This is a genomic window from Nonomuraea sp. ATR24 (assembly GCF_041950485.1).
Classification (GTDB): domain Bacteria; phylum Actinomycetota; class Actinomycetes; order Streptosporangiales; family Streptosporangiaceae; genus Nonomuraea; species Nonomuraea ceibae.
Genome location: NZ_JBGNUU010000009.1, coordinates 189,553 through 246,367 on the forward strand (window position 1 = coordinate 189,553; position 56,815 = coordinate 246,367).

A 56,815-nucleotide genomic window follows, 5' to 3' on the forward strand; every position below is an offset into this window, starting at 1 on the left:
GCGGGGGGGGCGCGCCGTGGGGCGGGGGGGCGCCGCCGCCGCGGCCCGCGCCGCGCGGCCGGCCGCCGGGCGGGCGGCGCCCGAGGTGACGCTGGAGGAGAGCGCCCGCGCGTGCGAGCGGGACTTCGAGCGGGCCGCCGCCGAGGGTGACGCGCCTGCGGCGGCCCGCGCGGTGCTCGCGCTGGAGGCGGAGATCGTCAGGTGGGCGGCCGACACGGAGGAGGACGCGGGCGGCGTCGAGCAGGCGAGGGAGCTGATGCGGCTGCTCATCGCCCGGCTCGGCGAGCTGGCCGCCACGGCCGGCGTCCGCGCGCTCGTGGAGCCGCTGCTGGCGCTGCGCGCCACGCTGCGCGGCCAGGGCAAGCACGGCGGCCAGGGCGGGCAGGGTGGTCAGGGCGGGCAGGGTGGCCTGGGCGGCTACGAGGTGGCGGACGCGCTGCGCGCCGCTCTGCTGGCGGGCGGCGTCCAGGTCGAGGACACCCCGGACGGCCCCCGCTGGACCCCGGCCTCCTGAGCGGAGGGACGGGTCAGCGGCGCGGCTTGTCGATGCGGGCGCCGTCGGTCGTGAAGAGCATCAGGCGGTTGGGGTCCACGCCGACCTTCGCGGCGTCGCCCGCGCGCCAGACGGGCCGGTTGCCGAGGCGGACGATGAGGTCGGCGCGGCGGTGGATGCCGCTGCCCGGGTGCTGCCCGACCTGCTCCTGCTCCTGCTGCTCCGGCTCGCCCCGGTTGGGCAGCAGGCGGCGGACGAGCCCGGCGATGCCGCCGGAGCCGCTGCGCTGGCCGTTGCGCAGCGCGGTGCGGTCCGGGGGCTCGGGCACGGGCACCGCGGGCACGCCGCACTCGATGTAGGCGAGCCATTCGTGCCCGTGATACTCCAGCGCCCGCACCCGCCCGAAGAACGACGGCCCGTCGTACGACTCGGGCACCGGCGCGAGCCCGTCGGGCCGCATGCCGACCAGCACCTGCCCGCCGGTGTACTGCGAGATGGCGTACGCGCGCGGATCGCTCCACGGGATCGTCAGCCGGTGCGGCCCGAAGTCGAGCAGCACGTACTGGTTCTGCGGCGTGCGCACCGTCGCTGCCAGCAGGTTCAGCTGCTGCGAGTTGAGGAACGCCGCTACGAACGCCGTTGCTGGATCGTTGTAAATCTGGGCCGGAGTGCCGACGTCCTGGAGGACGCCGCGGTTCAGGATGGCGATCCGGTCGGCCAGCGTGAGGGCCTCGACCTGGTCGTGCGTCACGTAGATGGTGGTGACGCCGAGCGACCTGACCAGGGCGGAGATCTCCATGCGCAGTTCGGTGCGCATGCCGGCGTCCAGGTTGGACAGCGGCTCGTCCATGAGGAACAGCTTGGGCTGGCGGACGATCGCCCGGCCCATGGCGACGCGCTGGCGCTGGCCACCGGACAGCGTGCCGGGGCGGCGCTCCAGGGTCTCGTCGATGTGCAGCGCCTTGGACAGCTCGGTGACGCGCTCGCGGACCATCGCGGGGTCCGACTTGGCGATCTCCAGGGGGAAGGCGATGTTCCCGCGCACGGTGCGGTGCGGGTAGAGGGCGCCGTTCTGGAACACCATGGCGACGTCGCGGTCGCGCGGCGCCAGGTGGTTGGCCATCTGGCCGTCGAGCCACAGCTCGCCGTCGGTGATCTCCTCCAGCCCTGCGATCATGCGGAGCAGGGTGGACTTGCCGCAGCCTGACGGGCCGAGGAGGACGAGGAACTCGCCGTCCTCAGCCTTGAGGCTCAGGCGATCGACCGCGAGGTGGTCACCCGGATACACCTTGGTCACTTTGTCGAGAACGACCGAGCTCATGGGCCCACACCTTGCGCACGTGTCACCTGTGACGGGGCTGATTGAAGAGGTAGTACATCGTGCCTTAACGCCGCGTGTCCACCCTTGACATAAAAGATCTCGCTCGCGGGGGTTTCGGACGGGGGTTTTGTGCATCCGAACACCTATATTTCCGGATGCGCGACCCTGGAAGGGCTTGCGAAAACTTGCCGCAAGCCTTTCAATGGTCGAGAACTTACGGGGGGTAAACCATGACCGCGTGGTGGCGTGACGCCGTGATCTACCAGGTGTACGTGCGCAGCTTCGCCGATGGCGACGGAGACGGCGTCGGCGACCTGATAGGCGTGCGCGATCGCCTGCCCTACCTCGCCGGGCTCGGCGTCGACGCGATCTGGCTGACCCCTTTCTACACCTCGCCCATGGCCGATTTCGGCTACGACGTCGCCGACTACCGCGATGTCGACCCGCTGTTCGGGACACTGGCCGACGCCAAGGCGCTCATCGACGAGGCGCACGGGCACGGCCTGCGGATCATCGTGGACATCGTGCCGAACCACACCTCCTCGGCCCACCCCTGGTTCCAGGAGGCGCTGCGCGGCCACAACCGCGACCGCTACATCTTCCGCGACGCCCCCAACGACTGGGAGTCGATCTTCGGCGGCCCCGCCTGGACCCAGGTGGACGACGGGCAGTGGTACCTGCACCTGTTCGACTCCTCCCAGCCCGACCTCAACTGGGAGCACCCCGAGGTGCGCGCCGAGTTCGAGTCGATCCTGCGCTTCTGGCTCGACCTGGGCGTCGACGGCTTCCGCGTCGACGTGGCGCACGGCATGGTCAAGCCCGCCGGCCTGCCCGACATCGGCCACACCGGGCAGACCCGGCTCATCGGCAACGACGTCGTCCCGTACTTCGACAACGACGGCGTGCACGAGATCCACCGTGCCTGGCGGCGCGTCCTCGACTCCTACCCCGGCGAGCGCATCGGCGTCGCGGAGGCGTGGGCGCCGACGCCGGAACGGCTGGCCCTGTACGTGCGGCCGGACGAGCTGCACCAGGCGTTCAACTTCCACTTCCTGTTCGCGCCCTGGGACGCCGCCGCGCTGCGCGAGGTGATCGACTCCTCGCTCGCCACCGCCGGCTCCGTCGGCGCGCCCTCCACCTGGGTGCTGTCCAACCACGACGTCAAACGGCACGTCACCCGCTACGGCAGCCTCGCCCGGGCCCGCGCCGCCGCCCTGCTCACGCTCGCGCTGCCCGGCTCCGCCTACGTCTACCAGGGCGACGAGCTCGGCCTGCCCGAAGTGCTCGACCTGCCCGCGGAGCTGCAGCGCGACCCGCAGCGGCTGCGCGACCCCGACAGCGGCCGCGACGGCTGCCGCGTGCCCCTGCCGTGGACGCGCGATTCCGGCTGGCGCGACCCGTGGCTGCCCGTCCCGCCCGCCTGGTCGGAGCTCAGCGTCGAGGCCCAGGACGGCGACCACCGCTCCACGCTGGAGCTCTACCGGCAGGCGCTCCGGCTGCGCCGCACCTTCTCCGGCGACCTCGTCTGGCACGACTCGCCCGAGGGCACGCTCGTCTTCTCCCGCGGCGACCTGCTGTGCACGGTCAACCTGACCGGCGAACCCGCCGACCTCGCGCCCGGCGCCGAGCTGCTGCTCTCCTCGGACGTCCCCGGAGCCGCCGATTCGGCCGCCTGGTGGAAAGTAAAGTAGCGGCCATGAACGGTCACGCTCGCCTAGCCGACATCGCCGCCCAGGCCGGGGTGAGCGAGGCCACGGTCAGCCGTGTGCTCAACGGCAAGCCCGGCGTCTCCGCGGCCACCCGGCAGGCCGTCATGACCGCGCTCGACCTCATGGGCTACGAACGCCCGCCCCGCCTGCGCCAGCGCAGCAACGGGCTGATCGGCCTGGTCACCCCCGAGCTGGACAACCCGATCTTCCCCGCGTTCGCGCAAGCCATCGAGAAGGCCCTCACCCAGCACGGCTACACGCCGGTGCTGTGCACCCAGCTGCCCGGCGGCGCGCCCGAGGACGAGTTCACCGAGCTGCTGGTCGACCGGGGCGTCAGCGGCATCGTGTTCGTCTCCGGCCTGCACGCCGACACCACCGCCCGGATGGACCGCTACACCCGCCTCACCGACCGGGGGCTGCCGATCGTCCTCGTCGACGGCTACAGCGAGCACATCGCCGCGCCGTTCATCTCGCCCGACGACCGCATGGCCGCCCGGCTGGCCGTCCAGCACCTGGTCGACCTCGGCCACGAGCGGATCGGCCTCGCGCTCGGGCCGCGCCGGTTCGTGCCGGTGATCCGCAAGATCGAGGGCTACCGGCAGGCGATGGCCCAGCTCCTCGGCGCCTCCGCCGCCGACGAGCTCATCACGCACTCGCTGTTCTCCGTCGAAGGCGGCCAGGCCGCCGGCGCCCAGCTCCTCACGCTCGGCTGCACCGGCATCGTGTGCGCCAGCGACCTCATGGCGCTCGGCGCGATCCGCGCCTGCCGCGAGAGAGGGCTGTCGGTGCCGGGGGAGGTGTCGGTCGTCGGCTTCGACGACTCGCCGCTGATCGCCTTCACCGACCCGCCGCTCACCACCGTGCGCAAGCCCATCATGGCGATGGCCCAGGCCGCCGTGCAGACCCTGCTCGAAGAGGTCAACGGCGCCCCGGCCAAGCACGTCGAGCTGATGTTCCAGCCCGAGCTCGTCGTACGCGGCTCCACCGGCTCCGGCCCCCTGGTCAACCGGTGAAGGACGTCCTCGTCCTCGGCGGCGCCGGCGTCGACTCCACCGTCTACGTGCCCGAGCTGCCGCTGCCCTACCGCGACACCTACCACGTGCCGCCCGTCGTCGACCGGATCGGCAACACCGGCGCCGGCGTGACGCTCGGCTGCGCCGCGCTCGGCCTCGACGTCGCCTTCGCCGACCTGATCGGCGACGACCCGCAGGGCGCGCTCATCCGCGACGCGCTGCGCGGCGTCGACTGCGCCTGGGGCCACGCCGAGGCCGGCACCCGGCGCAGCGTCCTGCTCGTCGGCCCCGACGGCCGCCGCACCTCCCTGTTCGACCCCAAGGCCACCCCCGGCGAACGGCTGCCGCGCCACCTCTACACCGGCGTCCGCGCCCGCCACGCCCACGTGTCCATCACCGACTTCTGCCGCCACGTCTACCCCGACCTCGCCGGCACCCCCACCTCCACCGACCTGCACGACTGGGACGGCGTCAACCCCTACCACGAGGACTTCGCCCACCGCTCCGACCTGGTCTTCCTCTCGGCCACCGCGCTGCCCGACCCGCCCGCCACCATGCGCGCCATCCTCGCCAGGGGCCGCGCCCACACCGTCGTGTGCACCCGCGGCGCCGACGGCTGCCTCGTCCTCACCCGCGACGGCGACCTGCGCGCCTTCCCCGCCGCCCCGCTGCCCGGCCCGGTCGCCGACACCAACGGCGCCGGCGACGCCTTCGTCTCCGGCTTCCTGTACGGCACCCTGCGCGGCCTGCCCGTCGACACCTGCGCCCGGCTCGGCGCCATCGCGGGAGCCCACGCCTGCACCACCCCGGGCACCCACGAATCCCCCATCACCGAAGCCACCCTCCTCGAACGCTCTCGAACATAGAAGCCCGTACGGCGGCCCGAAGACCGGCCAGGAGGGGAACGACATGTACCTGATCTACCGCTCGTGGGGCGAAGGCGTCCTCGGCAAGTCGGTGCGGCGCTTCCCGGAGCCGGCGGTGCTCGACTGGTTCCGCTCCATCTGGGCCACCCCGGAGGCCGTCCACGACCTGGGCGTGCACGGGCTCGGCCACATCCCCGGCGAGGGCGGTCCGCCCCCGGCGGACATGGCCGGGTTACGCACGCTCGCCAGGTCCCGGCTGTCCGACTCCCACCAGTGCAACGTCGACGACCACAGCCTGCGCGGCCTGGCCAACGGCCTCGACCACGAGGTGGCCTACTACCTGCTGGACGACGCCGTGGCCGAGGCCGAGCCACGCCGCTGGGCGTACGCCGTGCACGACGGCCCGCTGCCCGACGGCTCCGGTGACGCGCCGTTCGACCCGCCCTGCCCGGTCACCCACCTGGGGCCGCTGTCTTCCGGCGACGGCACCGTGTACGCGATCTTCATGGAGTGCGTCGCCAAGCACGACAGCATCGGCCGGCATCGCCCCTATGCCCTGACCGGCGTGCGGCTTCCCGAGCTGGGCGCCGCGCTGCGCGAGGCCGTCCCCGACGGCGACACGTGGCCGCGAGAGCTGGAGGTGCTGCGCGCCATGGTCGCGCCGGGGGAGACCGGCATCGGCCCGGCGCTGCGGCGCTGCAACGACTGGCCCGACTTCCTCGACTCGGAGACCGACGGCCACACCGGCTCCCACGAGGCCGCGCTCCGGCTGACGGCGGCCCGCCCGCCGGCGCCCTCCTTGCATCGGGAGCGCACCGTCGTCCACGTGGGCGAGCACCTGGCGCAGCTGTTCCTGTCCGGCTGGAACGACACGTACGGGCAGTGGTTCCTGTTCGACGACCGGTGGGCCGGAGCGCACCCCGACCTGGCCGCCTCGCTGACGTGGTTCGCCGCCCACTGGGACCCGGCCTGCGCGCGCCCGCACAGCAGGCTCACGACCTGCGCCGACAACCGCGTCCGCTACGTCGCCGTAGCCGGGCCCGACGGCCGCCCTGTCGTGCGCCTCGCCGGCCCTCAGGACGAGGACGGCCTCGGGGACCTCTGGTCGTCCGATCGTCCCGCGCCCGCCCAGCGAGTCCTCGCCACCGTCGAGCTGCAGCTCCGGCAACCGGCGCCGGACACCTGGAAGCTCACCCACTACTCCGTCGACCCGCGCCGCCAGGGGCGGCTCACCGCCGGGCTGCTCGCCCAGCGCATCGCCGCCGACCTGCGCGCCGAGGGAATCACCCAGGCGACCGGCTGGCTGCCCGACGACCGCGCGCACGGCAAGCTCTTCCTCCGGGTCCTCGGCGACCTGGGCCGGCGGCGCCCGGACTAACCGAGGCTGATGCGGACGCCGTCGCTCAGGGCGGAGTCGTGCAGCTCCAGGCCCGCGGGCTCGGCGTCGCGCGGCAGCTCGAACACGAGGGTGCCGGTGAACGACTTGCCGGGGCCGATGCTGATCGGGGAGATCTCGGCGCCCTCCTTGTCGAGCAGGCGGGAGCCGTCGTGGGCGCCGTCGTCGGCGTCGAGGAGCTTCTGCTGCGCCGGGTAGAGGACGCGGGCGTCCTGGCCGACGTTGCTCACCTTCAGGGCGATCCGGCAGGTGCGCCGCTTGGCGGACCTGGCCGGTTCGGGGCACTTGGCGGCCGTGACGGCGAAGCTCAGCTTGCCGTCGCGCACCGGCTCGCCGTCCTCGCCCACGGCGGGGCCGCGTGACATCCAGATGAGCACCGTGATCAGCACCGCGATGAGCACCAGCGTGATCACCAGGGCGGTCATGCAGCCGGTGAACACGTTCCGGCCCGTCCGCGCGGCCTTGGGGAAGGGGCGCGGCGGGAGCGGGCCCTGGCCCGTACGGTGCGGCGCCATCGGCACCGGGCCGGTCCGCTCGGGGTGCGGCAGGGACGACGGTACGGGGCCGGTGCGCTCGGCGTGCGGCATCGGCCCCTGCCGCGTCCGGTCGCCACGCGGCTGCCCTCCCGGGACCGGGCCCGTACGGTCGGCGTGGGGCATGGCCGTGGGGCCGGTGCGCTCGGCGTGGGGCATGGGCGTGGGCCCGCTGCGCTCGGCAGGGGGCACGGGTGCCGGGCCCGTACGCTCCGGATGGGACGCCGGGACGGGGCCGGTGCGCTCCGGGTGGGGCGCGTGCCCCCGCGCGGACCCGTGCCCGGGCGGCGGTGGCGGCGGCGCGGCCCCGTGCCGCGACGACGACTGCGCCCCAGGCGGATGCCCCTGCGGGCCGTGCGGCGCCTGCGACGACCCCTGTAGCCCCTGGGCCGCCTGCGGGCCCGGTGGGCGGTGCGGGGCGGCGGCGGGCTGCGGGCCGCGGGACGGCTGCGGCCCCGGAGGCGCGGGGCGGGGACCCGGACGGCGTGACCCGGCGGCCAGTGGGGGGAACTCGGCCGGGTTCCACGAGTCGGTGAGGTGGCGGGTGGCGGCGAGCTGCGCGGCCGGCTCGTCCGTCGCGCTCACCAGCTCCAGCAGCAGCTGCTTGGCCGTGGGCCGGCGCGCCGGGTCGGGGTGGATGGCCGCGGCGACCAGCCGGTCGAGCGGCGCGGGCAGCCCGCGCAGGTCAGGCGGCGCGGTGCGGGCACGGGCCGCCATCACGTACGCGTCGCCCTCGCCGAACGGATGCCCGCCGAGCCCCGCGTAAGCGATCAGCGACCCCCACGCGAACACGTCGCCCGCAGGGCTCGTACGGCCCTCGAAGACCTGCTCGGGCGCGATCCAGCCAGGCGTGCCCATCACCATGCCGGCGTTGGTGTGCCGGGAGCCGACGTGCGTCGAGCGGGCCAGGCCGAAGTCGATGACCCGCGGCCCGGCCAGCGTCAGCATCACGTTGGCGGGCTTGAGGTCGCGGTGCACCAGCCCGGCGGCGTGGATGGCGGTGAGCGCGGCGGCGACCCCGACGGCGGCCGAGTGGAGCATCGACGACGACAGGCTGCCGTGCTCGATGAGGTGATCCTCCAGCGAGACGCCGTCGATGTACTCGGTGACGAGATAGAGGACGCCGTCGTGCTCGCCGTGGTCGAGCACGCGGGCGGTGCAGAACGAGGCGACCTTGCGGGCGTTGGACACCTCTTCGTGGAAGCGCGCCCGGTAGACCGCGTCGGCGGTGAAGTCACGGCGGATCGCCTTGAGCGCCACCTGCTCGCCGTCGCCGCCACGGGCCAGGTAGACGGTGCCCATGCCGCCCGAGCCGAGCCGGCTGAGCAACTCGTACGGGCCGATCGCCGGCGGATCCTCCGGCGTCAGCGGAGTGCCGGAGCGACCCTGCTGCCCCAACGTCGCTGTCCTCTCGCCGTCGTCATCCCTGCCGACCAACCGACCATGTCACCCCAGACTCTAACGGAGGAAGCGACCGCTCGGTGGCGGTGCGGCGGCCTCGGTATCACCGGCTGCCGGGCAGGTGCGGCACACCCGGCTCGATGATCTGCGCGTACACGGAAACGCCCACCTCGCCGGGGCTGCGGCCTCCTCCGCCCGGCCCAGGCGCTTCCCCGCGCCGTAGGGCCTTGCCGCCCCTCGGCGGTTCTCCATCAGCGGGCCCCGCCCGGGCCCTCGCTCCGCTCGGCGGCCTTCCCGGGTGCGGCTCCGCCGCGCGCCGCCCTGTTTGGCCGCCTGGCCACGGAACGGCCTTGCCGGAGCGGGGAGAGGAGAGACGGCCGGATCAGGTCGGGGCGGGAAGCCACCCGCAGTAGTGAGATCGAGCCATGGCCGGGTCGTGCGACGGCGACGTGGCCGCATCAGTGAGGGAGGGAAGGATCGCAGCCTGACCGGTGAGCGTAGCCAGGTCGCGTGGCACGGCACAGCAGAAGCCCCCGACGCATCGGGGGCTTCTCGCAGGCAGCGGACCTACGGCTGGGGGACGCTGGATGCCGTAGTGGTCGAGCAGCATGCCCACGCCGTACTCGATACGGCTCAGCCGCTCGTCCATGCCGGAGAGCCGCTCCGTGTGCTCCACCAGCCAGTCCGTGTGTTCCGCTTGGACCGCCTTGATCTCGGCCAGATCCAGGCCGGTCTGGAACGCCCACGACTCCAAGACGCGGACGCGCTCGTCCATGCTCTTGGTCACAGTTGATCTCTCCTGCGGTGGACGTAAGGGAGCTGGCTGATATCCGCAGTCAGGTCCCGCTTTCTGCAGGCTAGTCGATCCCGGGCTCCGCCGCCGAGAGGCGCCGTAATCTCGGCCCCACGTGACTGCTACGTCCGGAATGGGGGCGCACGCTCCGCTCCGACGTCCCCTGAGCTGCGCCAAGCGAGTACGTTGCGAGCAGACTGACCGTCCTGCCCGGCATGTAGCCATGGTCCTGTCCGGCCGAGGATGCCGTGCCGGACCGTTGGCGGCGGCGAACCGTCGATGGTGGGAGCCGTAAGGCCGAGGCTCCACGGGGGTCCACGGCGGCACCGGGCGGCTGGTCGGCCCCCCAGGTGGCGGTGCCATCGGCGCCCGGAATCGACCCGCGGAGGGGATCATCGCCCCAGGTCACGCCTTGAGCCGTTTGAGCCGGTTGCCGAGCAGGTGGCCGTTGCGCAGCTCGTGGTCGGCCATGACGTAGACGGTCAGGCGCCTGAGCCCGGCCAGCGGCGCGAGGTCGAGGCCGGGAGCGGCGTCCACCAGCATCAGGCTGCGCAGTTGGTGCAGAGCCGCCAGGGGAGACAGGTCATCCAGTTCGAGGCAGTGCATCAGGTGCAGGTAGCGCAGCCGTGACATCGTCGCGACCGGACGCAGATCCCGCACCGGTGTGGCGTTCAGACGCAGGACGGTGATCGACGTGCATCCCGCCAGCGGGGACAGGTCATGCAGTTCCTTGACGCCTGACAGGTCGAGGCGCCGGAGGGGGAGGCCCGCCAACGCGTCCAGATCCGTCAGCCGGGTGTGGTCCGACAGCCCCAGTGAGACCAGCCGGGGCGCCCGCTCCACGAGGTCGCGCATCGAGGCGACCACCGGCGCCTCCGAAAGGGCCAGCCTGATGAGGCTGCCGAGGTCGGGCAGCATGTCCCACCGGGTCACGTGGCGGGCTCGCAGCAGTTGCAGTTCACGTAACTCGGGCCGGCCGTGCAAGGGAGTGAGGTCCTTCAGGTCTGACGCGTCGTCGAGCGACACCTCGGTCAGGTTGCGCAGCCCGGCGAGGAAGCCGAGGTCCGTCGCCCGCATCAGGTGGACGGTCATCAGCGCGGTCAGCTGACGGATCTCCCGCAGGACGTCCGCGGCCACAGGCCGCTCCAGCGCGAGCTGGCTGAGCGACTCCCGATGGACGAGCAGCGGTCCGAGATCCGTCACGGGAGCCTCGACGCTCACCCTGCTCTGCGGAGGGAGCTGCCGCAGCGCGTCGAACTGCCCGGCGGTGTGCACGGTGAGCCATTCCGTTCCCGTCATCGACGCCAGGACGCGGCTCGCGTACTGGCCGGGCTCGAAGTAGCGCCAGCCCTCGATCAGCTCCCCCTGCACCTGCGGGCGCTCGTCGGTGGCGTAGCGCGCCAGCACGTCCAGCGCCCGAGGCCCGTTGACGAGCCAGGCCGTCCGCACACACGCGCGGGCCGCCGCCGCGGACAGCCCGGCGAGGCCGGCCGGCAGCCGGTCGAGGACCACCGGCCCGGCCGCCGCCAGCGAGCGCGCCGAGGCGGCGTCGCGCGGCGGCACCAGGTCGTCCAGGCAGCTATCCACCGCCTCGCGCAGCGCCGCCGGCACCGACGGCAGCGTCTCCAGGCACGCGCACACCAGCACCTTCAGCCGCCGGGCGTGGCGCGGCTCGGCCGCCATCCGCGCCAGCAGGCCCCGCAGCAGCTCCTCGCGCAGGGGCGCGTTGGCGTGACCGGCGGCCATCACGACGACCTCGCGCCACTGGTCGCGGTGGGCGTTCAGGACGAGCGGCTCCACGTCGCCGTCCTCGGCGGCGGCGCGGGCCGTCAGATACTCCTGTACGGTCCGGTGCACGAAGTCGACGCGCCCTTCGACCGGCTCGCGCAGCACCCCGCTGCGCTCCAGCAGGTAGTCGAGCACCTGCGCGCCGGTCGCCCGCACGCGCGGCATCCCGGCGACGACCTTCTCCACCCGGGCGAGCGCGGCGGGCTTGGCGAGCTCGACCCGGTTGGTGACCGAGAGCTGCCAGGCGAGCTCCTGCAGCACCTGCGTCTTCTGGGCGCGGTCCAGGTGCAGGTCGCCGTAGCTGGGGATTGTGCGTTCGGCGTCGCGCCGGTGCAGCAGCATCTCCAGCGCCGCCGCGTACAGGCCCATCCGGTCGGGCGGCAGCTGCGAGGCGCGGTCGAGGTTGAGCGCGCACAGCATGGCGGCGAGCAGCGGCGTCGCGGCCAGGGCGCGCAGGTGGGCGGCGCCGTCGAGGTGGGCAAGGAGGCGGGCGCGGACGACGGGCAGGTGTTCGGGCGGGCAGGGCAGGCCGGTGCCGCTCCTGATCGCCTCGTGCCAGTGCTCGACCAGGGCGCGCGTGTCGGACGGCGTCATCCGCTCCAGGAACGCGGGCGCGAACCCCTCCTCGTCCAGCCAGGACGAGCCCGCAGCCGACGGCCGGCTGGTGATCACGACCCGGGTCGCGGGGAACTCCGCCAGCAGCGCCCGCAGCCACGGCCTGATGGACCTGCGCTGGGACCCGGTCAGCTCGTCCACGCCGTCGATCAGCAGCAGCGCCCGCCCGGCGGCGAGCTCCCGGTGCGCCCAGCCGGCCGGCATCAGCCCCGCCAGCGGCCCCGCCGTCAGGTCGAGGAACCGCTCGGGCCTGGGCAGCTCGCGGTCGGCGTAGCTGCGTAGCTTCACCAGGAAGGGCACGCAGCCGTTCCAGCTTGCCAGCTCGCCCTCGAACCCGCCCCGCGCGGCGGTGATCGCCAGCCAGCGCAGCAGTGTGCTCTTGCCGCCACCGGCCTCGCCGCGCAGCAGCATCCTGCGGCCCTGGCCGAGCGCGCTCTCCACGCGCATGGTGGCGGGCTCGTCCTGCCGGTCGTCCCAGGGCTCGTGCGCGGCCCGGCCGCGCGCGGCCGACACCGACAGGCTGATGTACGCCACGCTCAGGGACGTACGCGGCCGGAACCGCTCGATCCGGACGCCGAGCAGTTCGAGGCTGTCGAGCGTCCGAGAGACGTGTTCCAGGTAGCGGCGGCGGAAGCGCACGTCCCGGTCGGTGCCGTCGGGCGCCTCCAGGGTGCGGACCGGCAGCCGGTCGAGCACGGCCGCGATCTGCTCGCCCACCCCGGACAGGCGGGCCAGCGTCTCGGCCGCCGCCCTCGGGCCGAACTCGGGCAGATGGCGGACGATCCGCACCAGGCAGTCGCAGCACTCGTCGAACACCACCTCGTACAGCCGGGACGCCGCCTCGCCCAGATCCCGGGGCGCGGGCAGGCTTTCCCGCACGGCCCTCGACAGCCGTACGGGGTCGGCGTCGGCGGCGAGCAGCGCGCGGTCGGACAGGTCGGCGCGGGCCAGGGTGGCGGTGACCTCGGCGAGCACGATCACGCGGTCGTCGTCGCCCAGCCCCGCGAACTCGTGTGCGCACACCTTGAGCACCCGGGCGGTCACCGCGTCGGCGACGTCCTCGATCTGGCGCTCGGCCTTGCGGCGGACGAGCTGGTCGGGGAAGCGCGACCGCATGAGCTCGACCAGGTCCTTGCCCCGGCTCTCGGCGCCGGCCCGGGAGGTGAGCCAGGTGTGCAGAGCGCGGGTGCCGACCGCCTTGCCCAGCCCGAGGGCGGCTGTTTCCAGGGCCACCCGGACATTATGACCCGCCCGGCCCTCTCACACGCTGTCTCCGTCGTCGTCGCCCCGGATGTCGGCGACGAGGGCGTAGCGCTCGTCGCTCACCGGTCCGCCCCACAGGTCGGGGTCACCGCTGAGCGGCACCACGTGCACGTCGCCGGCCAGCGGTCGTACGGCGGCGGCCAGGTCGGCGGCGGTGACCCCGCCGTTCCAGGGGAGTGCCTCGGCGCCGCCCACGTAGCCGTCGCCGCCGCCGCCCCAGCGGCCCTCGATCAGGAGCAGCCGCCCGCCCGGCCGCAGCCGGCCGGCCCAGGCGCGCAGCGCCGCGTGCGGGTCGGGCAGCGTCCACACCAGATGGCGGCAGAGCACCAGGTCGAAGCGCTCGTCGCCGGTCGGCGGCGACGCCGCGTCACCCACTGCGAACCGGCCGGTGAGCCCGGCGGCGGCCAGCTTGGCGCGGGCCAGCTCGACCATCCGCGGCGCCACGTCCACGCCGGTCACCCGGTGCCCGGCCGCCGCCAGCAGGGCTGACAGCGAGCCGGTCCCGCAGCCCACGTCCAGCACGTCGAGCGCGCCTCCCGGCGCGGCGGGCGTCCAGGCGCGCAGCAGCCGGTCCCAGGCCGCCCGCGTGCGGCCGGCGCGCAGGCCGTGGTCGGGCTCGTCGTCGAACGCCCCGGCGGCGGCGTCCCAGTAGCCGGTGATCGCGGTCATGAGTCGGGTCATGACCGCGATCCTCCCAGCCGCCACCGACAGGAAACGGGGCCCGTTATCGCAGGGCCGCGGCCTCGGAGGCGAGCTTCTCGATGCGCGCCCAGTCACCCGAGGCGAGGGCGTCGGCCGGGGTGAGCCAGCTGCCGCCGACGCAGCCGACGTTCGGCAGCGCCAGGTAGGCGGCGGCGGTCGACGGCTGGATGCCGCCCGTCGGGCAGAACCGGACGTCCGGCAGCGGCCCGGCCAGCGACTTCAGGTACGGCACGCCGCCCGCGGCCTCGGCCGGGAAGAACTTCAGCTCCTTGAGGCCGCGCTCGGCCAGCGCCATCGCCTCGGTGGCGGTGGCCGCACCCGGCAGGTACGGCAGGCCGCTGGCGTCCAGGGCCTCCACCAGGGTGAGCGTCGTGCCGGGCGAGACCAGGAACTTCGCCCCGGCCTCCAGCGACGCCGCGATGTCGTCGGACGTGCGGATCGTGCCGGCGCCGACGCGGGCCTCGGGCACCTCGGCGGCGATCCGGGCGATGGCCTCCAGCGCGGGAGCCGTACGCAGCGTCACCTCGATGACCGGCAGGCCGCCGGCGACGAGCGCCCGGGCCATCGGCACGGCCGTGTCCGCGTCGTCGATCACCACGACGGGGATCACGGGGGCGAGATCGAGCAGGCTCATTGGATTGGTTTCCCCTCCCCGGGGCGGCGGCCCCGGGCTCACGGCCCGCACGCGGGCCTGTCGTTCACGCGGCCAGGTCGACGGCGGCGCGCTGGGCGAGCCAGGCGGCCGCGCCGGTCAGCGCCGGTTGCGGCGCGACGATGAGCGTGGTCGCGATGGCTTCCAGATATGTGGACATGTCAGGATTCGTCGTGAACCGGGTGCGGAAGCTGCTGGCGCACACCCGTTCCACGATACGGGGCAGCACTCCGCCGCCCAGGTAGACCCCGCCCCGGGCGCCGAGCGTCAGCGCCGTGTTGGCGGCGAAGCTGCCCAGCATCCCGCAGAACACCTCGACCGTCTCCGCGCACAGCGGGTCGTCGAGCCGCGCCACGATCCCGGACGCCGTCGCCTCCACGGCGGGCACCCCGTTCACCCGGGCCAGCGCCCGGTGCAGCCGGACCAGGCCGGGCCCCGACAGCACGTGCTCGGCGACCACCTGCTCCAGCCCCTCGGCGCGCAGCACGCGGACGATCTCCAGCTCCCGCTCGCCGGACACCGGCACCGTCACGTGCCCGCCCTCGCCCGGCAGCGGGATCCACCCGTCGCCCGACGGCACGAGGGCGCCGACGCCCAGGCCCGTCCCCGGGCCGAGCACCGCCTTGACCCCGTGCGCGGGCTCCGGCCCGCCGAGCGGCACCAGGTCGGCGCCGCCCAGGTGGGGCAGCGACACGGCCAGCGCCTCGAAGTCGTTGAGCAGCGCCGCGAACGGCACCCCCAGATCGCGTACGGAACCGGCCCACGGCGAGTTCGTCAGCCGGTAGCGGTCCCCGTCGATCGGGCCCGCCACGGCCAGGCACGCCGCCCCCGGCCGCAGGCCCTCGCCGTGCTCGGCGAGATAGGCGTCCACGGCCTCGGGCAGCGTGGCGTACGCGGACCCGGGCAGCACGGCGACCCGCGACGGCGGCGCGCCCACCTCGGTCACCAGGCCGAACCTGGCGTTGGTCCCGCCGATGTCGGCGACCAGCCAGGGCAGGTCGAACGCCTTCACCGGCCGGCCGCCGCGGGCCACGTCGCCACGCCGGACTCCAGGTGCGAGTTGCCGGACCCGGCCGGGAAGCCCAGGCCGGGGCCGTGGTCGGGGGACTCGGCGCCGCTGACGCCGAAGATCCCCGCGCCCTGCTCGGCGTGCCCGGCCATGCGCCGGAACGCGGCGAACAGCTCGCGGCCGGTGCCGACCCACTGCGCGTCGCTCAGCGGGCGGCCGCCGGGCGTCCGCCGCGCCAGCTCCTCGGCCGGGACCTGCAGCTCCAGCGTGCCCGCCGCCGAGTCGAGCCGGATGACGTCGCCGTCGCGCACCAGCGCGATCGGCCCGCCGTCCGCCGCCTCCGGCGACAGGTGGATCGCCGCCGGCACCTTGCCGGACGCGCCCGACATGCGGCCGTCGGTGACGATCGCCACCCGCTGCCCCCGGTCCAGCAGCACCGCCATCGGCGGTGTCAGCTTGTGCAGCTCCGGCATGCCGTTGGCGCTCGGCCCCTGGTAGCGGATGACGGCGACGAAGTCCTGCCCGTCCAGCTCGCCCGCCTCGAAGGCGCGCAGCAGGTCGAGCTGGTCGTCGAAGACCTTGGCGGGCGCCTCGATCACCAGGTGCTCGGGCTTGACCGCCGACACCTTGCTCACGGCCCTGCCCAGGTTGCCGCAGACCATGTGGATGCCGCCGTCGGAGGAGAACGGCGCCGACACCGGCCGCAGCACGTCCAGGTCGGTGCTCTCGGTCAGCTCCGACCAGACCAGCTCGCCGTCCTCCAGCGCGGGCGCCGAGCGGTAGCGGTCCAGGCCGGGCCCGGCCACGGTCAGCACGTCGGCGTGCAGCAGCCCCGCGTCCAGCAGCTCGCCGATGAGCACCTGCATGCCGCCCGCGTCGCGGAAGTGGTTCACGTCCGCCTGGCCGTTGGGGTAGACCTTGGTCAGCGACGGCACCACCTTCGACAGGTCGGCCAGGTCGTCCCAGGTCAGCACGATGCCCGCGGCGGCGGCCATGGCCACCAGGTGCATGGTGTGGTTGGTGGAGCCGCCGGTGGCCAGCAGCGCGACGCAGGCGTTCACCACGGCCTTCTCGTCGACGAGCTCGCCGATCGGCGTGTACTCCGAGCCGTGCGCGGTGATCTCCACGGCGCGGCGGCCCGCCGCCTCCGTCAGCGCGTGGCGCAGCTCGGTGTGCGGGTTGACGAACGTCGAGCCGGGCAGGTGCAGGCCCATGACCTCCATCAGCGCCTGGTTGGAGTTCGCGGTGCCGTAGAAGGTGCAGGTGCCGGGGGAGTGGTAGGACTTCGACTCCGACTCCAGCAGCTCCACCCGGCCCACCTTGCCCTCGGCGAACAGCTGGCGGGTGCGCGCCTTGGCCTTGTTCGGCAGCCCGGAGGTCATCGGCCCGGCCGGCACGAAGATCGCCGGCAGGTGGCCGAAGTGCAGCGCGCCGATGAACAGGCCCGGCACGATCTTGTCGCAGACGCCCAGCAGCAGCGTCGAGTCGAACATGTCGTGCGACAGCGCGATCGCCGTCGACATGGCGATCACGTCACGGCTGTAGAGCGACAGCTCCATGCCGGCACGGCCCTGCGTGATGCCGTCGCACATGGCCGGCACGCCGCCCGCCACCTGCGCCACGCCGCCCGCCCGGCGCACCGCCGCCTTCAGCTCCTGCGGGTACGTCTCGTACGGCTGATGAGCCGACAGCATGTCGTTGTAGCTCGTCACGATCGCGACGCCGGGCTTGGCCGAGCCCATCAGGGCGGGCTTGTCCTCGGCGGGCGCGGCGGCGAAGCCGTGCGCCAGGTTCGCGCACCCCAGGTGGGCGCGGGCCGGGCCCTTGGCGCGGGCGGCCTCGCCGTCGCGGCGGATGCGCTCGAGGTACGTGGCGCGGCTGCGGGCGCTCCGCGCCGCTATCCGGTCGGTGATCTCCTGGATGACGGTGTTCACGCTTCCTCCTCGTGCCAGGCGCGACCGCTGCGGCCGAGCAGTTCGTGGGCGCCCGCGGGTCCGGTGGACCCGGCGGGGTAGGGCTCGGGCAGGGCGGCGGACGCCTCCCACGCCTGCAGGATCGGGTCGATGAAGCGCCAGGCGGCCTCCACCTCGTCCCGGCGCATGAACAGCGTCGGGTTACCGGCCAGCACGTCGGTGAGCAGCCGCTCGTACGCCTCGGGCACGCGCGCGGTGAACGTCTTGCCGAAGCTGAGGCTGAGCGGCACCGGCTTCAGCATGACCTCGCCCGCGCCGGGCTCCTTGGCCATGATGTGCAGCTCGATGCCCTCTTCCGGCTGCAGCCGCAGCACCAGCCGGTTCGGCGTGCCGCCGGGGAAGATGGAGTGCGGCACGTCCTTGAACTGCACCACGATCTCCGAGCGCCGCTGCGGCATCCGCTTGCCGGTGCGCAGGTAGAACGGCACCCCGGCCCAGCGCCAGTTCTTCACCTCGGCGCGGATCGCGGTGAACGTCTCGACCCGGGCCGACGCCTCGGTGGGCGGGGTGGAGCCGGGCTCGTCCAGGTAGCCGGGCATGCCGGCGGCCTCGGTGTACTGGCCGCGCACGGTGAAGCGGTCGACCTCGGTGCCCGCGATCGGGCGCAGCGACTGCAGCACCTTGACCTTCTCGTCGCGGATCGCCTCGCGGTCGTTGCGGGCGGGCGGCTCCATCGCGGTCAGCGTCAGGAGCTGCAGCAGGTGGTTCTGCACCATGTCACGCAGCGCGCCGGCCTGGTCGTAGTAGCCGCGCCGGCCCGGCGTGCCGACGGTCTCGGCGGCCGTGATCTGGACGTGGTCGATCCACAGCGAGTTCCAGATCGGCTCCAGGAAGGCGTTGGCGAAGCGGAGCACGAGCAGGTTCTGCACGGTCTCCTTGCCCAGGTAGTGGTCGATGCGGTAGATCTGCCGCTCGTCGAAGATCGCGCCGACCTCGTCGTTGATCCGCTGCGCGCTCGGCAGGTCACGGCCCAGCGGCTTCTCCAGCACCACCCGCGACTGCGGCGTGACCAGGCCCTCGCGCTCCAGCTCCCGGCAGAAGGGGCCGAACGTCATCGGCGGGCTGGCCAGGTAGAACACCCGGTCACGGCCCTCGAACCCGGCCAGCATGGCGCCCAGCGCGGCCCAGCCGGACCGGTCGTCACCGCCCACGTCGACCGTCAGGTGGTGCAACCGGCCGAGAAAGCGCTGCCATCCGGCGTCGTCGTCGGCCGGCACCTGGTCACGTACCTCGGCGTCCACCTTGCCGCGGAAGTCGGCGTCGGTCAGCCCGCCCCGGGACAGGGCGATGATGCGGGTCTCGGGGGAGAGCCGGCCGTCCCGGTCGCTGTGGTAGAGCGCGGGCAGCAGCTTGCGCATGGACAGGTCGCCGGTGCCGCCGAACACGACGAGATCGGCCGTGTGGGAGGCAGAAGAGGCCGGGGAGGACGCAAGGGGGGACACGAGGAGAACTCCGATGATCTACCAAGCAATGGACAGAACGGACACTAGCCAGAGTTTGGGTCGTGCACAACCGTAGTTTTGGTATTCGAGATGAAAAAGTCGTGACTTTTCATGACACAAGGCTCTGTGGTTCACTTGGCCGATGGCACGACGTACCGCCGCTAGCCTCGCCACGAGTGGCGAGGTGCTGCGCCTCATCCGCACCGGTGAGGCCGTCACCCGGGCCGACCTCGGCCGGGTGACCGGCCTGTCCCGGCCCGCGGTGCAGCTCCGCGTCGGCGAGCTGCTCGAACGCGGCCTGGTCGTCGAGCGCACCGACGCCCCCTCCACCGGCGGGCGGCCGCCCGTGCGGCTGGAGTTCAACGCCTCCGGCGGCGTCGTGCTGGCCGCCGCGCTCGGCGCGAGCCGCACCCGCGTCGCCGTCTGCGACCTGTCCGGCCGCGAGCTGGCCGGACAGGACTTCGCCATCGACGTCGAGCAGGGCCCCGACGTGGTGCTGCCGCTGGTCATGGACACCTGGGACGACCTGCTCGGCGACCGGCCGCGCGAGTGCGTCCGGGGCGTCGGCATGGGCATGCCCGCCACGGTCGAGTTCGCCCAGGGCCGCACCGAGAGCGCGCGGGTCATGGCGTCGTGGACAGGCGTGGTCATCCCGCCCCTGGTACGGGCCCGCTTCCCGGTCCCGGTGCTGGTCGACAACGACGTGAACGTGCTGGCCATCGGCGAGCACCGGGGCGTCTACCCCGAGCTCGGCGACCTCATGTTCGTCAAGATCTCCACCCGCATCGGCGCCGGCGTCATCGCGGGCGGCGGCATCCTGCGCGGCGCGCTCGGCGCCGCCGGCGAGATCGGCCACATCCCGGTCCGCGACGGCGGCGGCGTGCTGTGCCGGTGCGGCAACATCGACTGCGTCGACTCGGTGGCCAGCGGCACCGCGCTGCTGCGCGAGCTGCGCGCGGCCGGGAAGGACGTCAAGGCCATCGCCGACGTCACGGCCCTGGTCCGGGCCGGGGACGCCGAGACGATGGCCATCGTGCGCGAGGCCGGGCGGCGCATCGGCGAGGTGCTCGCGGGGGCGGTCAACATCCTCAACCCGTCGGTCGTGGTGCTCGGCGGCGACATGGCCGAGGCGTTCGGGCCGCTCGTGTCGAGCATCCGCGAGGTCGTCTACCGCCGCTCCACCGCGCTGGCCACCCGGCGGCTGCGCATCGAGCCCAGCCGCCTCGGCGCGAGCGCCGGCATCAGCGGCTGCGCGGTGATGGTCCTCGACCACGTCCTGTCGCCGGAAGCGGTCGACGAGAGCCTCGCGGTCCGCTGACCGGGCGTCTCACAGGGGCCGCTCGCAGGACAGGCCGCCACCCGCGTGGTTGATCAGGTCCTGGTAGACCACGCTCTCCTTGATCGGCGTGTGGCTCTTGACCGTCTGCACCAGCCTGCCGCCCCGCTTCAGCTCGAACACCGGCGTCGTGCCCGGCTTCAGCGGCGCCTTGAACGACACCATGCCGGCCGAGGTCACCTCCTTGGTCCGCACGTCCGAGCCCTGCCTGATGCTGACGACGCCGGGCTCCTTGAGGAAGGCGACCAGCTCCACCTCGTTCCTGGGCGCGTCGCCGTACGGGACCGTGATCGGGCCGATCGTCTGCTTCGTCTTGTCGAACGGCGCGTCGGTGTGGTGGCTGCGGTGGAAGTAGTACAGCGCGTCACGCTTCACCGCCGGCCACTTGCCGGTCTTGAACCAGGTCGTGTAGTACGCGATCAGGTCCATCGGCGCGTAGCCGCGCTCGACCGACGGCGCCACCCAGGACTCGGCGTAGTCGTTCCAGGTCATGAGCGAGATCATGGCCGCGCCGCCCTCGTCGGCCTTGACGAACGACTGCCGGAGCGTGCCGCTGTTGGACGGCTCCCAGTAGCGCTTGTCGCGCGGGCGCACGTCCTCCAGCGAGGCGGGGGCCATGTAGAACCTGCCGCGCTCGGCCGCTTCGAGGCCCGCCCGCTTGTAGCCCTCGGTCGAGCTCTGCCAGCGCACGCCCCAGGAGGAGTAGCCGGCGACGTGGTCGTTCCACTCGGTCTTGCCGGTGCCCTGCCAGTCCAGGAAGATCGGCACCAGGACGGTCTTCATGCCCTTGCCGGCCAGTTTCGCGCGCAGCTCGTCCCACCAGGCCGGGGGCTGACGCTCGGGGTAGAACGGGGCGAGCGGGATCGTGCCGTCGGGCAGGTGATAGAGCGACGGGTGCCCCTTGGCCATCAGGATGTCGGCGATGACCTTGTCGTGCGGGGCGTCCTTGGCCGTGGGGAAGTCCGGGCTCAGCATGATCCGGAAGCCGGGGTCCACGTTCCTGGCCGCGGCCAGCAGCTTGGGGAACTGGTTGAAGCGCTGGTCGGAAGCCGAGGTGTGGTGCTCGTAGACGAAGCCGTCCAGCCCGGCCGCGATGGCCTGACGCACCTCCACCTCGAAGTCGGCCGTGCGCCAGTCGCCGCCGCGCACGGGGCGGGTCAGCGGCCGGTCGCGCGAGTGGCCGCCCTGCGCGGCGTACATGCCGTTGGAGCCGAGCGGGTTCAGCCAGGAGGCGTACTGGTCCTTCGACGGGTCCTTGTCGTCGATCGACAGCGGGTAGGGCGGGAAGTAGAAGGCGAAGACCTTCCGGTCGTACGAGCGCAGCGCCGAGGCCGCCGGCTTGTCGAACGGCAGGCACACGCCGTCCGGCGACGTGGGCGGCGTGGTGGGCGCCGGGCTGCCCGTGGGGCTGCTGGTGGGGCTGCTGGTGGGGCTGCTCGTGGGGCTGCTCGTCGGTGAGGGGGACGGTGTGGCGGCCGCCGGGGTGTAGGTGATCTTGAGCGTCGGGCCCTTGCCCGTGGTCCTGGACGAGTACAGGACCGCCACCGGCCCCGCGGAGGCCGTCAGCCCGAAGGAGTAGGCGCCGTTGCCGGTGAACGCCTTCGAGACGTCCAGCGTGGCGACCTGACCGGCGGTGAAGCCCGTACGCGTGGCCAGGGCCGGGCCGAACGTGGGCCGGGTGTCCCAGGTGGTGCGGGTCTCGGCCCAGTCGCCGGTGACCCGGTGCGCCGAGACCGTGGTGTTGGTCGTCCGGGTGGCGCGCACCTGGAGGGTCATGGTGACATTCCTGGCGTTCTCCGGAATGCCGGACACCTTGAACGCGGTGAGCGCCCGGCGTTCGCCGTCCGTCTTGCCGTTGCACGTCTTCACGCACACGGACATCCATTCGGCGTCGCCGTAAACGGTGGCGGGCGCGGCCTGGCTGATGAACACGTCGCCGGTCGCGGGCGCCGTGATGTTCACCGGCGCGACCGACGCTGTGGCCACGCCGGTCGTGGCGGCGCAGGCGACCGCCACGAAGGCGGCGAGCGCCGCCCGTCGATGGGATGGCAAGGGCTCTCCTCGGAGGGGGTGGAAGATCGCGATCACCCTCCCACGCCGCAGAGGGCACAAGTGGCGCTTTACCGGTATTTCTGGCTGACCGAAATAACGAATTTTGACCGTAATGGTCAATGGACCGTGCCCGTCCGGGGCGGGTCGCTAGCGGTGACCGCGCAACCGCATGTCGCCGCGGTCCTGGGGCGGCTGCGGGGGAGCGGGCGTGCGGGTGCGGCGGCCGGGCCGCGGGGTCGTGACGCCGGTCGGCGGCTGGGCCGCCGGGAAGCCGGAGCGGTCGGCCTCGGTGACCGGGCCGGAGCGGTCCGGCGCCGGGGCCACGGCCGTGGGGCGGGCGGACGGCCGCCGGGTCGGCTCGCCGGAGCGGCGTACCCGCGCCGGGACCCGCTCGGTGGGGCCGGCGTCGGGCGAGGCGGGCGTGGCCGCCACGCGGGCGTGGGGCGGCGTGCTGCCGGCCGGGGCGCGCCGCGTCGGCTGCGCCGCCGGGACCCGCGTGGGCACCGACACGAGCATCCCGCTCCGGTGCGCCGGGACGTCGCCGCCGAGGTCGGGCATGCCCGCCTGGGTGAGCGAGGCGCCGGTCAGCCCGCCGCCCGCCAGGACGCCCGCGAGCGCGACCATGACCGTCCCGGTCAGCGCCGCGGCGATCTGCAGGGCTCGCCCGCGCCGTTCCGTCTGTCCCACAGGGGCAGATGATAGTCACGCCTGGGGGCCGGCAGTGCCCGTACGTGACAATCGTGATCAAGTACGCACTCGATCAGCAGGCGCACAGCAGCCCGTTCAGCGCCGTCTCCAGGGCGCGGACGCCGGACGCCGGGGCGGGCCAGGGGAAGCGGATGAGCGCCCCGTCGGCCCGTACGGTGGCGCCGAAGGCGTCGAGCTCCCACAGCCACACGTCGGCGGCCGGCTCGCCGAGCTGCCGTGACACGCCGCTGGCGAGCTGCGGCCGGTGGCAGGCGTTGACGTGCGCGAGCACCCGCTCGGCCGTCTCCGCCAGCGGGTCGGGCCGGGCGTCCAGGTACTCGTCGGCGTCGAGCACGCCCGACTCCTGGCCCGTCAGGTAGACGACCTGGCCCACGTCCAGCCGCAGCAGCCGGGGCGCGCCGGGCCTGCCGTACTGCTCAAGGGCGTCGAACAGGGCCTCGTCCGGGTCGGCGGCCGCCACCGCGACCGCCGCCGCGCGGGCCTCGCGCTCGGGCACTGGCTGCGCCCATCCCTGCACCTCCAGCAGGCCGCGCGGGTGCTCGACGTCGCCCAGGCGGCGCATCGAGGTCAGGTTCACGGCCACCACGGCGTCGTCGCGCAGCCCGTGCAGCGCCTCGCCGGGGCGGACCAGGAGCACCGGGCGGCCACGCTCGTCCACGCCGCCGCGGGCGGGGGAGGGGGCGCCGTCGACGGACAGCCGGGCGACGCTGGCGGTCGCGGCGAGGGTGCGGATCCGCTCCGGGATCGGGAGCATGACGCCTCCTTGAGATCACACTGAATAGTAGGTTAGGCTCACCTAAGTAAGGACTACCTAACCACATTGAGGTGAACGTGCGCTACACCGGTCCCAAGGTGCGACTGTCACGTCGTGCGGGCGTGCCGCTGACCAGGAAAGCCGTCCGCTACTTCGAGCAGCGCCCCTACCCGCCGGGCGAGCACGGCCGCAAGACCAACCGCCGCAGCAGCGGCGACTACGGGCTGCGGCTGATGGAGAAGCAGAAGCTGCGCTGGTACTACGACGTGTCGGAGCGGCAGCTGCGCCGCTACTGGGATCTGGCCGTCCGCAAGCCGGGCGCCTCGGGCGCCGAGCTGGTCACGATCCTGGAGACCAGGCTGGCCTCGCTCGTGCTGCGGTCCGGGCTCGCGCCGTCGATCTACGCCGCCCGCCAGTACATCGCGCACGGCCACATCGCCGTCGACGGCCGCAAGGTCGACATCCCCAGCTACCTGGTCAAGCCGGGCCAGGTCGTCTCGGTGCGCGAGCGCTCGCGCCGGATGCAGCCGTTCGTCGCCGCCGCCGAGGGCGTGCACGCCGACGAGCGGACCGCCGCCTATCTGTCGGCGGACCTGGCGAACCTCACGTTCACGCTGGTCTCCCGCCCCGAACGTGAGCAGATCGCCGTCCCGGTCGACGAGCAGCTCGTCGTCGAGTTCTACTCCCGCTGACGCGCCTGCCGCGCCGGGCCGGTCTAGCCGCGGTCCGGCGTGAGCCGGCCGCGCAGCTCGGCCACCTCCTGGCGCAGCGCCGTCAGCTCGTCCAGGATGCGCTGCGTGGAGGCCGCCGAGACGTCCTCCAGCTCGGCCAGCTCGGCGGCCGACTCCTCGTCCATGGCGCTCACCACGACCGCCATGAACAGGTTGAGCACCACGAACGTGCAGACCAGGATGAAGATCGTGAAGAAGATCCACGCCGTGGGGTGACGGGTCATCACCTCCCGGGCGATGTTGCCCCAGTCGTCGCCCGTCATCGTCTGGAAGAGCGTGAACAGCGACGTGGGCAGCGTGCCGAACCGTTCCGGCGCGGTGTTCCCGTACAGCTTGGTGGCCAGGACGGCGGCCACGTACAGGACGAGGGAGAGCAGCAGCACGATCGAGCTCATCCCGGGCATGGCGCGCAGCAGGGCCGAGACGACCCGCCGCAGGCTGGGCACCACCGACAGCAGGCGCAGCGCGCGCAGGATGCGCAGCGAGCGCAGCACCGACAGGCCGCCCGTGGCGGGCGCGAGGGCGATGGCGACGATCACGGTGTCGAAGATGTTCCACGGGTCGCGCGGGAAGTCCGCGCGCTCGACGTACACCTTGGCCGCGAGCTCCGCCACGAAGATGTAGAGCGCCACGTGGTCGACGGCGGTGAGCAGGCCGCCGTACCCCGCCACGACGGACGGCACCGTCTCCAGACCGAGCGTGGCCGCGTTGATCAGGATGACGGCGACGATGAAGCGCTGGAAACGCCGGTGCGCCAGGACGGCGCGGGTGCGTTCACGCACGGGGTGCTGCTCCTCGGGGGACGGCGGCGGTCCCGCCCATCTTCCCGCAAAACGATCAATCCGTAGGAATCAACCGGAACACCCGCAACTCCCGCCCCGACCGCTCGGTGTAGCGCGCGTACACGGCCTGGTGGGCGACCAGCCGCGGCCACGCCTCCGCCCGCTCCGCGCCGGTCAGCAGCGACGCGGTGACCGGGAACTCGCGCCCGCCGAAGCGGACCGTGGCCTGCGGCCGGGCCAGCAGGTTGGCCGTCCACGCCGGGTGGCGGGGGCCGCCGAAGTTGCTGCCGACGACCAGCAGCGCGCCGCCGGGCTCCGGCAGGCAGGCCAGCGGGACGGCGCGCGGCAGCCCCGACTTGGCCCCGGTCGTGGTCAGCAGCAGGGCGGGGATGCGCCCGCGCTCGGTCATGCGGCTGCCCGCGAGCCTGCGCGCCACCGGGTCGAACGCGCGCATCAGCCGCGGCCCGGCCTGGGAGAACCAGGCGGAGCCGGCGAGCTTCTGGGAGAGGGCCTTGATCATGCGCGGAGTCTAGCTTGATCACCTGCGGCGCCGTCTCGCTCTGTGGTATAAATCCTGCCTATTCGCCAGCCGACGGGGGAGCGCCGATGTCCTATCCCAACTACGGCCCTTCCTATTACGGCCCGCCGCCGCAGACCCATCCCAACGGCACCACGATCCTGGTGCTGGGCATCCTGAGCCTGGTGGTCTGCGCGATCCTCGGCCCGTTCGCCTGGAACATGGGCACCAAGGCGCTGCGTGAGATCGACTCCAGCGGCTACGTCTACGAGAACCGCGGCATGATCCAGGCGGGCCGCATCTGCGGGATCGTCAGCACCTGCCTCATGCTGGCGGTCGTCGGCCTCTACGCCATCATGTTCGTCTTCTTCGGCGGCATGGCGCTGCTCGGCGGCGTCTCCAGCTCCCTCTAACCGCCCAGGCCCCGTTCCAGCAGGTCGAACGCCCGCTCGGTCTGCTCCTTCAGCGCGGGCTCGATCACGCTCCACGGCTCACCGGCGGCCATCCGGCGCACCGCGTAGCCGGACAGCGCGCGGGTCGCGCCGAGGATCTGCGCGGCGACCACCCGCGGCGTGACGTCGTCCCCGTCGCGATCGAGCGCCGCCGCCAGCGCCTCCTCGCGCTCGTCCTGGATCTCGCGGATGCGGGCCAGCAGCGACGGGCTGGCGCGCACCAGCGCGTCGAACACCTCGGCCCCCTCGTTGAAGCCGTAGCGCCAGCTCCGCGTGGCGATCGCGTCGAGCACGTCGCGCCGGAACGCCCGCACCACGCTCTCGCCCGGCTCGCGCCGCCGCGCGACCTCCTCCGGCCTGCCCTCGGTCCAGTCGCGCCGGTCGAGGAACAGGTCCTCCTTGGCCGGGAAGTAGTTGAACACCGTGTTGACCGACACGTCGGCGGCCCGCGCCACCTCGGCCACGGTCACGCTGTCGAACCCGCGCGCCGCGAACAGCCCCATCGCCACGTCCGCGATGCGCTGCCGGGTCTCGCGCTTCTTCCGCTCCCGCAACCCCATGCCCGCCATCGTACCCAAACTGCAGTGACTCCAAATTTGTGGTTACTCTAATTTTGGAGGCGATGAAGTGATCAACACGATCGGTCTGACGAAGACCTTCGACGGCGGCGCGACAGCCGTCGCCGACCTGACCATGTCCGTGGAACCCGGCGAGATCGTCGGCTTCCTCGGCCCCAACGGCGCCGGCAAGACCACGGCCATGCGCATGCTCACCACCCTGCTCGGGCCCACCTCGGGCACCGCCGTCGTGGCCGGCCACGACCTGCTGGCCGACCCGCGCGAGGTGCGCCGCCGCGTCGGCTACGTCTCGCAGACCGGCGGCGTCGACCCCGCCGCCCCCCTGCGCGAGGAACTGCTGCTCCAGGCCATGCTGTACGGGCTCAGCCGGGCCGAGGCGGCGGCCGGGACCGCCGAGTCGCTGGCGCTGCTCGGCCTGACCGGGCTGGAGGACAGGCCGGGCGGCGCGCTGTCCGGCGGGCAGCGGCGCCGCTTCGACATCGCGTTCGCGCTGGCGCACCGGCCCGTGCTGCTGTTCCTGGACGAGCCGACGACCGGGCTCGACCCGCGGAGCCGGGCCGCGCTGTGGGACCACGTCCGCACGCTGCGCGCCGAGCGCGGCGTCACGGTCTTCCTCACCACCCACTACCTCGACGAGGCCGACGCCCTCTGCGACCGGCTGCTGATCATGGACCACGGCCGCGTCGTCGCCGAGGGCGCCCCGGCCGCGCTCAAGACCGGCGGGCGCACGCTGGACGAGGTGTTCCTGGACGTCACCGGCAGGCCGCTGGCCGAGGAGGCGGGCGTCTGATGCGCGACACCTGGATCCTGTTCCGCCACAGCGTGCGGGCGAGCCTGCGGCAGAAGGCCGGGGTGCTGTTCGGCGCCGTCCAGCCGCTGCTGTTCCTCCTGCTGTTCGGGCCGATCTTCGTCACGATCGGCACCTGGGAGACGCTCGTCCCCGGGCTGATCGTGCAGCTCGGGCTGACGAGCACCGGCCTGGCCGGCTTCGGCGTGGTCTTCGACCGGCGCTCGGGCGTGCTGGAGCGGCTGCGCGTCACCCCGGCGAGCCGCCTGTCGCTGCTGCTCGGCCGGGTGCTCGGCAACGCGGTCACGCTCGTCGCGCAGACGCTTCTGCTGGTCGCCGCCGGCTACGCCTTCGGCATGCGCGCCCCGCTCGCCGGCCTGGCGGCGGGCCTCGCGCTCGTCGTCGTGCTCGGGACCGGGCTGGCCGCGCTGTCGTACGCGATCGCGCTCACGATGGACGAGCACCTGTTCGCGCCCGTGATGAGCACGGCCGTGGTGCCGCTCGTGCTGCTGTCGGGCTCGTTCCTGCCCATGTCGATGGCGCCGGGCTGGCTGGACGCCCTGTCGCACGCCAGCCCGTTCCGTTACGTGCTGGAGGCCCTGCGCGAGCTGTTCGCCGGCCGCTACGCCTCCGCCACGGTGGTCACCGGCGTGGCCGTGGCGGTCGCGTTCGCCGCGATCGGCCTGCTGGTGGGCACGCGGGTCTTCGGCGAGCGGGCCGCCTGACGGGGGATCAGGCCGCGCTCCTGGCCCGGCGGCGCAGCGAGGCGAGCACGCCCGCCGGGTCGACGATCCCGTAGCCGTAGCCGTAGTCGAACCCCACCTCGCTGCGGTCCTCGGCGGTGCGCCGCAGCAGCGCGCGCAGCTGCGACGGCGACAGCCGGGTGGCGGGCCACAGGGTGCGCACCGCCGCGACCAGGCCCGCAGCCACCGGCGCCGCCGCCGACGTGCCCGAGTCGGGGGTGCCGTCGCCGAACGCGGCGGACCCGTCGAAGTGCGTGTAGGCGCACACGTCGGGCTTGCGCGCGGTCAGCCGCCCCGGCCCCTGGGAGGAGTAGCCGACCCGGACGCCGTTGACGTCGACGCCGCCGACCGACAGCGCCTTCGGGTGGGAGTTGCCGCCCGAGATCGGCCGCTCGGTGTAGGCGCACCGGCTGTCGGGGCACTCTCGCCCGCAGTTGCCCGCCGCGAACACCACGTCGGCGCCCGCCGCGTCGAGGCTCGCGATCATCAGGTTGAACGGGTGCGCCCCGTTGTCGGAGTAGTTGCCCGGATGCCCCACGGGGAAGTCCCACTCGGGGGAGAACGACCCCCACGAGTTGTTCACCACCAGCGCCTTGGACCCGGCGGGCTGCGCGTCGATCACCGTGCGCAGGTGCGCGAACGCCGCCACCGCGTCGGACAGCAGCCCGTCGAGCGCCGAGCCGCCCGGCCGGGTGGAGCGCAGCAGCGGGAGGTCGAGCAGCCGCGCCTGCGGCGCCCCGAGGAGCGCGTCGAACGCGCACATGGTGCCGTGGTCGACCTCCGACTCGCCCGGCCTGTCGGGCACCCCCGCCGGGCGCCAGCTCCGCTCGGCGTCGAGCGCGACCGGGCGGCCGAGCCGCCGGGTGAGGTGGGCGAGGTTGATGCCCGTGTCGAGCACGGCCAGGGGCACGTTCGCGCCGTCGAGGCCCTCGGCGTGCAGGCTCGGCACGTTGAGCAGCCGCTCCACGTCGTGCCAGGTGCCGGAGGGGCGGTCGCCGCCGCACAGCGGCGAGGACTCGATGACCGGGTCGGCGAACACCCCGACGACGTCGGGCCGCAGCGTCGGCAGCAGCGCCATCCGGGTGGCGCGCTCGTCGTCGGAGATCGTGCCGCGCACCAGCACCGAGGCGTCCTCGGCGGCCAGCGAGAAGCGCAGCGGCTGGTTGAGCGAGAGCGGGTCGCCGCCCGTGGCGGGCACGGGCCGGGGCAGCGCCACGGGGGTGAACTCGGTGTCGAGCTCGACACCGGGCAGGCCGTCGGCGACGTCGGCGGTCGTGGCGCGCCGACCGGGATCGGCGACGGCCGCGACCAGATCGGGTGAGGGGCGAAGCTGGATGAGCACACGCATGAGAGTCACCACCGGGGGGTCTGACGAAGCGAACCTTTCCACATTCCTGCATCCGCCGCGCCACGTCCACCGTGACTTGACCTGCTAAAACGCCGTAAAAGCCGCTTAGTACACGAAGATTGTTCTCGGCCTTTCAGGCTTCCGTCCGGGACGATCGTTCACTACCGTGAGTCAGCATGACGCTCCAGGCGCAGAAGGCGGTCGACGGCGGCGGCACCAGCGACCACTGGCTGGCGGTGCGCCCGAGGCTCATCCTCGCCAGCGCCTTCATGCTCTTCCTGGAGCTGGCCCTGATCCGGTGGACCGGCTCCAACATCGTCCACCTGAGCTACTTCACCAACTTCGTGCTGCTCGGCTCGTTCCTCGGCATCGGCCTGGGCTTCCTGCGCGTCGGCCGCTCCCGCCGCCAGCCCTACTACTCGCCGCTCGTGCTGTTCGGCCTGGTGCTCGTCGTCCTCACCTTCCCGGTCACCGTCGACCGGCAGACCGAGGGCGTCCTCTACTGGACCAGCCTCGGCACCACCGGCCCGCCCGCCTGGGCCATCCTCCCGGTCATCTTCTGCGCCGCCGCCGTCATCCTCATGGGCCCCGCCGAGCTGGTCGGCCGCTGCTTCCCCGAGCTGCCCCGGCTGGAGGCCTACCGCTACGACCTGATCGGCAGCCTCACCGGCATCGCCGCCTTCACCGCGCTGTCGTTCCTCAGCGCGCCGCCGGTGTTCTGGGGCCTGATCGCCGCCGTCTGCTACGCGATCCTGCTCGTGCCCCGCCCCCGCCTGCCCTACGCGGCCCTCGTCGTCGTCCCCTCGCTGGCCGTCGTCGGCCTGCTGCTCGCCGAGACGCTCACCGCCGGCGCCGTCTGGTCGCCCTACTACAAGGTCACCACCCGGGCGATGCAGGTGCTCGGCGTCCCCGCCACCGACATCGCCGTCAACGGCATCCCGCACCAGCTCGCCTCGCCCGCCGTCGCCCGCCTGCAGTGGGAGGGCCAGTACGGGCTGCCCTACCAGCGGGCCGCCGCCGCGCCCGACGACGTGCTCATCGTGGGCGCGGGCAGCGGCACCGACGTCGCCATCGCGCTGCTCAAGGGCGCCAAGCACGTCGACGCCGTCGAGATCGACCCCAAGCTGCGCGAGCTCGGCGGCTCCGTGCACCCCGACCGCCCCTACTCCGACCCGCGCGTCACCACCCACGTCACCGACGGGCGCGCCTTCCTGGAGCACACGAGCAAGAAGTACGACCTCATCCTGTTCGCGCTGCCCGACTCCCTCACGCTCGTGTCGGGGGCCAGCTCGCTGCGGCTGGAGAGCTACCTGTTCACCGTGGAGGCCATGCGGGCCGCCCGCGAGCACCTCAAGCCCGGCGGCGCCTTCTCCATGTACAACTTCTACCGCGAGACCTGGCTCGTCGACCGGCTCGCCAGCACCGTGCAGAGCGCCTTCGGCCACAAGCCCTGCGTCGACGTGGTCAGCATCCGCGGCCAGCAGGCCGTCATCACCGCCGGCGACACCCCCGCCGCCCAGCGCTGCGGCGTCGAATGGCCCGGCGCCGCCGCCACCAGCCCGCCGCCCGCCGACGACGACCGGCCCTTCCTCTACCTGAAGGACCGCACGATCCCGCCGATCTACATCATCACCCTCTGCCTCATCCTCATCGTCAGCCTGCTCGCCGTCCGCCTCGTCGCCGGCCCCTACCGCCGGATGCGCCCGTACGCCGACCTGTTCCTGCTCGGCGTGGCGTTCCTGCTGCTGGAGACCAAGAGCGTGACCGGGTTCGCGCTGCTGTTCGGCACCACCTGGGTGGTCAACGCCATCGTCTTCGCCGGCGTGCTCGTCGCCGTGCTCGCCGCCGTCGAGGTGACCCGCCGCTTCCGCACCCCACCCCTGCCGGTCATGTACGCGGTGCTGCTCGGCGGGCTCGTGCTCGCCTGGCTCGTGCCCAACCAGTGGCTGCTGTCGCTCCCGCTGCCGCTGCGCGCCCTCGTCGCCGTGACCGTCGCGTTCCTGCCGATCTTCGCGGCCAACGTGGTGTTCGCCAAGCGGTTCGCCGACTCCGCCGACGCCACCACCTCCTTCGGCGCCAACCTCCTGGGCGCCATGGTGGGCGGCTGCCTGGAATACCTCGCGCTCGTCATCGGTTATCAGGGGCTGCTCATCGTGGCCGCCGTCCTTTACCTCGGCGCGTTCGCCCTGTTGCCCCGCCGGGCACTGGCCTGAAACCCCCACGGGGCCGGGTTTGCCGGGGCACTTATGGCTTGACCTGGGCTTTTGGGAATGTTTGGGGTAGCCTCGTGGTTGTAACCACCTGAGCGCCCATGAGTCCGGCTCCGCGCGGCGATGTCCCCGGTGACCGAGCGACCCCGGCGGCTCGATCATCCAGCACCTCTTCTTCCGCAGTGGCCCACGCGCCCCGTCGAGGTGTCCCGCAGTAGCTCCGCGTGTCCACGCGGACGCATGCTGTCCACATCCAGGAGGAAATACCGCATGACCATCACCAGCAACCTGCGCAAGTTCCGCAAGAGCGCGCTGCTGGCCATGGCCACCGCCGTGACGGCCGTGGGCATCGCCGGCCCCGCCATGGCCGTCCCCGCCGACCTCCCCTACGGGCAGGACGTCTCCAACTACCAGCCCGCGCACGACTGGGCCGCCAGCGGCGCCGACTTCGGCATCGTGAAGGCCACCGAGGGCGTCGACTTCAAGGACCCGACCTTCGCCCGCCACTGGAAGGAAATGGACAAAAACAAGCTTGTCCGCGGCGCCTACCACTTCGGGCACCCCGCCAACGATCCCATCGCCGAGGCGGACTTCTTCCTCGCGGCGGTCGACAGCCAGCCCGCCAAGGCCGGCGACCTGCTCGCCCTCGACCTCGAGGTCACCGACGACATGCCGTCCGCGCACGTCAACGCCTGGGCCAAGAAGTGGCTGGCGCACGTGAAGGCCAAGACCGGCGTCACGCCGCTGTTCTACAGCAGCCAGTCCTTCGCCGAGGAGCACGGCGCCGGGCTGGGCGCGTACCCGCTCTGGGTCGCCAACTACGGCAAGGCCAAGGGCACCGTCACGCCGCCCGCCGACTGGAAGTCCTGGGCCATCCACCAGTACTCCGACGACCCGGTGGACCAGAACGTCTCGGCGCTGACCGTCGACCAGCTCCGCGCCCTGGGCCGCCCGGCGAAGTGACCCCCGGGCCAGGACCCGTACCATCCGCCCCCTGAGAGAGCGGCCGCGCGACGCGCGGCCGCTCTTCGGCGTCCGCGGCCTTCCGGTCGCGGTCCAGGCAAAGATCATCCCAGAGGTGGATCACTCACCTGATCCACTTCCCGAACCGTCCCTAGTTACCGGCCCGGCGGCGTCGCCATGTGCCGGGTGCCATGCCCTCGTGCCGGCGGAACGCCCGGCTGAAAGCGGCGTCGGTGTCATATCCGATCGCATGGGCGATCTGCTGCAAACCAGCCTCGGTGTCACGCAACAGCGTTTTGGCCCGGTGCATGCGCCAGTAGGTGAGGTAGCTGATGGGTGATTCGCCTGTCTTTCGTTTGAACGCTACGGCGAACGCCGCCCGCGACATCCCGGCTCTGCACGCGAGTGCCCCCACCGTCCACGGATGCGCAAGATCGGAGTGCAGGTCCCGCAGTGCCGGCTCGAGCTGCGGGTCGCTGAGAGCGGACAGCCATCCGGATGAGCTCTTGGCGGGCGACGAGACATAGGTGCGAAGGGCGTACACGAAGAGGGCATCCGCCAGGCGGCTCATGAGAAACTCGGCACCGAAACCGGAGAGAATCCGCTCCTGTTCCAGCAGCTTGAAGGTGGAGCGCAATGCGTCACCGGCCGAGTTGTCGGGATCGAGCCGCAGCACAGGAGGCAGCACTTCCAGAAGCGGTTCGGCGACACTCGTGTTGAAGGACAACCGGGCTGAGACGATCTCCGTCGCCGGTCCCGTTGTGCCGTGACGCACGGAAGGTCCCCGTCCGGCCGCCAGAAGGCTCTCGCAGCTGACCAGGGATCGCCCCGGCTCGTCCGCGAGGATGAACTCGGAGCCGGCCCGGACCAGAAAGCAGATGCCAGGGGCGAGCAGCTCCGGGGCGGCGCCCGTGTCCGGCTGCCACCAGCAGCGCCCGCTTTTGATCATCATCACGTACGAGGCGCCGGGCGACTTGAAGGAGATCCCCCAGGCTCCACGGGCCTCCACGCTCACGAACCGCGAGTCCTCGACAGCTCCCGCCGCCAGGACATCATCGAGGGCATCCATCTCGCAATCCTAGACGTTCAGTCATAAAAGCAAGACGATTAACGTTCCTCCGTCCTGACCAGCCGCCGTAGCGTGAACAGCACACGGGCAGCACGTGGGCAGAGGACGGGGCCCGAAGCGATCGGCCACGGTCCCTCCGCAGGCCGGGAACATCATCCGTCATCTGTCCACCACAGCATCCGGCCCACATCCACACCACTGGAGTTGACTTGCCTGAGTTCATTGCCCCGGCTCCCTCGGTTGCCGTCGCCTTCCACTCCGGATACGGGCACACCGCCGTCCTCGCCGAGGCCGTCCGGCGGGGCGCGGCAGACGCCGGCGCCGACGTCAGCCTCATCCCGGTGGACACCATTCGAGACGAACAGTGGCAGCGATTGGACGATGCCGACGCGATCGTCTTCGGCTCACCCACCTATATGGGCAGCGCGTCTGCCAAGTTCCACGCGTTCGCCGAAGCCACCAGCCGCCGCTTCTCGGAAGGCCGCTGGGCTGACAAGCTCGCCGCCGGCTTCACCAACTCCGCCTCCATCTACGGCGACAAGGCCGGCACGCTCGCCTTCTTTGCCACTTTCGCCGCCCAGCACCGCATGTTGTGGATCAGTCTCGGCCTTGCCCCCGGCTGGAACTCCACCACCGCCTCCGAGAACGACCTCAACCGCCTTGGCTTCTGGGGCGGTGCCGGAGCTCAGACCCCGCTGGACGGCGGTGTCGACACCGTTCACCCCGCTGATGTCGCCACCGCCGAGCATCTCGGCGCCCGTGTCGCCCGCCAGGCGTCTCTTGTAACGGCCGGACTCCGCGTCGCGTCCGCCGCCTGACGCGACGACCGGCCCTGAGCCCCGGTGCCGGCCCGGGCCTCGCCGTCAGGCCGCGAGCCTGAGTCTGGGCCCCGGTGGCAGGCCGCGCGGCCCCCGGTGTCAGGCCGGGGGCCGGTTCGGTGCTAGAAGCCGCACAGCTCCTCCAGGGACTGCGCCTCCGCCTTCTGGTTGTTGCGCGTGGGCGTCTGCGACGGCTTGGCCGTGACCGACTGCGACGGGGTCGGAGTGACCGCCGGGGCGCCGGGGGAGGCGGCCACGTCCGCGGCCTGGGCGCGGCGGGCCGGCCGCGTCGACGCCTTGATCGCCCGGTCCGTCGCCTTGCGGATCTTCGCCCAGTCCGGGCTGCCCGGCCAGTACCCCGGCGGCACGAACTGCAGGCTGCTGATCCGCGCGTCCTTGACCTTGAGCCCCAGGTTCAGCAGCGGCGGCAGCAGCTCCTGCGGGATGTTCGTCTCCGCCATCCGCCGGGCCGCACCGGCGATCTTGGTGAAGTTGGCCAGGATCTTGTCCGGCGTCGCCTGCTGGGCGAACGCGCCGATGACGCAGCGCTGGCGGCCCATGCGGGAGAAGTCGTCGCTGCCCACCCGGGACCGGCCGTACCACAGCGCCTGCTCGCCCGTCAGCGTCCGGTAGCCCGCCTTGATCGTGCCCGCCGTGCCGAATGTGCCGCCCCACGGCACGTCGTGCTCGACGCGGATCTTCAGGCCGCCGATGGCGTCCACCAGGTCGGCGAAGCCGTACATGTTCATCAGCGCGTAGTAGTCGATCTTCAGGCCGAGCGTGTAGCCGATGGCGTCCATCAGCGCGCGCGGACCCTTGTTCTTGCCCCCGGCCTGCTCCGGGTGGTCGTTGGCGTACTGCCAGACCTCGTTGAGCAGGCCGCCGCCGCGCAGCTCGGCCATGTAGCCGTTGGGGAACACCTTGCGCAGCGGCGACGTCGGGGGGAAGCGCACGTGCTGCAGGTTGCGCGGCAGGCTGAACAGCACCGTGTTGCCCGTCGGGATGTGCACGCTGGCGACGTTCATGCTGTCGGTGCGCATGCCGGTCCGGTTGCCGGCCGCGTCACCGCCGATGAGCAGGAAGTTGACCCGGTCCTTGCCGTTCCACGGGTCCTCCTCCTTGACCGGCTGCGCGTCCGGGTCGCTGGAGGCAGGGCGGAAGATGTGCGTGATCGTGTTCTTCGTCTCCTGGACCCCGTTGGCCCCGTACCCGAACGGCACCATGACCGCCACGCACAGCACGCCGACCAGGATGCCGGAGATGATCTGACCCTGCCGGTCCAGCCTGGCGGGGCGCAGGGCGGCGTACGAGAAGGCGACGAGGGCGAACCACGCGAGCGCGCACGCGCCGGAGACGATCGTCAGCGTGAGGAGCCAGCCGGGGGAGGCGAACCTGGTGGCCGCGGTGGGGTCGTTCCACACCACCAGGCCGAAGGCCAGCAGGGCCAGCAGCAGCACCGCGTACGAGGAGACCAGGATCAGGCCGGTGCGGCGGCGCCCGGTGCGCAGGTGGGCGGCGCCGGGCAGGACGGCCGACAGCAGCGTCCAGCCGAGCACGCCGCCCAGCGAGAGCGGCTTGGCGAACTGCGGCGCGCTCCCGCCGCCGCCCGTCCGCGAGCCTCCCCGTGAGCCACCGCGTGAGCCACCGCGCAGGCCGCCGCCGATCCGCGAGAACGCGCCCGCCGCGCCCTGCCGCGCACCCGCGCCGCCCCGGCCCGCGGCCTCGTCCTGGCCGTGCCGGCCGGTCCCGTCCGGGCCGGCCGGGTCCGCGTTCGGGTCGCCGGCGCCGCCTCTGCCGCGGCCTGCCTGGCCCCTGCCGCGTCCGGGACGGGTCCCGGCCCTGCCGGAGGCCGCTCCGCCTCTTCCGGAGGCAGATCCGGTCCTCCCGGAAGGCGTCCTGCCCCGCCGGGCGGACGTCTCACCCTGCTCGGGCGGCGCCTCACTCCGGCTGGGGGTCGCGTCGTCCCGGCCCTGGGGTGTGTCGCCCCGGCCGCGTGGGGTGTCGTCCCGTCCCGCAGCCGGACCGCCCGGGGTGGGGCCGGGGCCGGGGGGCGGGTTGCCGGGCCCTGCGGGAGGGTTCCCGGGGCCGGTGGGGCTTTGGGGGGCTCGCCGGGCCGGGGGCGGCGTGTCGCCGCCGCGGGGGGCTCTGGCGCGGCCCGTGCGGCCCTCGGCGGCGGCGTTCGCGTCTCCGGCGGGGTTCAGGGGAGGGCGGGCCGGGTCTTGGGGGGCGTCGGGCGACTGGCCGGCGGCGGGACGGGAGCGGCGAGGGGTACGCCGTTTCCTGCCACCCCCGGGCGCGGCGCCTGACCCATCCCGATTGCTCACACCGGCTCCTTCACACGCCTACCAGGCAGAACCCGTGGGTTTGCCCCCCATTGGCACAAGATTGCCAGGATTCTAGCTGCCATATATGGACATCAAAGACATGTGCCCAAGCTGAGATGAACGCCATGTGACCTCATGACGTCGCCGAGGAAGGCATCACCCAGGTGTTGCACTGGTACGCCTGGCTCTTCTCCCAGCCCTGCCGGAACCACCGCTGGTTGTTGGCCCGGGAGCCGTGGTCACGCGGGTAGCCGGGATAGTCGCCCACCTGGCCGTAGAACCAGAACAGCTCCCCCCGGCGGGCCGTGTTGATCGGGTAGCTGGCCGCCACCGAACGCATCCACATCCCGCCGAAACACGTTGCCTGGAGCTCCAGGCGCCGGCTGAGCGCGAGCTTGCCGCTGTTGCTCGACGAGTCCAGCGTCTGCGCCCACCACGAGTCCATCAGGCCGGTGATGTTCTGCACGTGATGTCCGTACTCGTGGGCCATCATGCTGATGATCCCGCCATGCCAGGAGATGATCTGGCCGTAGCCGCGCGCGTTGCCGTTCCCCTTGGCCATGGCCGAGGTCGAGGCGTAGATGGTGCTGTTGCGCGGGCAGTAGTACGGCACCATGCTCCCCGGCTGCGGATAGTCCCCGCACGCGCCCCTGCCGCGCCCTGACGCGATCGCGTAGTTCGGCGGGCGGAACGGGATGCCCTGCTTGCTGAGGATCTGGCCCCACGCCCGGTCCATGCACTTGCTGGTCCTGAGGATCAGCGACTTGAGCTGGCTGTGGCTGAAGATGCTCGCGTTGCCCGCCCGGCACGCCATCCTCGGCAGCGCGCCCGCCCGGTACATGGTGTTGTTCTTCAGGCTCCGGTTCAGCGTGACCTGGCGGGGCGGCTCGACCGTGGTGTCCGGCTCGTCGTCCCGCGTCGGCGTCTCCGTCGGCCTGCGGGTGGGCTGCTCGGTGGGCTGCTCCGTGGGCTCCTGGGTGGGCTGCTCGGTGGGCTCCCGGGACGGCTCCCGCGTCCGGCCCTCGCGGGGCTCGTACGGGGACGCCGTCGGGATCGCGACCGGCGTCGTCGACTCCGAACGCGAGCCCGACCCGCCGAACAGCGCCGCCCCGATGACGATCAGCAGGAACAGCCCCGCCACCGCGCCGAACACGCCCCCGACGACCCCGGCCACGCCGATGCCGGACTTGCGGCGCGGCGGCTGCCAGTTCCCGTACGGCCCGTGCCCCGGCGGGCGCGGCGGCGGAGGCGGCTGCTGCCAGGGCGCCCCCTGCGGAGGCGGCGGCGGATACCCGTGCCCCGCCGGCGGCCCCTGCGGCATCCCGTGCTGCGGCCCCTGGGGCGGCCCCTGGGGCATCCCGTGCGGCGGGCCCTGGGGAGGGGTCTGCTGCGGGTACGGGCTGCCGTGCTGTCCCGGGTACGGGCTCCCGGGCGGCGGCCCGGGATGCGGCGGCTGCCCCGGATGGGGCGGCTGGGGATACGGGGTGCCGGGCCCCGGCGCGCCCGGGTACGGGTGCGCGGGCGGCTGCCCCTGGGGCGGGTACGGCGGCTCCTGCGGGGGCCGCTGCGGCGGCTGCCCGTAGCCCGGCGGGGGCCACGGGCGCGAGGGTGGCCTCTGGGGCTGTCCTGGCCCCTGGGGCGGGGGAGGGTACTGCCCGTTGCCTGTCACCGTGTTGCCCCTTGAGTCGCTTGTCCGGAATGCGTGACTTGCTGGGTCACGTCCCGGGGCTTTGCCAAATTTGGGGCAGAAGCATACTGATTTATCATCCGTCACGGATGTAGCAGCACTCGGTTACAGTCCGAAATCATTCGAGGTGATCTCCGCTATGTCCCGCACTCCGCGGCGGCCGTTGTCCTAGCTTCTTTGCCATGAACCTCCAGCAGCTCCGCTATGTGGTCGCGACTGCGGAGCACCGCACCATGACCGATGCGGCCAAGTCGCTTTACATCGCACAACCTGCGCTTTCCCGTGCGATCCGGGATCTTGAGCGGGAGCTCGGCCTGACGCTCTTCGCCCGCTCCGGGCGCGGCGTGGTGGTCACGGCGCAGGGCCGCCGGGTGGTGAAACTGGCGCGGGAGGCGCTCGACGCCGTCCGCGAGATCGAGGGCCTCGCCGGCCACGGCGGCGGCGGGGAGGCGGAGCTGCGCATCGCCTCCACCCCGAGCCTGGAGCCGGGCCTCGCGGGGCGGCTGCTGCCCGCCTACGCCGCCGAGCATCCCGGCGTCCGCGTGCACATCGTCCGCTGCGACGGCCGCGACGCCGTGGTGAGCGCCATCAGGGACCAGCGGGCCGACCTCGGCCTGACGGACCTGCCGGTGCCCGGCGACCTCGTCACCCACCCCCTCGAACGCCAGGAGATCGTGCTGATCTCCCCGCCCGGCCTCGAACTGCCCAACCCCGTGCCCATGCGCCGGCTCGACGGCATGCGCCTGGCCCTGCCCGCCCGCGGCAGCGTCCGCCGCCGCGAGCTCGACGCCATGTTCGGCAAGTACGCGGTCAGCCCCCGCGTCGTCCTGGAGACCGACGAGCGCAACGGCTGGCTCAACGCCGTACGCGCCGGTCAGGCGTCCCTGCTGTGGTATCGCGGGATGGCCGAGCAGGCCAGCAGAGCCGGCCTCGTGGTCCGCTCCCTGGAGCCCGCCGTGCGCCGCGTCATCGCCGTCGTGCACGCCCGGCGCCGCCTGCCGCTGATCGCCCAGGACTTCCTGATGACGGCGGAGAAGGGCACCGCCGCCTGACGGCGCCCCGGCCCCGGGCTGTTGGCGATCGGCAAGAAAAGTGCAAACCCCGGCTGAGAGCATCTCAGCGGAGGGATACATGCGCTTCAGGATTCTCGGCCCGCTCGTCATCGAACGCGATGGGGGCGAGCTGCACCTCGGGGGAGGCCTGCAACGCGTCGTCATGGCGCTGCTCCTGCTGGAGGCCAACCGGATCGTGCCGCTCGACCGGCTGATCGAGGCGGCCTGGGGGCACGCGCCGCCCGGCACCGCGCGCAACCAGATCCAGATCCGGGTGTTCCAGCTCCGGAGGGCTCTGGACGACACCGTCCAGCCCTTCCAGGTGCTGCTGACCCGGCCGCCCGGCTACCTGCTGAAGGTCGGGCCGGGCAGCCTCGACCTGGCCGACTTCGACGCGCTCGTGGCGCGGGCGCAGGAGGAGGACGCCGAGCGGGCCGCCGCGACGCTGCGCGAGGCGCTCGCCCTGTGGCGCGGGCCCGCGCTCGCCGACGTCGAGAGCGACCTGCTCCTGCCGGTCGCGCACGACCTGGAGGAGCGGCGGCTGCTGGCCCGCGAGCGGCTGGCCGACCTCGACCTGGAGCTGGGCCGCCACCAGCAGCTCGTGGGGGAGCTGCGGCGGATGGTCCAGGACCACCCGCTGCGCGAGCGGCCGCACGGCCAGCTCATGCTCGCCCTCTACCGGTCCGGACGCCAGGCCGAGGCGCTCGACGCCTTCCGCGACTACCGCGGCATGCTCCTCGACACGCTCGGCCTCGAACCCGGCGACGAGCTGCGCCGACTGGAGCTGGCGATCCTCAACCAGGACGCCTCTCTCGCGCTCGGCTACGACACCGCGCCGGGCCGCCCCGCCGTCCGCCTCCCCGGCGCCCCCCGCCCCGGCGACGCGCCCGTACCCCCGGACGACGGCGCGCCCGAGCAGCCCGATGAGGAGTCCCGCGAGGAGTACGAGCCCGGCGACGAGGCGGCGGGCGGGCGCGGGCTGCCGCCGGTGCCGAGGCAGCTGCCGCCCGTGTTCTCGCCGCTGTCCGGCAGGGACGCCGAGCTGGAGCGCGTCGCCGCGATGCTGCGCCCCGGCGGGAGCGCGCTGCCGCTGGCCGCGATCGTCGGCCGGGCCGGCGTCGGCAAGAGCGAGCTGGCGCTGCACGCCGCGCACCGGGCCGCCGCCGACTTCCCCGACGGCCAGCTCTACATCGACCTGCGCGCCGGGGAACTGCAGCCGGCCGACGTGCTGGGCCGGTTCCTGCGGGCGCTCGGGCTGACGTCGCTGCCCCGGGGACTGGAGGAGCGCAGCGCGCTGTTCCGCTCGACGGTGGCGGGCAGCAGGCTGCTGGTCGTGCTCGACAACGCCGGCCCCAGCCCGGGGGTGTGGCCGCTGCTGCCGGGCGCGGCCCCGTGCGCCGCCCTGGTGACGACGCGGGAGCGGCCGGTCGGCCTGCCCGGCAGACAGGTGCTGCGGCTGGACGTGCTGGGCGAGCGGCACGCGGCCGACCTGATCGTCCAGGACATCGGCCCCGCCCGCGCCGCCCGCGAGCCGGACGCGGTCCGCACGCTGGCGCAGCAGTGCGGCGGCCTGCCGCTGGCGCTGCGCATCGCGGGCGCCCGGCTCGCCGCCCGCCCCCGCTGGCGGGTGGAGACGCTGGTCGCGCAGCTCGCCGACTCGCGCACCGCGCTCGACGCGCTCACGCACGGCGACGTGGAGGTCCGCGCCAGCCTCGACGTCAGCTACGCCGCCCTGTCGCCGCGCGCCCGCCTGCTGTTCCGCCGGATCGGCCTGCTGGGCTGCCCCCAGGTCGCGCCGTGGCTGGCCGCCGCGCTGTGCGACGCCGACCCGGCCGACGGGGTGTCGGGCCCGCTGGCGGAGCTGACCGACGCCTCGCTGCTGCGCCGGACCGCCGGGGGCCGCTACGGCATGCACGATCTCGTACGCGCCTTCGCCGAGGAACGCGCCCACGCGGAGGAGACCCGCGAGCAGCGGGCCATGACGGTCGAGCGGGCCTGCACCGCCCTGCTGGCCCTCGCCGAGCGGGTGCACGAGCGCCACTACGGCGGCTTCTTCACGATGCTGCGCGGCAAGGGCACCGCCACCTCCGCCGTCACCGCCGAGCTGGCCGACGAGCTGATCGGCGAGCAGCCGCTGCCGTGGCTGGACGAGGAGCGCGCCGTCCTGCTGGCGGCGGTGCGCCAGGCGGGCGCCCACGGCCTGGACGAGCTGTGCTGGAACCTGGCCATGACCGCCGTCACCCTGTTCGAGGCGTACGGGCACTTCGACGACTGGCGGTCGGTCACCGAGCACGCCAGGCGGGCGTGCGTGGCGGCGGGCAACGCCAGGGGCGAGGCCGCCATGGTCTACTCGCTGAGCTCGCTGCTGCTGTTCGAGCAGCGCTACACCGAGGCCGGGCCGCTGCTGCGTGACGCCATCCGGCTGTTCGGCGACATCGGGGAGATCCAGGGCCGCGCGCTGGCGCTGCGCAACCTGGCGCTGGTCGAGCGGGTGGGCGGCCGGGGGGAGGTGGCGCTGGCCCGCTACGCCGAGGCGCTGCCGCTGCTGCGGGCCGTCGGCGACCGGGCCGCCGAGGCGCACGTGCTGGTGAACGTGGCCGCCGTGCACCTGGAGGGCGACCGGCCGGGCGAGGCGGAGCCGCTGCTGGAGCGGGCCCTGGTGACGTTCCGGGCGGAGGGCGTGCCGCGCGGCGAGGCGCAGACGCTGACCAGGATCGCCGAGCTGGCGCTGCGCCGGGGCGACGCGGCGGCGGCGAAGGAGTCGTTCGCCCGGGCGGCGGCGATCGTGGGCGCCGTGCACGACCGGATCGGCGAGGTGTACGTGCTGCACGGGCTGGGGGAGGCGCAGGCGGCGCTGGGCGAGTCCGAGCAGGCGGAGGCGACGCTGCGCCAGGCGCTGGCCCTGGCGGTCCGGCTGGGCGAGCGGCACATCCAGGGCCGGGCCGGTCTCTCGCTGGGGCTGCTGCTGGGCGGGCGGGGCGACCCGGAGGCGGCCGAGCACCTGCGTACGGCGCACGAGCTGTTCGCCGGCATGGGCGCCGAGCGCTGGCGGGCGAGAGCCGCCCAGGCCCTCGCCCGCTGATCACCCCCGGTCAGACGCCCGGCTTGGCCGGGTCGCCGGTCCACGTCATGTCGCACGAGCTGGGGATCTCGGGCTGGCACGGCCCGTCGGAGCGGACGGCCTGGGCCGGCGTGGCGAGGCCCGCGGCGACGGCGGCCGCCAGGGCGGCGACGATGACGATTCTGCGCATGTGAAGCACCTCCGTGATGAGTCGCGAGGACTCTAGGGAGCGCCGCTTTCGACGCGCTTTACGGGGTTTCAGCCGCGCGGCAGCCACACCACGGCCCGCAGCCCCGGCCCGGCGTCCTCCAGGTGCACGGTGCCGCCGTGCGCGCGCACGGTCTCGCGCACGATCGCCAGCCCGAGCCCCGCGCCGCCCTCGTCGCGGCTGCGCCCGGAGTCGAGCCGGGTGAACCGGTTGAACACCCGCTCCCGGTCCTCCTCCGGGATGCCGGGCCCGTCGTCGGTGACGGTGAGCGTGCCGTCGGACGTCAGCGCCACCTCGACCTTGGACGCGGTGTGCCGCACGGCGTTGTCGATGAGGTTCGTCAGCACCCGGCTCAGGTCGAGGGCGTCGCCCCGCACCACGACCGGGTCGCACGCGGTCAGCCGTACCTCGCCGTAGCGCTCGGCGCACTGCCGCACCACCTCGTCGAGGTCGACCGGCTCGCGGCGGCCGGGCACGCCGCCGCGCTCGTCCAGCCGGGCCAGCGCCAGCAGGTCCTCGGCCAGCCGGTGCAGCCGCAGCGTGTCCTCCAGCACCCCCTCGGCCGTCTCCCGCCAGTCCTGGCCCTCGGGATGGCCGAGCGCCACCTCCAGCTGCAGCCGGATGCTGGCCAGCGGGCTGCGCAGCTCGTGCGCGGCGTCGGACACCAGCGCCCGCTGCCGCTGCTCGGCCTCCTCCAGCCGCCCCAGCATGTCGTTGAGCGTGGTGGCCAGCGAGTGCACCTCGTCGCGCGACTCGGGCACCGGCAGCCGCCGCGACCGGGCGGTGTGGGTGATGTCGGCGGCGCCGCGCCGCAGCGCGCTGATGGGCCGCAGCGTCCTGCCGATGATCATCCAGCTCGCCACGGCCAGCAGCACCACGAGCAGCGGCGTGCCGACGAGCAGCACCCGGCCGGCCGTGCCGATGCTGGTCTGGATCTCCGCGACCGGCCTGGCCGCGATCACGGTCTGGCCCCGGTCGGCGCGCAGCACCACCACGCGCAGCGGCCCCGGGATCGCGTACGGCCGGCCGTCGACGAACACCGCCTGCCCGCCCGCCAGAGCCTCCCGCCGGGCGGCGGCGCCCAGCAGCGGCACCAGCCGGTCGGCGCCGTAGGTGACGTGCGTGATGCGCTCGTCCGCGTCGAGCACCTGCACGATGGTGCCGTCGTGGGTGGTGATCGGGCTGGTCAGGGTGCCGGCGTCGGCGTGCACCCGGACGGTCTGCGCCTGCTGCCTGGTCGAGTCGTCCACCGTGGAGATGAGCGCCCGGTCGAGCACGCTGAGCAGCACCGACGCCGACACGGCCAGCGCCAGCGCGAGCACCGCGGCGGCCACGGCGGTGAGGCGGAAGCGCAGCCCCTGCCGCCGCCACCACGTCATCGGGCTCTCAGCCACCGTCGCCGGCCAGCCGGTAGCCCGCGCCGCGCACGGTCTGCAGCGCGTTCCTGCCGAACGGGACGTCGATCTTGCGCCGCAGGTAGCCGACGTACACCTCGACCACGTTCGGGTCGGTGTCGAAGGTGTCCCACACGTGCTCCAGGATCTCCGCCTTCGACACGACCTCCTCCCGCCTGCGCAGCAGGAACTCCAGCAGCGCGAACTCGCGTGGCGTCAGCTCCACCTGCGTCTCGCCGCGCAGCACCCGGCGGCGGGCCGGGTCGAGCGTCAGGTCGCCGGCCGACAGCACGGCGGGCCGCCGCCCGGCGTCGCGCCGCAGCAGCGCCCGCAGCCTGGCCACGAGCACCACGTACGAGAACGGCTTGGTCAGGTAGTCGTCGGCGCCCAGGTCGAGGCCGTCGGCCATGTCGTACTCGCCGTCCTTGGCCGACAGCATGAGGATCGGCACCCAGTTCTCCTCCGCGCGCAACTGCTTGCACACGTTGTAGCCGGACAGCCGGGGCAGCATGATGTCGAGCACGACCACGTCGTAGTCGCCGTTCCTGGCCTGGTGCAGGCCCTGCTCGCCGTCGTGGGCGAGGTCCACGGCGAATCCCTCGGCCTGCAGCCCCCGCTGGAGGGCGGCGGCCATCCGCCTCTCGTCCTCGACGACCAGAACTCTCATGCGGCGATTCTCCCGTCCTCCCCCTGAGACCCGGCTGAGAAGGCTGAGAGGGATCTCAGCTCGTCTCAGGCTCGCCTAAGGATGCATCACACAGGCTGGCGGCATCGACATACCGTTAAGGAGTGAGATGCGAAGAGGCACGTTCGTGAGGTGGGGAGTGCCGATCGCGGCTGCTGCCGTGATCGGGGCCGCGATCGGCGCCGGTCCGGTCGTCGCCGCGGTGAGCGGCGACCCGGTGCTGCCCGAGCGCTCGGCCCAGCAGCTGCTGGCCGACGCCGCGGCGGCCGCCCAGAAGACCGAGGGCATGCTGCCGATGTCCGGCACCGTGCAGCAGACGGCCTCGCTCGGCCTGCCGGCGCTGCCGGCGACCAGCTCCGCCGGGCCGCTCAGCCTGCTGTCGGGCTCGCACGAGATCAAGGTCTGGTACGGGGCGGGCGACAAGCTGAGGGTCGCGATGCCGACCCAGATGAACGAGACCAACCTGATCGTCAACGGCGACCAGGCGTGGTACTTCGACAGCGCCACCAACACCGCCACCAAGATCATTTATGACGGGAAGCGGCCGCACGACGCGGCCGAGACCGCCCCGGCGGAGCTGACCCCGCAGGCGGCGGCGGAGAAGGTGCTGGCCCAGGCCGACGAGCACACCGCCGTCAGCGTGACCAACACGGCCGAGGTGGCCGGCCGCCCGGCCTACCAGCTCGTGCTCAAGCCGAAGGACGCCGGCTCCCTGGTGGAGGAGGTGCGCCTGGCCCTCGACGGGGAGAACTTCGTCCCGCTCCAGGTGCAGGTGTTCGCCAAGGGCTCGGCCGAACCGGCCTTCCAGGTCGGCTTCACCCAGGTGACGTTCACGCCGCCCGCGCCGGAGAACTTCGCCTTCACCCCGCCCGCCGGGGCCAAGGTCGAGGAGAAGAAGCTCACCGCGCCCCAGGAGGGCGAGGGCGGCGAGCGGGCCGAGGAGCACCGTGAGGAGGCGAGGAAGGCCGCCGAAGAGGTCAAGATCGTCGGTGACGGCTGGACCTCGGTAGCCGTGCTGCCCGCCTCCGTGGCCGACCTGAAGGCCCAGGACGGCCGCCAGGCCGGCGAGCAGGGCGAGCAGGGTGAGGACGGGTCGCCGTTCGGCGGCGACGGCGGCGCCGACCCGGCCGCACTCCTCGAGACCGTCCTGAAGTCCGCCACCCCGGTGAGCGGCCCGTGGGGCTCCGGCAAGCTGATCACCACCAAGCTCGCCACGGTCCTGCTGACCGACGACGGCCGTCTGCTGGTCGGCGCGGTCACCCCGGAGGAGATCACCAAGGCGGCGGGCGTCAGGTGACGACCGCCACGCAGGAAGCGGGGGCGCCTCTCGGGGCGGCCCCGCCCTCCGACGCCGCCATCGTGACCAGCGGCCTGACCAAGCGCTTCCGCGGCGGCCAGGTCGCCGTCGACGCGCTGGACCTGGCCGTGCCGCGCGGGTCCGTCTACGGCTTCCTCGGGCCGAACGGCTCGGGCAAGACCACCACGATCCGCATGCTGCTGGGCCTGGTCGCGCCCACCGAGGGCGAGCACGCGCTGCTCGGGCTGCCGCTCGGCCAGGCGCTGCCCCGGGTCGGTGCGCTCGTCGAAGGACCGGCCTTCTACCCGTACCTGTCGGGTGAGGCCAACCTGCGCCGCTTCGACGCCGCCGACCCGACAGCGACGCCCGCCACCGCCAAGGAGCGGATCGGCGAGGCGCTGGAGCGGGTGGGGCTGAGCGCCGCGGCGGGCAAGCGGTTCCGCAACTACTCGCTGGGCATGCGCCAGCGCCTGGCCATCGCCGCCGCCCTGCTCGGCCCGCGCGAGCTGCTCATCCTGGACGAGCCGACCAACGGGCTCGACCCGCAGGGCACCCGCGAGGTGCGCGCGCTGGTCAAGGAGATCGCCTCCGGCGGCACCACCGTCTTCGTCTCCTCCCACCTGCTGGCCGAGGTGGAGCAGATGTGCACGCACGCGGCGATCATGCGGGCCGGCCGGCTCGTCGCGCAGGGCACGATCGCCTCGCTCAGCGGCGGGCGCGCCACCCGGATCCGGGTCGAGACGCCCGACCCCGCCGACGCCGCCCGGGTGCTGGGCGCGCTCGGCCTGGCCGACGTGCGCTCCGACGAGCACGTGAGCGCCGAGCTGGGCGGGCACGCGCCCGAGGAGGTCAACGCCGTGCTCGTCCGCGAGGGCGTGGCCGTGCGCGGGCTCGCCGTGGTGCGGCCGAGCCTGGAGGACGTGTTCGTGGGACTGACGGGAGAGGGTTTCGATGTCGACGGCTGAGACCACCACCGGTACGGAGGCGGCGACGCGGACCGACCGGCCCCGCCGCACCCCCGGGCTGGTGCCGGTGGCCGAGACGATCGGCAGCGCCGAACGCCACGCCCCCGAGCCGCCGCCGCCGGGACTGCCGTCGCCGCCGCGCCGGCCGGGCGCGTTCTGGCGGCTGCTCGGCTCGGAGCTGGGCCTGACGTTCCGGCGCCCGCGCAACCTCGCCATGCTCGCGGTGGTCGCCACGGTGCCGGTCGTCGTCGGCGTCGCGCTGCGGATGGTCGGCGGCGGCGGGGACGACGAGATGAGCGGGCTGATCGCCAGCGTGGCGGGCAACAGCCTCATGCTGACGTTCGTCTCGTTCTCGTTCCTGACGCTGCTGCTCATGCCGGTCGCCGTCGCCGTCGTCGGCGGCGACTCGATCGCCGGCGAGGCCGGCGCGGGCACGCTGCGCTACCTGCTGGCCGCGCCCGCGGGCCGGGGCCGGCTGCTGGCCGTCAAGTTCCTGAACGTCGTCGTGTACGCCTACGCGGTCACCGCCGTGGTGGCGCTGTCGGCGCTGCTCACCGGGCTGGTGCTGTTCCCCGTCGGGGACGTGACGCTGCTGTCGGGCACCACCGTCTCCGTGACCGACGGGCTGCTGCGGATCGCCGTCAGCGTCGGCTACATCGGCGCCGGCATGGCCGCCCTGGGCGCGGTCGCGCTCGCCCTGTCGACGTTCACCGAGGTGCCCATCGGCGCGATCGCCGGCGCGGTCGTGGCCGTCATCGTCTGCCAGGTGCTGCGCGCCATCCCGGAGCTCGCGCCGCTGGAGCCCTACCTGCTGCCGGCCCGCTTCACCGGCTTCGACGCCGTGCTGCGCGCCCCCGTCGACACCGGGGCGCTGCTCGACGGGCTGGCGGTGTTCGGCGCGTACACCGTGCTGTCGCTGTCGGTCGCGTGGGCGCGCTTCACCGGCAAGGACATCACCTCCTGACGGGCGCGCCCCGTACGGGCCGAGAACGGGCCGCGTACGGGACGCGCCCGCGGGTCAGGACGTGCGGCGGCGCAGCGCCAGGAAGGCGACCACGAGGCCGATGACGCCCACGGCCAGGCCCGCGCCGCCGAGCAGGCGGGCGGTGCCGTCGGAGGAGCCGGAGGCGGCGGCGACCGGCGTCACCGAGGGCGCGGGGGACCCGGCGGCGGGGGACGCCGGGGCGGTGGCCGCGCCGTGCGCGTCGCCGCCGGTCGCCGGGGTCAGCTTGAGCACCGGCGCCGGGTGCTCCGGCTCGGAGCCGTCGGCCGCGGGCGCGTCGGCCCAGTCGACGACCTCGCCGCCGGAGTAGGTCTGCTTCGTCGGGAACACGATCTGGCCGACGCCCTCGGGCAGCCGGCCCATCGACACCTCGAACTCCTGGAACTCGCCCTTGCCGATCTTCCCGCCGGACCACACGACGGTGGTGACGGCCTCGGTGAGCTCGCCGAACTCGGTGGTGACGGGCTTGGGCAGCTTGCCCTCGGTGACCTTGACGCTCCAGCCGGGCACGGGCTTGACCGACACGAACGCCAGCGGGTGGTCGGTGGGGAAGGACACCTCGACCTTGACCGTCGAGGCGTCGTCGCGCTCGTTCGGCACGCGGAAGGCGACCTTGGTGAACCCGCCCTGCTCGGCGGTGCCCGGGTTGATCGTGACGTGGGCGAGCGCGGGCAGGGCGAGCCCGGCGGTCAGGGCGGTGGTGGCCGCGAGCACGGTCGCGGCACGGCGGACGAAGGACATGGCGGATCTCCACTTGTCGTGATGGGGGTTACGGGGGTGTCAGCAGTCAGGCGGGCAGTGGAGGACCACGCCTGGCCACGGAGTGACGCAGCCCGGGATCGGGCGGCACGGCCCGCGCGCGCACGATCGGCGCGGCGGGGCGGAGGACGGGGGAGCGGACCGGGCGCAGCGGCGTCAGGCGGCGCAGCAGCCGGCGCAGTGTCGCCCACAGCGCGGCCTCGCCGCGGGCCAGCCACCAGCCGGTGAGCAGCGTGGCCGTCAGGTGCGCGACCAGCATGCCGAGCGCGTCGCCGAGCCCCTGCCCGTGCAGATGGAGGGCGACGTAGGCGGTGCCGTCGCCGCCGCCGAACAGCTCGTGCAGCCCGGCCTGCGCGACGATCAGCGCGGTGTTGACGGTGGCGGCCGGGCGCTCCCGGCCGGACAGGGCGAGCGCGAGCGCGAACACCGAGGCCGCGCCGAGCCCGGCGGCCCACGCCGCGGGGCCGGTGCCGCCGCCCAGCGTGTGCGCGATCGCGGCCAGCGTCACGCAGACGGCCGTGAAGACGGCCGCCCTGACGAGCCGGAGGGGCGGGTGCGCGCGCATGGGTGTGCCACATGGTCTCACGGGGAGGGGGCGGCGACGAGTTCTTCTTCAAGCTCGGCAATGCCTGGTTGATTCGCGATGTTTGTCGCTAGGGTCGGGCTCACCACGTTGACATAGGGGTGAGTACGTTGCGGCACTTAGGTGGTTTGCTCCTGGGGCTGGTGGTGACCGCGGCGGTCCTGGCCGGCGGCGGATGGGCCGTGCAGCAGGCGATGCTCGCCGCGCAGGCCGCCCCCACCGGCGGGCAGCAGTTGTGGATCGCGCTCGGCTCGATGGCCGCCGTCGGCCTCGTCGTCGGGCTCGTCGTGGCGGGGCGGGTCTCGCCGCTGGCCACCTTCACGCCGTCGCTGGTCCTGCTCGCCTGGACCGTCGTCTACGCCCTCGACATGAACCGCGCGCTCAGCCTCCTCCCGGACGAGCCGTCGGTGCACCAGCTCGTCCGGGAGGCCGCCGCAGGCGACCGGCTGCTGCTGACCTCCGGCGCCTTCGCCCTGCTCGGCGTGGCGCTGTTCATCCCCGTCCTGATGCCCTCGCGCTGGGCGCGCGACGACGACGAGGACGACGACGAGTACGAGAGCACGCAGGAGGGCAGCTACTACTGACCCCGCTGCGATCTACTTTGTAAAGGCGGCGGGCCGGAAGCCCCCTGGTTACCGGTGAGTAGTGCGGGTATGTACAGGTCACGGAGGACTCGTCATGAGCCTGGACCGCGACGTCACGCCTGACTACCCGCTGAGCTGGCAGGCCCGCGCGCTCACCGGCCTGATGCGGGGCACCCTCAAGCCCGCCTCGCACCTGCTGCTGCGCCACCCGCTCGCGCTCGACTGCGCCTCGCGGCTCGGCGGCCTCGCGGGGGCCGTGCCGGTGCCGGAGCACGTCAGCGTGACCCCGGCGGGCTTCGCCGCGTGCGGCGGCGAGTGGGTGCGCGCCGGGCGGGACCTGGACGAGGGCAAGGTGCTGCTCTACCTGCACGGCGGCGGCTACTTCTGGTGCTCGCCGCGCACCCACCGGCCGATCACCTGGCGGCTGTCGGCGGCGGCCCGCCGCCCGGTGCTGGCCCTGGACTACCGGCAGGGGCCCGTGCACAAGCTCGCCGACTCGCTGAGCGACGCCCTGGAGGCGTACGGGTGCCTGCTCGAACGCGGGTACGACGCGGCCGACGTGATCGTGGCAGGCGACTCGGCGGGCGGCCATCTGACGCTGGCGACGCTGCTGGCGCTGCGTGACCGGGGGCTGCCGCTGCCGTCGGCGGGCATCTGCCTGTCGCCGTGGGCCGACCTGACCGACTCCCCGCGCCGGGCCAACCGCTGGCAGGACCCGATCCTGCCGGCCGGGCGGGTGCGCTGGCTGGCCCGCCGCTGGACCGACGGGCTCGACCCGCGCGACCCGCTGGTGTCGCCGGTGCTGGGCGACTTCACCGGGCTGCCGCCCCTGATGATCGTCACCGGGTCCACCGAGGTGCTCAGGGACGAGGCGCGCCGCGTCGCCCTGCGCGCCCGGCGGGCCGGGGTGCCGGTGACGTACGAGGAGTGGCCGCGGATGCCGCACGTGTTCCCGCTGCTCGCGGACGTGCTGCCGGAGGCGCGGCTGGCCTTCCGGCACATGGCGGGGTTCCTGGCCGCGGCGGGGGAGCGGCCGCCGATGGAGGACGCGGCCTGACGGTCTTCCCTCGGGCAGGGTGTAGGTTAGGTATGCCTAACTTCTGGAGGGGGTCGTTGGAATGACCGATCACCGCGGTGTCGTCCTGCGCACCGAACGCATCTCGCCGCACATGATCCGTGTCGTCGTCGGCGGTGACGGCCTGCGTGACTTCGCCCTCTCCGGAGCCACCGACAGCTACGTCAAGGTCGTCTTCCCGCACGAGGGCGTGGACTACCCGCAGCCGTTCGACGTGCGGCAGGTGCGCGAGACCATGCCGCGGGAGTTCTGGCCCCGCCTGCGCACCTACACCGTGCGCGCCTGGGACCCCGACACCCGGGAGCTGACGCTCGACTTCGTCCACCACGGCGACGAGGGGCTGGCCGGGCCGTGGGCCGCGCGGGCCAGGCCCGGCGACGAGGTGCTCATGCTCGGCCCCGGCGGCAGCTACTCGCCGGCCCTGGAGGCCGACTGGCACCTGTTCGCCGGGGACGAGAGCGCGCTGCCCGCCATCGCCGCCTCCCTGGAGGCGCTGCCGGAGGACGCGCTCGCGTACGTGTTCGTCGAGGTCGAGTCGCCCGAGGACGAGCTCAAGCTGAGCACGCTCGCCGACGCCCGCGTGACTTGGCTCTACCGCGACGGCGGGCCCGTCGGCGAGGCGCTGGTCGAGGCGGTGCTCGCGTTCGGCTTCCCGCCCGGCGACGTGTGCGCGTTCGTCCACGGCGAGGCCGGCTTCGTCAAGCGGCTGCGCCGCTACCTGCGGGTGGAGAAGAGCGTGCCGCTGGAGCGGCTGTCGATCTCCGGCTACTGGCGGGCAGGCGTGGACGACGAGGGGTGGCGCGCGGTCAAGAAGGACTGGAACCGCCAGGTCGAGACCGAGGAGGCCGCCGAACTCGGCTGAGCCCGCCCCCGGCCGCGACCCGGGTCAGATCTTGGTCACGTCGATCACGTACAGCGTGTCCCCGACGTCGTAGTACAGGAGCCTGCCCTCGGCGTCGTGGCCGGGCGGCTGGGCGGAGAAGCCGTTCTCCCTCTGCTCCGCCTCGATGCCCAGGTCGGCCGAGCGGCCGCCGGCGAGGTCGTACAGGGCGAAGGCGACGAACCCGGTGCGGTCCTTCAGCATGGCCACGTGAAAGCGGTCCTGGGGCAGCCGGTCCGTCCGCCCCATGGAGCCCGGCAGCGGCTGCTCGCCCGAGCCGTCGCGCAGGCGCAGGAACATGCCGCTCTGGCGCTGCCCGATGCAGTGGGTGACCGAGCATCCGAGCAGCTCGTCGCCCGGCCGGGTGGTGGCGGTGCGCGTCTCGCCCGTCTCCGCGTTGCGGATCCGGCCGAACCTCGGTCCCACATGCTCGCCGTACGGGCCGGGCTCGCCGATCCACGGCCAGTTCAGCACGTGCATCGACGCGCCGCCCTCGACCGGGGTGGCCGGGCCGCCCGCCAGGGGGGCGGTGTGGACGCCGCCGGAGCGGGCGGAGAAGACGACGCGGTCGCCGGCGATCTGCACGCCGTCCAGGCCGCTCTCGTCGGTCCGCACGGTGGTGACGAGCGCGGCCTCGCCGCCGGACAGCGGGGCCGACCAGATCTGGGTGGTGCCGTCCTTGAGCCGGTTCCACCAGACGACCCGGTCGCCGCCGGCGCGGAAGTCGGCGGCGAACGCCACCGTGCCCTTGGGCGTCGGCACCTTCGTGATCTCGCGTCGTTCCCGGGTGCCGAGGTCGTAGGCGTACAGGGCGTTGGCCTTCTCGAAGCTCGACCAGGTCTCGACGAGCAGCGTCCGGTCGTCGAGGAACTGGATCGGGCGCAGCCGATCGCGCCGGGTGCCGGGGAGCTTGTGGACGGCCTGCGGCCACACCTCCTCGATCGGCGGCGGCGCCTGGAGGCCAGTGAGCTCACCCGTGGGCCCGCCGGTGGGCCCGCCAGTGGATCCGCTGGTGGACACGCCGGCCGAGGCGGTGGCCGAGACGGTGGCCGCCGGGCCGGCGGGGCGGGGCTCGGCCGGGCCCCCGAGGCCGGCCGTCACTGCCACGCTCACCCCGGCGGCCACCACGACGACCGCCGCGGCGGCGAGCAGCGCCTGCGCGCGGGGCGCGCGCCGGGGAGAAGGCCCGGCCAGGCGGGCGGCGACCGCGGCGGGCAGCGCGGGCGCCCGATCGGCGGCGCGCTCCAGCGTCCTGCGCAGGGTCTCCTCCAGGACGGTGGCGCCGGCCTCGTCCCGATTGTGCTCGTTCGGTCCGGTCGTCGGTCCGGTCATCGTGCGCCTCCGGGGATCAGGTGGGCGGGGACGGTGGCGCGCAGCTTGGTGAGCGCGCGGTGCGCCTGGCTGCGCACGGTGACCCGGGACACGCCGAGCGTCTCGGCGATCTCCGCGTCGCTGAGCTGCTCGTAGTAGCGCAGCACGAGCACGGCCCGCTGCTTGCGGGGGAGCCCGGCCAGCGCCTGCCACATCACCTGCTCGCGCCGGCGCAGCCGCCAGGCGGCGATGTGCAGCCGGGCCATCGTGGTGCGCGCGTAGCTCTCCGGGTTGTCCTTCGACCGCAGCCCCGGCCAGGCCGCCCGCATCTTGAGCAGCGCCTCCTGCACCAGGTCCGCCGCGTCGTGCGGATTGCCGGTCAGCACGTATCCGTACCGCATCAGCGCGTCACCCCGCCGGGCGACGAACTCCGCGAACTTGGACTCCTCATCCACGCTGCCTCTGCCTCTCGTCGTTATCTGTCACCTCCGAGAGAGGGATCGCGGGGAATCTGTTGCACGAAAAGTGGCCGCGCCAGGCCGGGGGGTGTCTGGCGCGGCCGTTTCGCCGGGGGAACCGTCCCATGCCCTGGAGGTGGCCGGCGAGTTCGGGAGATCAGTGGGTGAACTGCTCCTCTTCGGTGGAGCCCTTGAGCGCGGTCGTCGAGGAGTCGGGCGCGACGGCCGTGCTGACCAGGTCGAAGTAGCCGGTGCCGACCTCGCGCTGGTGGCGGGTGGCGGTGTAGCCGCGCGCCTCGGCGGCGAACTCGGCCTCCTGGAGGTCCACGTACGCGGTCATGCCGTCGGTCGCGTACCCCTGGGCGAGGGCGAACATGGAGTGGTTCAGCGAGTGGAACCCGGCGAGCGTGATGAACTGGAACTTGTACCCCATGTGCCCGAGTTCCCGCTGGAACTTGGCGATGGTGGAGTCGTCGAGGTGCTTCTTCCAGTTGAAGGACGGCGAGCAGTTGTAGGCGAGCATCTGGTCGGGATACTCGGCCTTGATCGCCTCGGCGAACTCGCGGGCCACGTCCAGGTCGGGCGTGCCGGTCTCCATCCAGAGCAGGTCGGAGTGCGGCGCGTAGGCCAGGCCGCGCGCGATGCACGCCTCGATGCCGTTGCGGACCCGGTAGAAGCCTTCGGCGGTGCGCTCGCCGGTGGTGAAGCGCTGGTCGCGGGGGTCCACGTCGCTGGTCAGGAGCGTCGCGGCCTGGGCGTCGGTCCGCGCGATGATCAGGCTGGGGACTCCGCAGACGTCCGCGGCGAGGCGGGCGGCGTTGAGCGTCTTGATGTGCTGGCCGGTGGGGATGAGCACCTTGCCGCCGAGGTGGCCGCACTTCTTCTCGGAGGCGAGCTGGTCCTCCCAGTGCACTCCGGCGGCGCCCGCGGCGATCATGCCCTTCATGAGCTCGAAGGCGTTGAGCACGCCGCCGAACCCGGCCTCGGCGTCGGCCACGATGGGCGCGAGCCAGTACGGCGCGTTCTCGGCGCCTTCCGACCAGGTGATCTGGTCGGCGCGCAGCAGCGCGTTGTTGATGCGGCGCACGACGGCCGGCACCGAGTTGGCCGGGTAGAGGCTCTGGTCGGGGTACGTGTGCCCGCCGAGGTTCGCGTCGGCGGCCACCTGCCAGCCGGACAGATAGATGGCCTTCAGCCCGGCCCGCACCTGCTGCACGGCCTGGTTGCCGGTCAGCGCCCCGAGGGAGTGGACGTAGTCCTCGGTGTGCAGCAGGTCCCACAGCCGCTGGGCGCCGAGGCGGGCCAGCGTGTGCTCCTCCTGGACGCTTCCACGCAACCGGACCACGTCCTCGGCGCTGTAGGTGCGCTCGATGCCGGCCCAGCGAGGGTCGTTGTCCCACTCTTCACGCAGCTGCTCGGCAGCTCCCTTGAGGCGATCGTTCATCGTTGTCTCCTTTGTCGTCCCCTGGGGCTCATGCCGAGTCTGCGCCCTGACCACCCCACCGCCATAGGGGCCGATTCAGAGAAGAACGACGAAATTTCGCATAAATCGCAACTCTTGCCGCCTGTTCGCTGCAGAAGAAATCGCGACTTTTCCTGTTGGCCTAGACCAATCACCCTCAACCTGCTGTGACTAGAAGATGGGCGGATTTTCCGTCTAAGATGCCTGCATGGCGTCCTTGCTAGGCGAAGAACCGCTGTCTTTGACGCAAGAGCTCGATCTCATCGCGTTCGGGCAGCGCCTGCGCCACCTGCGCAAACAGCGTGGCCTCACCCTGTCCGACCTGGGCTCGCGCGTCAGCCGCGCCCCCAGTCAGCTCTCCCTGCTGGAGAACGGCAAACGCGAGCCGAAGCTGTCGCTGCTCAAGTCGCTCGCCGCCGCGCTCGGCGTCCCGGTGGAGGAACTGCTGCGCCGCCAGCCGCCCAACCGGCGCGCCCAGCTGGAGATCGCCCTGGAGGAGGCGCAGCGCGACCCCCTGTACGCGGGGCTCGGCCTGCCCAGGCTCAAGGTGTCCGCGCGGGTGCCCAACGACGTGCTGGAACACCTGCTCGGCCTCTACGGCGAGCTGCGCGCCCGGCAGGCCAGGGGCACCGCCACCCCGGAGGAGGCCAGGGCCGCCAACGCCGAGCTCCGGCGCAGGCAGCGCGAGCTCGGCAACTACTTCCCCGACATCGAGAAGGCCGCCGCCGAGGCGCTGTCCGCGGTCGGCTACCGCACCGGGGCCCTGTCCCAGAGCATGATCCAGAGCCTGGTGACGCACTTCGGCTACACCGTGCACACCGCCCAGGACCTGCCCCGCTCGGTGCGTTCCATCACCGACCTGCGCAACCGCCGCATCTACGTCAAGCACGAGCAGCTCGGCATGCACACCCCGCGCACGATCCTGCTCCAGACGCTCGGCCACCTGGCGCTCGGCCACGACAAGCCGCGCGACTTCGCCGACTTCCTGCGCCAGCGCACCGAGGCCAACTACTTCGCCGCCGCGGTGCTCGTGCCGGAGAAGGCCGCGGCCGTCTACCTGCGCGAGGCCAAGGCCGACCGGGCGCTGTCGGTGGAGGACCTGCGCGACGTGTTCGCCGTCTCCTACGAGATGGCCGCCCACCGCTTCACCAACCTCGCCACCCACCACCTGGGCCTCGTCTGCCACTTCGTGCGCAACGACGCCGGGGGC

General features: G+C 73.2%; 49 protein-coding genes (1 of these 49 cut by a window edge). 22 read left to right on the forward strand and 27 right to left on the reverse strand.

What is annotated here, in order from left to right; all coding sequences use genetic code 11:
- Positions 1-85: 85 nt before the first annotated feature.
- The gene (locus ACBI99_RS23200; RefSeq protein WP_375073442.1) at positions 86-514 is read left to right on the forward strand and encodes a hypothetical protein; all 429 of its coding nucleotides are present in this window, start codon (positions 86-88) and stop codon (positions 512-514) included.
- A 13-nt stretch (positions 515-527) separates the two neighbouring features.
- Here the strand turns inward: ACBI99_RS23200 and ACBI99_RS23205 are convergent, their stop codons facing one another.
- Positions 528-1,814: an ABC transporter ATP-binding protein gene (locus tag ACBI99_RS23205; RefSeq protein WP_219517397.1), complete on the reverse strand. Its 1,287-nt coding sequence runs from the start codon at positions 1,812-1,814 to the stop codon at positions 528-530.
- 230 nt (positions 1,815-2,044) lie between these two features.
- Here ACBI99_RS23205 and ACBI99_RS23210 point away from each other — a divergent pair, with 230 nt between their 5' ends.
- Genes ACBI99_RS23210 through ACBI99_RS23225 form a run of 4 tightly spaced genes read left to right on the forward strand, consistent with a single transcriptional unit; the run spans position 2,045 to position 6,780 of the window.
- Positions 2,045-3,505, forward strand: coding sequence for a glycoside hydrolase family 13 protein (locus ACBI99_RS23210; RefSeq protein ID WP_219517395.1), 1,461 nt, complete (start codon positions 2,045-2,047; stop codon positions 3,503-3,505).
- Positions 3,506-3,510: 5 nt separating this feature from the next.
- Positions 3,511-4,536, forward strand: a complete 1,026-nt coding sequence (locus ACBI99_RS23215; protein WP_219517393.1) for a LacI family DNA-binding transcriptional regulator — start codon at positions 3,511-3,513, stop codon at positions 4,534-4,536.
- On the forward strand, positions 4,533-5,402 hold the full coding sequence (locus tag ACBI99_RS23220) for a carbohydrate kinase family protein (protein WP_375073443.1): 870 nt from the start codon (positions 4,533-4,535) through the stop codon (positions 5,400-5,402). The genes ACBI99_RS23215 and ACBI99_RS23220 overlap by 4 nt, the downstream gene beginning before the upstream one ends.
- 43 nt (positions 5,403-5,445) lie before the next feature.
- A complete protein-coding gene (locus tag ACBI99_RS23225; protein ID WP_357590626.1) occupies positions 5,446-6,780 on the forward strand; it encodes a hypothetical protein in 1,335 nt (444 codons plus the stop codon).
- On the opposite strand, the gene ACBI99_RS23230 is transcribed toward ACBI99_RS23225, so the two are convergent.
- The 8 genes from ACBI99_RS23230 to zwf all read right to left on the reverse strand — a co-directional run bounded on the left by ACBI99_RS23230 (position 6,777) and on the right by zwf (position 18,969).
- A complete protein-coding gene (locus tag ACBI99_RS23230) occupies positions 6,777-8,729 on the reverse strand; it encodes a protein kinase (protein WP_375073444.1) in 1,953 nt (650 codons plus the stop codon). The genes ACBI99_RS23225 and ACBI99_RS23230 overlap by 4 nt on opposite strands.
- A 385-nt stretch (positions 8,730-9,114) precedes the next feature.
- A complete protein-coding gene (locus tag ACBI99_RS23235) occupies positions 9,115-9,519 on the reverse strand; it encodes a hypothetical protein (protein ID WP_375073445.1) in 405 nt (134 codons plus the stop codon).
- A 411-nt stretch (positions 9,520-9,930) separates the two neighbouring features.
- On the reverse strand, positions 9,931-13,161 hold the full coding sequence (locus ACBI99_RS23240) for an NACHT domain-containing protein (RefSeq protein WP_375073446.1): 3,231 nt from the start codon (positions 13,159-13,161) through the stop codon (positions 9,931-9,933).
- 27 nt (positions 13,162-13,188) lie between these two features.
- Entirely contained in the window at positions 13,189-13,872 is a 684-nt protein-coding gene (locus tag ACBI99_RS23245) for a class I SAM-dependent methyltransferase (RefSeq protein WP_375073447.1), read from the reverse strand.
- Positions 13,873-13,915: 43 nt separating this feature from the next.
- Entirely contained in the window at positions 13,916-14,527 is a 612-nt protein-coding gene (gene eda / locus ACBI99_RS23250) for a bifunctional 4-hydroxy-2-oxoglutarate aldolase/2-dehydro-3-deoxy-phosphogluconate aldolase (protein ID WP_375073448.1), read from the reverse strand.
- Positions 14,528-14,591: 64 nt separating this feature from the next.
- A complete protein-coding gene (locus ACBI99_RS23255) occupies positions 14,592-15,578 on the reverse strand; it encodes a glucokinase (protein WP_364179821.1) in 987 nt (328 codons plus the stop codon).
- Positions 15,554-17,488 carry a phosphogluconate dehydratase gene (edd, locus tag ACBI99_RS23260; protein WP_219517379.1) on the reverse strand — a complete coding sequence of 645 codons (1,935 nt, stop codon included), beginning with the start codon at positions 17,486-17,488 and terminating at the stop codon, positions 15,554-15,556. Before edd ends, ACBI99_RS23255 begins: the two co-directional genes overlap by 25 nt.
- Positions 17,485-18,969, reverse strand: coding sequence for a glucose-6-phosphate dehydrogenase (gene zwf / locus ACBI99_RS23265; RefSeq protein ID WP_219517378.1), 1,485 nt, complete (start codon positions 18,967-18,969; stop codon positions 17,485-17,487). Before zwf ends, edd begins: the two co-directional genes overlap by 4 nt.
- A gap of 142 nt (positions 18,970-19,111) precedes the next feature.
- Between zwf and ACBI99_RS23270 the strand changes: the two genes are divergently transcribed.
- Positions 19,112-20,287 (forward strand): ROK family protein, encoded by a 1,176-nt coding sequence (locus ACBI99_RS23270; protein WP_375073449.1) that lies wholly within the window; start codon positions 19,112-19,114, stop codon positions 20,285-20,287.
- Positions 20,288-20,296: 9 nt separating this feature from the next.
- Here the strand turns inward: ACBI99_RS23270 and ACBI99_RS23275 are convergent, their stop codons facing one another.
- From ACBI99_RS23275 to ACBI99_RS23285, 3 genes are all read right to left on the reverse strand, one after another.
- Positions 20,297-22,357, reverse strand: coding sequence for an endo-1,3-alpha-glucanase family glycosylhydrolase (locus ACBI99_RS23275; protein ID WP_375073450.1), 2,061 nt, complete (start codon positions 22,355-22,357; stop codon positions 20,297-20,299).
- A 147-nt stretch (positions 22,358-22,504) separates the two neighbouring features.
- Positions 22,505-23,044: a hypothetical protein gene (locus ACBI99_RS23280; RefSeq protein WP_375073451.1), complete on the reverse strand. Its 540-nt coding sequence runs from the start codon at positions 23,042-23,044 to the stop codon at positions 22,505-22,507.
- Positions 23,045-23,117: 73 nt separating this feature from the next.
- Entirely contained in the window at positions 23,118-23,819 is a 702-nt protein-coding gene (locus ACBI99_RS23285; RefSeq protein WP_219517305.1) for a DUF2470 domain-containing protein, read from the reverse strand.
- Positions 23,820-23,896: 77 nt separating this feature from the next.
- Here ACBI99_RS23285 and rpsD point away from each other — a divergent pair, with 77 nt between their 5' ends.
- Positions 23,897-24,511, forward strand: coding sequence for a 30S ribosomal protein S4 (gene rpsD, locus ACBI99_RS23290; RefSeq protein ID WP_219517313.1), 615 nt, complete (start codon positions 23,897-23,899; stop codon positions 24,509-24,511).
- A 23-nt stretch (positions 24,512-24,534) separates the two neighbouring features.
- Here the strand turns inward: rpsD and ACBI99_RS23295 are convergent, their stop codons facing one another.
- Both ACBI99_RS23295 and ACBI99_RS23300 read right to left on the reverse strand, forming a co-directional pair.
- The gene (locus tag ACBI99_RS23295) at positions 24,535-25,332 is read right to left on the reverse strand and encodes an ion transporter (protein ID WP_219517303.1); all 798 of its coding nucleotides are present in this window, start codon (positions 25,330-25,332) and stop codon (positions 24,535-24,537) included.
- A gap of 55 nt (positions 25,333-25,387) precedes the next feature.
- On the reverse strand, positions 25,388-25,852 hold the full coding sequence (locus ACBI99_RS23300) for a nitroreductase family deazaflavin-dependent oxidoreductase (protein WP_219517302.1): 465 nt from the start codon (positions 25,850-25,852) through the stop codon (positions 25,388-25,390).
- 86 nt (positions 25,853-25,938) lie between these two features.
- Here ACBI99_RS23300 and ACBI99_RS23305 point away from each other — a divergent pair, with 86 nt between their 5' ends.
- Positions 25,939-26,262, forward strand: a complete 324-nt coding sequence (locus tag ACBI99_RS23305) for a DUF4190 domain-containing protein (RefSeq protein WP_219517301.1) — start codon at positions 25,939-25,941, stop codon at positions 26,260-26,262.
- Here the strand turns inward: ACBI99_RS23305 and ACBI99_RS23310 are convergent.
- Positions 26,259-26,861, reverse strand: a complete 603-nt coding sequence (locus ACBI99_RS23310) for a TetR/AcrR family transcriptional regulator (RefSeq protein ID WP_219517300.1) — start codon at positions 26,859-26,861, stop codon at positions 26,259-26,261. The two genes, ACBI99_RS23305 and ACBI99_RS23310, sit on opposite strands and share 4 nt — an antisense overlap.
- A gap of 67 nt (positions 26,862-26,928) precedes the next feature.
- On the opposite strand from ACBI99_RS23310, the gene ACBI99_RS23315 reads away from it, so the two are divergent.
- On the forward strand, positions 26,929-27,669 hold the full coding sequence (locus ACBI99_RS23315; protein ID WP_375073452.1) for an ABC transporter ATP-binding protein: 741 nt from the start codon (positions 26,929-26,931) through the stop codon (positions 27,667-27,669).
- Complete coding sequence (locus ACBI99_RS23320) at positions 27,669-28,391, forward strand: ABC transporter permease (RefSeq protein WP_219517298.1); 723 nt, start codon at positions 27,669-27,671, stop codon at positions 28,389-28,391. The genes ACBI99_RS23315 and ACBI99_RS23320 overlap by 1 nt, the downstream gene beginning before the upstream one ends.
- A gap of 7 nt (positions 28,392-28,398) precedes the next feature.
- Here the strand turns inward: ACBI99_RS23320 and ACBI99_RS23325 are convergent, their stop codons facing one another.
- Positions 28,399-29,757, reverse strand: a complete 1,359-nt coding sequence (locus ACBI99_RS23325; protein ID WP_219517297.1) for a S8 family serine peptidase — start codon at positions 29,755-29,757, stop codon at positions 28,399-28,401.
- A 176-nt stretch (positions 29,758-29,933) separates the two neighbouring features.
- On the opposite strand from ACBI99_RS23325, the gene ACBI99_RS23330 reads away from it, so the two are divergent.
- Both ACBI99_RS23330 and ACBI99_RS23335 read left to right on the forward strand, forming a co-directional pair.
- Positions 29,934-31,970, forward strand: coding sequence for a spermidine synthase (locus ACBI99_RS23330; protein WP_219517296.1), 2,037 nt, complete (start codon positions 29,934-29,936; stop codon positions 31,968-31,970).
- A gap of 267 nt (positions 31,971-32,237) precedes the next feature.
- Positions 32,238-32,930 carry a glycoside hydrolase family 25 protein gene (locus tag ACBI99_RS23335; protein ID WP_219517295.1) on the forward strand — a complete coding sequence of 231 codons (693 nt, stop codon included), beginning with the start codon at positions 32,238-32,240 and terminating at the stop codon, positions 32,928-32,930.
- Positions 32,931-33,081: 151 nt separating this feature from the next.
- Here the strand turns inward: ACBI99_RS23335 and ACBI99_RS23340 are convergent, their stop codons facing one another.
- Positions 33,082-33,999: an AraC family transcriptional regulator gene (locus ACBI99_RS23340; protein ID WP_375073453.1), complete on the reverse strand. Its 918-nt coding sequence runs from the start codon at positions 33,997-33,999 to the stop codon at positions 33,082-33,084.
- Positions 34,000-34,208: 209 nt separating this feature from the next.
- Here ACBI99_RS23340 and ACBI99_RS23345 point away from each other — a divergent pair, with 209 nt between their 5' ends.
- Positions 34,209-34,817 carry a flavodoxin family protein gene (locus ACBI99_RS23345; protein ID WP_375073454.1) on the forward strand — a complete coding sequence of 203 codons (609 nt, stop codon included), beginning with the start codon at positions 34,209-34,211 and terminating at the stop codon, positions 34,815-34,817.
- Positions 34,818-34,939: 122 nt separating this feature from the next.
- On the opposite strand, the gene ACBI99_RS23350 is transcribed toward ACBI99_RS23345, so the two are convergent.
- Both ACBI99_RS23350 and ACBI99_RS23355 read right to left on the reverse strand, forming a co-directional pair.
- The gene (locus tag ACBI99_RS23350) at positions 34,940-36,373 is read right to left on the reverse strand and encodes an LCP family protein (RefSeq protein ID WP_375073455.1); all 1,434 of its coding nucleotides are present in this window, start codon (positions 36,371-36,373) and stop codon (positions 34,940-34,942) included.
- Between the two features lie 901 nt (positions 36,374-37,274).
- Positions 37,275-38,462 (reverse strand): neutral zinc metallopeptidase, encoded by a 1,188-nt coding sequence (locus tag ACBI99_RS23355; RefSeq protein ID WP_375073456.1) that lies wholly within the window; start codon positions 38,460-38,462, stop codon positions 37,275-37,277.
- Between the two features lie 548 nt (positions 38,463-39,010).
- On the opposite strand from ACBI99_RS23355, the gene ACBI99_RS23360 reads away from it, so the two are divergent.
- A complete protein-coding gene (locus ACBI99_RS23360; RefSeq protein ID WP_219517291.1) occupies positions 39,011-39,880 on the forward strand; it encodes a LysR family transcriptional regulator in 870 nt (289 codons plus the stop codon).
- Between the two features lie 79 nt (positions 39,881-39,959).
- The gene (locus ACBI99_RS23365; protein ID WP_375073457.1) at positions 39,960-42,962 is read left to right on the forward strand and encodes a BTAD domain-containing putative transcriptional regulator; all 3,003 of its coding nucleotides are present in this window, start codon (positions 39,960-39,962) and stop codon (positions 42,960-42,962) included.
- Between the two features lie 10 nt (positions 42,963-42,972).
- On the opposite strand, the gene ACBI99_RS23370 is transcribed toward ACBI99_RS23365, so the two are convergent.
- The 3 genes from ACBI99_RS23370 to ACBI99_RS23380 all read right to left on the reverse strand — a co-directional run bounded on the left by ACBI99_RS23370 (position 42,973) and on the right by ACBI99_RS23380 (position 45,210).
- Positions 42,973-43,131, reverse strand: coding sequence for a hypothetical protein (locus ACBI99_RS23370; protein WP_357592028.1), 159 nt, complete (start codon positions 43,129-43,131; stop codon positions 42,973-42,975).
- A 68-nt stretch (positions 43,132-43,199) separates the two neighbouring features.
- Positions 43,200-44,543 (reverse strand): sensor histidine kinase, encoded by a 1,344-nt coding sequence (locus tag ACBI99_RS23375; protein ID WP_375073458.1) that lies wholly within the window; start codon positions 44,541-44,543, stop codon positions 43,200-43,202.
- Positions 44,536-45,210: a response regulator transcription factor gene (locus ACBI99_RS23380; RefSeq protein ID WP_219517285.1), complete on the reverse strand. Its 675-nt coding sequence runs from the start codon at positions 45,208-45,210 to the stop codon at positions 44,536-44,538. Before ACBI99_RS23380 ends, ACBI99_RS23375 begins: the two co-directional genes overlap by 8 nt.
- Before the next feature lie 127 nt (positions 45,211-45,337).
- Between ACBI99_RS23380 and ACBI99_RS23385 the strand changes: the two genes are divergently transcribed.
- From ACBI99_RS23385 to ACBI99_RS23395, 3 genes are read left to right on the forward strand one after another with little or no spacing between them, the layout of a single operon-like run.
- Complete coding sequence (locus tag ACBI99_RS23385) at positions 45,338-46,525, forward strand: outer membrane lipoprotein carrier protein LolA (RefSeq protein ID WP_375073459.1); 1,188 nt, start codon at positions 45,338-45,340, stop codon at positions 46,523-46,525.
- A complete protein-coding gene (locus ACBI99_RS23390) occupies positions 46,522-47,490 on the forward strand; it encodes an ABC transporter ATP-binding protein (protein ID WP_219519556.1) in 969 nt (322 codons plus the stop codon). Before ACBI99_RS23385 ends, ACBI99_RS23390 begins: the two co-directional genes overlap by 4 nt.
- Positions 47,477-48,454, forward strand: a complete 978-nt coding sequence (locus tag ACBI99_RS23395; protein ID WP_357592024.1) for an ABC transporter permease — start codon at positions 47,477-47,479, stop codon at positions 48,452-48,454. Before ACBI99_RS23390 ends, ACBI99_RS23395 begins: the two co-directional genes overlap by 14 nt.
- A 54-nt stretch (positions 48,455-48,508) precedes the next feature.
- On the opposite strand, the gene ACBI99_RS23400 is transcribed toward ACBI99_RS23395, so the two are convergent.
- Together ACBI99_RS23400 and ACBI99_RS23405 are read right to left on the reverse strand one after the other, a co-directional pair.
- Positions 48,509-49,234 (reverse strand): YcnI family protein, encoded by a 726-nt coding sequence (locus ACBI99_RS23400; protein WP_357592022.1) that lies wholly within the window; start codon positions 49,232-49,234, stop codon positions 48,509-48,511.
- Between the two features lie 46 nt (positions 49,235-49,280).
- On the reverse strand, positions 49,281-49,817 hold the full coding sequence (locus tag ACBI99_RS23405; protein ID WP_219519549.1) for an MFS transporter: 537 nt from the start codon (positions 49,815-49,817) through the stop codon (positions 49,281-49,283).
- 146 nt (positions 49,818-49,963) lie between these two features.
- On the opposite strand from ACBI99_RS23405, the gene ACBI99_RS23410 reads away from it, so the two are divergent.
- The 3 genes from ACBI99_RS23410 to ACBI99_RS23420 all read left to right on the forward strand — a co-directional run bounded on the left by ACBI99_RS23410 (position 49,964) and on the right by ACBI99_RS23420 (position 52,356).
- The gene (locus tag ACBI99_RS23410; protein ID WP_375073460.1) at positions 49,964-50,419 is read left to right on the forward strand and encodes a hypothetical protein; all 456 of its coding nucleotides are present in this window, start codon (positions 49,964-49,966) and stop codon (positions 50,417-50,419) included.
- 94 nt (positions 50,420-50,513) lie between these two features.
- Positions 50,514-51,476, forward strand: coding sequence for an alpha/beta hydrolase fold domain-containing protein (locus ACBI99_RS23415; RefSeq protein WP_375073461.1), 963 nt, complete (start codon positions 50,514-50,516; stop codon positions 51,474-51,476).
- Positions 51,477-51,537: 61 nt separating this feature from the next.
- Positions 51,538-52,356, forward strand: a complete 819-nt coding sequence (locus ACBI99_RS23420; RefSeq protein ID WP_219519544.1) for a siderophore-interacting protein — start codon at positions 51,538-51,540, stop codon at positions 52,354-52,356.
- A gap of 24 nt (positions 52,357-52,380) precedes the next feature.
- Here ACBI99_RS23420 and ACBI99_RS23425 read toward each other — a convergent pair whose 3' ends face one another.
- From ACBI99_RS23425 to aceA, 3 genes are all read right to left on the reverse strand, one after another.
- A complete protein-coding gene (locus tag ACBI99_RS23425) occupies positions 52,381-53,706 on the reverse strand; it encodes a TolB family protein (RefSeq protein WP_375073462.1) in 1,326 nt (441 codons plus the stop codon).
- The gene (locus ACBI99_RS23430; protein ID WP_375073463.1) at positions 53,703-54,140 is read right to left on the reverse strand and encodes a SigE family RNA polymerase sigma factor; all 438 of its coding nucleotides are present in this window, start codon (positions 54,138-54,140) and stop codon (positions 53,703-53,705) included. Before ACBI99_RS23430 ends, ACBI99_RS23425 begins: the two co-directional genes overlap by 4 nt.
- Before the next feature lie 160 nt (positions 54,141-54,300).
- A complete protein-coding gene (gene aceA, locus ACBI99_RS23435) occupies positions 54,301-55,587 on the reverse strand; it encodes an isocitrate lyase (RefSeq protein WP_219518162.1) in 1,287 nt (428 codons plus the stop codon).
- A 226-nt stretch (positions 55,588-55,813) separates the two neighbouring features.
- Between aceA and ACBI99_RS23440 the strand changes: the two genes are divergently transcribed.
- Positions 55,814-56,815, forward strand: the 5' portion of a protein-coding gene (locus tag ACBI99_RS23440) for a helix-turn-helix domain-containing protein (protein ID WP_375073464.1). The gene runs 471 nt beyond the window's last position; 1,002 of the gene's 1,473 nt are visible here — the first part of the coding sequence; the start codon lies at positions 55,814-55,816; its stop codon lies off the right edge, out of view.

Excerpts from the sequence above, each read along its gene's own strand:
- ACBI99_RS23205 (WP_219517397.1), bottom strand. The coding sequence starts at position 1,814 with ATGAGCTCGGTCGTTCTCGACAAAGTGACCAAGGTGTATCCGGGTGAC.
- ACBI99_RS23415 (WP_375073461.1), top strand. The coding sequence starts at position 50,514 with ATGAGCCTGGACCGCGACGTCACGCCTGACTACCCGCTGAGCTGGCAG.
- ACBI99_RS23355 (WP_375073456.1), bottom strand. The coding sequence starts at position 38,462 with ATGCCGCAGGGGCCGCCGGCGGGGCACGGGTATCCGCCGCCGCCTCCG.
- eda (WP_375073448.1), bottom strand. The coding sequence starts at position 14,527 with ATGAGCCTGCTCGATCTCGCCCCCGTGATCCCCGTCGTGGTGATCGAC.
- ACBI99_RS23305 (WP_219517301.1), top strand. The coding sequence starts at position 25,939 with ATGTCCTATCCCAACTACGGCCCTTCCTATTACGGCCCGCCGCCGCAG.
- aceA (WP_219518162.1), bottom strand. The coding sequence starts at position 55,587 with ATGAACGATCGCCTCAAGGGAGCTGCCGAGCAGCTGCGTGAAGAGTGG.
- ACBI99_RS23340 (WP_375073453.1), bottom strand. The coding sequence starts at position 33,999 with ATGGATGCCCTCGATGATGTCCTGGCGGCGGGAGCTGTCGAGGACTCG.
- ACBI99_RS23395 (WP_357592024.1), top strand. The coding sequence starts at position 47,477 with ATGTCGACGGCTGAGACCACCACCGGTACGGAGGCGGCGACGCGGACC.
- ACBI99_RS23365 (WP_375073457.1), top strand. The coding sequence starts at position 39,960 with ATGCGCTTCAGGATTCTCGGCCCGCTCGTCATCGAACGCGATGGGGGC.
- ACBI99_RS23380 (WP_219517285.1), bottom strand. The coding sequence starts at position 45,210 with ATGAGAGTTCTGGTCGTCGAGGACGAGAGGCGGATGGCCGCCGCCCTC.
- ACBI99_RS23325 (WP_219517297.1), bottom strand. The coding sequence starts at position 29,757 with ATGCGTGTGCTCATCCAGCTTCGCCCCTCACCCGATCTGGTCGCGGCC.
- ACBI99_RS23425 (WP_375073462.1), bottom strand. The coding sequence starts at position 53,706 with ATGACCGGACCGACGACCGGACCGAACGAGCACAATCGGGACGAGGCC.
- ACBI99_RS23385 (WP_375073459.1), top strand. The coding sequence starts at position 45,338 with ATGCGAAGAGGCACGTTCGTGAGGTGGGGAGTGCCGATCGCGGCTGCT.
- ACBI99_RS23270 (WP_375073449.1), top strand. The coding sequence starts at position 19,112 with ATGGCACGACGTACCGCCGCTAGCCTCGCCACGAGTGGCGAGGTGCTG.
- ACBI99_RS23215 (WP_219517393.1), top strand. The coding sequence starts at position 3,511 with ATGAACGGTCACGCTCGCCTAGCCGACATCGCCGCCCAGGCCGGGGTG.
- ACBI99_RS23405 (WP_219519549.1), bottom strand. The coding sequence starts at position 49,817 with ATGCGCGCGCACCCGCCCCTCCGGCTCGTCAGGGCGGCCGTCTTCACG.
- ACBI99_RS23335 (WP_219517295.1), top strand. The coding sequence starts at position 32,238 with ATGACCATCACCAGCAACCTGCGCAAGTTCCGCAAGAGCGCGCTGCTG.
- ACBI99_RS23300 (WP_219517302.1), bottom strand. The coding sequence starts at position 25,852 with ATGATCAAGGCCCTCTCCCAGAAGCTCGCCGGCTCCGCCTGGTTCTCC.
- ACBI99_RS23330 (WP_219517296.1), top strand. The coding sequence starts at position 29,934 with ATGACGCTCCAGGCGCAGAAGGCGGTCGACGGCGGCGGCACCAGCGAC.
- ACBI99_RS23360 (WP_219517291.1), top strand. The coding sequence starts at position 39,011 with ATGAACCTCCAGCAGCTCCGCTATGTGGTCGCGACTGCGGAGCACCGC.
- ACBI99_RS23285 (WP_219517305.1), bottom strand. The coding sequence starts at position 23,819 with ATGCTCCCGATCCCGGAGCGGATCCGCACCCTCGCCGCGACCGCCAGC.
- ACBI99_RS23210 (WP_219517395.1), top strand. The coding sequence starts at position 2,045 with ATGACCGCGTGGTGGCGTGACGCCGTGATCTACCAGGTGTACGTGCGC.
- ACBI99_RS23320 (WP_219517298.1), top strand. The coding sequence starts at position 27,669 with ATGCGCGACACCTGGATCCTGTTCCGCCACAGCGTGCGGGCGAGCCTG.
- ACBI99_RS23400 (WP_357592022.1), bottom strand. The coding sequence starts at position 49,234 with ATGTCCTTCGTCCGCCGTGCCGCGACCGTGCTCGCGGCCACCACCGCC.
- ACBI99_RS23245 (WP_375073447.1), bottom strand. The coding sequence starts at position 13,872 with ATGACCCGACTCATGACCGCGATCACCGGCTACTGGGACGCCGCCGCC.
- ACBI99_RS23370 (WP_357592028.1), bottom strand. The coding sequence starts at position 43,131 with ATGCGCAGAATCGTCATCGTCGCCGCCCTGGCGGCCGCCGTCGCCGCG.
- ACBI99_RS23420 (WP_219519544.1), top strand. The coding sequence starts at position 51,538 with ATGACCGATCACCGCGGTGTCGTCCTGCGCACCGAACGCATCTCGCCG.
- ACBI99_RS23310 (WP_219517300.1), bottom strand. The coding sequence starts at position 26,861 with ATGGGGTTGCGGGAGCGGAAGAAGCGCGAGACCCGGCAGCGCATCGCG.
- ACBI99_RS23225 (WP_357590626.1), top strand. The coding sequence starts at position 5,446 with ATGTACCTGATCTACCGCTCGTGGGGCGAAGGCGTCCTCGGCAAGTCG.